A 47,158-nucleotide genomic window follows, 5' to 3' on the forward strand; every position below is an offset into this window, starting at 1 on the left:
CAAACAACAACAGTAACCCAGGATTCCGAAGCCATGCCCATTGACGAGCAGCAAGCAGTACCTGCTCCGAAAAAAAACGCAATCGGTTTTGGTGCACGCGCTTCATTCATCTACGGCAACTTCTGGGGATTCAAAAACCTGGACGATCTTGACGCCCCGTCTGGTTTCGGCGGCGATTTCGGCGTTACCGCCCGATTCACCATCACAAAAGGACTTTTGTTCACTCCGGAAATCGGTTTCCGCCTCCTTTATCTTGAACACGGAGACGATGATTACTACACCAGAAACTTCGACATGACATTCCTTGATTTCGTATTCTACGTACGAGGAGAAATCACCAAAACATTCTACCTTGAAGTCGGTCCGCAAATTTCCATTAACACCAGTGGCGATTACTCCATTGAAAACGAAAGCGGAGCATACGATAATTTTGAAAACATCGAACAAAGTGCGGTTGAACTGGGCATCAACATTGGCCTCGGTTATCATATTTTAGACAACTTAGCTATCGGTTTCCGCTGGTACATGGGATTCAACGAAGTATTCCCCGATGTAAAATATTTTGACGAACTCAACGCAGACGATTTCGAAGGTTCTAAGCCCAAGCGCAGCGTCAAATGTTCTTTCTCCAACTTGAAAGGCGCCCATACGATGATGTTCAAGTTTGGCGTTACCTATTGGTTCATTTAATCCAAAGAAGTTAAACATGAATTCGCTCCAGTCTTTAGATTTGCAACCAATTCTTTCGACCGAAGGCATGCGCAATCTCGATGCGGCATCGAAAAAATTTTTAGCACAAAAGATTACGAGCGAACCTTCTGAAAAAGACGTTATCCAAAGCGGATACACGTTAATGCAAGAGGCTGGACTTGCGCTTTTCAAGTTTGTACAAAAAAGTATCGCTGAAGGCGCCGCAAACCATCATGCAAAACCCATCGCAATTTTCATCGGTGGCGGAAACAATGGCGGTGATGGACTTGTACTAGCCAAGCATCTTTTGCAAGCTAGAATTGAAAGCATCGTCTTTAGCCTTACGTCAGAAAGCAAATTCAAAAACGAAGCCAAGTTAGCGCTTGACGATTTTTTGCAAGCGGGCGGCTCTCTTTTTGCTTTCAAGAAAATCACCGAAGATTCCAAGCAAGCTTCGCTCCTTTTGCACGACGGATTCATGCTCGTCGTCGATTGCATGCTCGGAAACGGAGCCAAAGGCGAACTCCGCTCAGAATTCGCAACAGCGGTACAAATCATTAACGAAAGCGGACTTCCCGTCATCGCCGCAGATGCACCTACCGGTTACGATTCCAGCGCACACGTTTGCAACAAAGTTTGCACACACGCAAATGAAACAATGTTGTTCGGATTTCCGCGGTTGGATGCCTACGCAAAAGAAGGCGGTCCCGTATTCGGGAATGTGACTGTAGCCCCTCTTCAATATCCGGCCGAGCTTGTTGCGCAATTTGACGAAAAAAACTATCTAGCCGACGAGTCGCTTATTCCACAACTTTTGCCCAAACGAAACGAATGGGGCGACAAGCGGAACCAAGGAACCGTCCTGATTATCGCAGGCTCCAAGGATATGCCAGGTGCAGCAGCGCTTTGTACTGAATCGGCACTCCGCAGTGGCGCTGGGCTTGTCACGCTCGCAACGACCGAGGCAATTACGCCGATCATCCAGGCAAAGCTTTCGGAACCGGTTTTCTGTAGTCTTGATGATAGAGCAAACGGTGCGGGTTCCGAGAATTGCGGGTCTTTGCAACCACAACACATTTCAACGTTATTGGATCGCGCAAAACACGCAAGTGCAGTCGCCATCGGGCCCGGACTTTCAACAAACACCGGCACTGTCCAAGCCGTTATTAAATTGCTCCCGCAGTTGAACGCGCCGACGGTCATCGATGCCGACGCACTTAACGCCATCGCAACATTGAACAAGAACACTGCAAAGGGCGCGACAAACGACAGCGCCGCAATCCGCTATTTGCGCGAGATACAGGCGCCAGCAATTTTAACGCCGCATGTAAGGGAATTTGCACGACTTTTCGGCACGCTCCCAGAAAACAGTCGTGACATCCCGAACTATTTGAGAAGCATCGCCACAAGCACAAACAAAGTCATTTTGCTAAAAGGCGCACCGACCTTCGTTACTGTTCCCGACGGTCGCGTATTCGTGATTCCGGCTCGCAACTCAGGACTTGCCAAAGGCGGCTCCGGCGACGTGCTCACGGGAATTATCACAGCGCTACTCGCACAAGGTTTGCCGACTGCAGAAGCCGCCGTACTCGGAGCCCTGTTGCATCAAAAAGCAGGCCAAATCACCCGTACAAAAATGGGAGCATTCTCCATGCTCCCAAGCGACGTCATCGCAGCACTCCCGCAGGCGTTCTCTTAAACCATCTCGGCCACGAGTTTGTCCAGTGCCGCTTCAGATTCAGCGTTGAGTCTCGACTTCACCGTCACTACCGTTTCGGCTAGCGTCACGTTCTTGAGCGTAGCGAGGATTTCGGTCATCTTCTTTGCGGCCATAGGCGCCCACGAGCCATTTTCAATAATACCTACCTTGCGGTTACTGTAATTTTTCGCCTTCAGGTGATTGAGGAAATTTTCCATCGCTGGGAATAGGCCCGCATCGTAAGTTGTTGCAGCCACCACCATACGGTCGTAACGGAAGGCGTCTTCGATAACTTCGGCCATGTCACTGCGGGCAAGGTCAGAAAGCACCACCTTCTCGACACCGGCTGCTTTAAGCTTTTCGCCGAGCAGTTCCGCGGCCTTCTTGGTACCGCCATAAACCGAGGCAAATGCCACGAGCACACCTTTGTCTTCGGGAGCGTAGCTACTCCAAATGTTGTACTTATCGATATAGTAGCCGAGATTTTCGGTGAGCACAGGACCATGCAACGGGCAAATCGTCTTGATGTCGAGCGCGGCAGCCTTCTTGAGAACCGCCTGCACCTGGTTGCCGTACTTGCCCACGATATTGAAGTAGTAGCGGCGAGCTTCGCACGCCCAGTCGTCCGGGTCAGCATCGTACACGCCGAACTTGCCGAATGCATCAGCCGCGAATAGCACCTTTTCACTTTGTTCGTAACTAAACAGCACTTCGGGCCAGTGCACCATCGGGGCGGTAATAAACTGCAACGTATGCGTACCGAGCGAAAGCGTATCGCCTTCCTTCACAGTCTGCTTCTTGACCGATTCAGGGAGCGCCATGAACTGCGGTAAAATTGTAAAAGCCTTTGCAGAAGCCACAAGAGTTGCATCTGGGAACTTTGCAACAAAGTCAGCAATACCACCGGCATGGTCCGGTTCCAAGTGATGAATCACCAGGTAATCCGGCTTGCGGCCAGCGAGAGCCGTCTCCAGATTGGCAAACCAATCGTCAACTTTGTGCGCATCGACCGTATCCATCACGGCAATTTTTTCATCTACAATCAAATACGAATTATACGCCATGCCCTCAGGCACCACATACTGGCCTTCGAATAAATCCAAATCGCGGTCATCGACACCGATGTACTTGATGTTATCGCTAAAGTTCTTCATGACAATTCCTTTTTTGTGGGAAATATACATAAATCACGCAACGAAGTCCCCAAACAAATTCGAAGTCTGTTTGCATTTTTTCAACACAAAAGTTACATCAAAGCCAATATCAAGGCAAAAGAAAAACGCTTCATATCGTTATTTTAACCGGAAATGCGTTTTTGGAGGTGAAATCCGTAATTTTACGCCGTTTTCACCGCCCCTTTTGCAATTTCAGCGTTTTTAGCCGGCCAGTTCTTTAATACTTGCAAGCACCGCTGAGCTCGCCCCTTACAAGCACTTTTCTCCTACAATTTCCTTCCTACTTCCTACTTCCTACTTCCTACTTATTTCTACATTCCCTTTCATGGCAGAAAAGACTTTACTACTTCTTGATTCATTCGCACTCGCGTTCCGCATGTTCTACGCTTACAGCCAGAACCCGCTCGTCAACAGCAAGGGCGAAGAAGTTTCCATGATGCACGGCTACTGGGGCGCAGTCCTCCGCATTTTGGCTAAACACAAGCCCACACATTTTGCGATTGCCCGCGATGTCGCGCATACAAAGACTTTCCGCCACGAACTTTACCCAGACTACAAGGCCAATCGCGGCCCCATGCCCGAAGAAATGGCAGCGCAAATGCCGCTCCTCTGCGAATCGATGGAAGCTAGCGGCATCCCACTTTTGTCGGAACCCGGCTACGAAGCTGACGACGTGATGGCAAGCGCCGCCGAAGCCGCCGTCAACGCCGGTTTTGACCACGTTGTCATCATCAGTAAAGACAAGGACATGTCGCAAATCGTGACCGATAAAATCCACCTTTTCCATTTGGAAAAAGGCGCCGACGGCATCGATTTTGGACCGCAGCAAGTCCTCGAAAAATACGGCATTCCTCCTGAAAAAATTCGCGACTACCTCGCCCTCATGGGCGACTCGAGCGATAATGTTCCGGGCGTTCCGAAAGTCGGCCCCAAAACCGCCATCCAGCTGCTGACTGAATATGGTGACATGGACAACATTTACGCAAACCTCGACAACATCAAAAAGAAAGGTTTGCACGACAACCTCGCGAATAACAAGGAACAAGCGTTCCTCAGCCGCGAACTCGTGACGTTACAGACAAAGCGTGCCTACCACGGCAATCTCGACGCGCTAGAGTTCTGCGGCATCCACAGCGATACGCTCGAAAGCATTTTCAGAGAACACGAAATCAACAGCCTGATTCGCTTGCTAGAAAACGTTCCGAGCAAAACAGGATTTGTGCGCAACGACGGCTCTGACGACTCAGCGACGGGGGCCGAGAACAACAAGGTTGGTGAGCCAGCCGAACCACCCGCCGACCTCCCGCCCACTTACATCTGCGTCGATAGCGATGATGTTTTCGAACAGATGAAAAAGGAATTTGACGCAGCAACCGAAATCGGCATTGATACAGAAACAGACGGACTCGACCCGATGCAATGCAGCATTGTCGGACTTTGCCTCGCCGCTGCTGCAAAAGACGGAAGCGTTCCCAAGGGCTACTATATTCCGCTCAGGCACACCGACGACATTGGGTTCCCGTACCCTGCCGGCAAGGGCGGCAACTTCGATTTCAACACCACCAAGAAGTGGTTTATCGATTTCTGGAACGATTCTTGCACACTCCCCGATGGTGAATCCAAGCAGCCCGACAGTGCAAAGCGTTCACTTGTTTTCCATAATGCCAAATTCGACTTGCACGTTCTCGCCCGCACGTTCGGACTCACGCAAAAGCAAATCGATTCCGCGAACATCGTCGATACGCTCATCGCCGCGTGGATGCTCTCGCCCGGCCAAACCGGGCTCGGCCTCGACAATCAGGTGATGCAGCTTTTGCAGCACGAAATGATTCCGATTGAAAACCTCATCGGACGCGGCAAGAACCAAATCACGTTCAACCGCACACCCATCAAGGACGCGACCGAATACGGTGCCGAAGACGCCGTGTATACGCTCCGCTTGTGGAAACCGCTCCGCGCCAAGTTGCAAAAATACGACTACGAAAAGTACTTCTTCAGCCAAGAAATGCCGCTCCTCAAGGTGCTTTACCAGATGGAAGGCGTTGGCGCATTCGTCGACACCAAGATTCTCAAGAAGCTCGAAACCGATTTGCAGCACCGTATCGAAAAGCTCGAAAAAGAAATCTGCGACATGGCGGGTTGCGAATTCAACATCGGCTCGCCCAAGCAGCTCGGCGAAGTGCTCTTTGATACGCTCGGACTCCCCGAAATCAAAAAGCGCAGCACCGACGCCGCAGTCCTTGAAGAACTCAGCTTCCGCAGTGCACACCCCATTGTCTTTGCGGTCATCGAATACCGCGAACTCAAGAAGATGCAGAGCACCTACGTTTCCGTGCTCCCGACGCTCGTGAATCCGGATACCAAGCGCATCCACACGAGCTTTATCCAGTGGGGTACAGCAACAGGCCGCCTCTCCAGCCGCGACCCGAACTTGCAAAACATCCCCGTCCGTAGCGATCTCGGCAAGCAGATCCGTGCCGCATTCGTTCCGCAGAACCCGAACAATGTGATTCTCGCGGTGGACTACTCGCAGATTGAACTCCGCATGCTCGCACACCTGAGCGGAGACGAAGCGCTCATCGAAAGCTACAAGGAAGGCATCGACATCCACGCCCGCACGGCAGCCGCCATCAACCGCGTAAGCCTCGAAGACGTGACCGCCGACATGCGCCGCGACGCGAAGGTCGTGAATTTTGGCGTGCTCTACGGCATGACCGCCTTCCGCCTCTCCCGCGATCTGAAAATTCCGATGGCACAGGCCAAGAGCTTCATCGACGGCTACTTCGAAATGTACCAGGGCGTACAAAAGTTCATCGACGACACCAAGGCCGCCGCCCACCGCGACGGCTACGTCGAAACGCTCTCCGGACGCCGCCGCTACATCGCAGGCATCGACAGTTCCGACCGCATGGAATCGCAAATGGCTGAACGCATGGCCGTGAACACCCCCGTGCAGGGCAGCGCTGCCGACCTCATCAAGATTGCCATGATCCGTATCCAAAAGCGCATCAACGATGAGAACCTCCCGCTCCGCATGATGCTCCAGGTGCATGACGAACTGGTTTTCGAATGCCCGCGCGATCAAGTCGAAACGCTCTCGCAGATGGTCAAATCCGAGATGGAAGGAGCCATGGAACTTAAAGTTCCACTCGTCGCGAGCGTCGGCTTCGGCAAAAATTGGCTCGAAGCACACTAATGTTCTCAAAAAAAGTTCTCAAACAGACGTGATTTAGACCACGTTTGTTCTTACAAACATGTTATTTATTTCTATGTAAATAATTTTTCAGTTGCGTTTGCAACCTTTTTCATATATATTAGAATCCATACAACGGGTGTATTCTTACGTGTATGAGAAAAGGGATGTTTGAGATCGGGCTAACGTGCTCCATAATGTTCTCAAAAAATTTCTAAAATCGCTAAAATCTCACAAAATAAGGCACCCAATCACAAGTCTCAACAAGGAGTCTTAGACATGAGATTGAATACCTTCGGCATCGCATGCAGCTCGCTTCTCATGGCAGCATCAGCATTCGCCGCCCTCCCCAAGGCAACCGCATTGGTCGAACCGATGGGCATGGGTTATAATATCGGCAACACCATGGAAGTGCCGGAAAATCCGACAGCATGGGGCAACCCGCTCCCGACCGCAGGCTACATCAAGGCCATCAAGGCAGCCGGTTTCAACACCGTGCGTATTCCTTGCGCTTGGTATTCCCATTCTGACGCTCTCGCCAAAGATATCGCCGCAAACGGCGGTACCGCAGACAACGGCGCATACACCCACGTAGGCAAGGCCGCCACATTCACCAATCCGACCATCGACGCCGCATGGCTCAAGCAGGTAAAGGACGTGGTGGACATGGTCATCGCCGAAGGCATGTACGTCGTTTTGAACTCCCACTGGGACGAAGGCTGGCTCGAAGACCGCGTCTACGAAGGCACCGCCAATCCGCGTAGCGGTTCCGGCGACATCGCCAACAGCTCCGCAACGACAAAGGCCCGTCAGGCCGCTTTCTGGTCTCAGATTGCTTCTTACTTCAAAGACTACGACGAACATCTCCTTTTTGCAGGTGCCAACGAACCGGGCGTGAACGACCCGTGGGGCGCAAGCGGTCAGTGGGCATTCGACGACTCCCGTATGCAGATTTTGAAGGGCTACTACGACGCTTTCATCACTTCCGTTCGCAGCGCAGGCGGCAACAACGACACCCGTACCTTGATTGTGCAGGCTCCGCGTACCGAAATGGACAACGCCCCGATGCTCAGCAAAAACTGGCCTACCGACCCGGCTGGCGATGGCTACATGATGGCCGAAGTCCACTATTATCCGTACCAGTACTCCCTCATGACCGCCGACGAAGATTGGGGCAAGCAGTATTATTACTACACCGGACTTTCCAGCACGAATGACAAGGAACACAACATGGGCTGGAACGTTTACAGCAAGAGCATCGACAACTCCGCTCTCGGTACTCCGAACCAAATTGCAAAGGCTTTTGGCGAACTCAAGACGATGTTCTGCGACAAGGGCATTCCTGTAATTATCGGTGAACTCGGCGCCATCAAGCGCACCGGTCAAATTACCGACGCTGCAAACCTCAAGCTCCACTTGCAGGGCCGCGCACTCTTCTATGGTGAAGTCGCCAAGAATGCAAAAGCAAACGGCATTATTCCTTACGTTTGGGATACCGGTGCAGAAGACGATGGCAATATGACCATCATCACCCGCCAGAAGGGCACCTACTCTATTCTCGACCCGGATGTTTTGAACGCCTTGCAGAAGGCTTACGGCCAGGAAGGCAATAACAAGAGCAACCTTGACAGTCTCGTAAACGAAAACGAAGTTCCTGAAACTGCAGACGGCAAGGGCGTTCTCGTCACCTACACGAGCAAGACCGCCGACTCCAGCGAAACCGGCACGCTCCGTATCAATCTTCCCAATGCAAGCAAGGACCTCTCCAAGTATGTCGGTCTCGAAATTCGCATGAAGGGCGAAGTCGCAACTGCAGGCCCCTGCACCAACGCAGCAAAGGATTGCGGCGAATACGGCTGGACTTCCATGGACCTCTTCATGATGACCGGTAGCGCATGGGCATGGTTCGACGCTAGCGTTTTGGAACAGGCCGACCAGCAACTTGACGCCACCACGTTCCAGACATTCCAGATCAAGTGGACAGACTTCCGCACCGAACCCACGGGCCTCAACTCTGTTAACGCAATTGGCCTCAACCTCTACGGCACGCAGGTTTCCGGTACCATCACGATTGACTACATCAAGGGCATCAAGGCTGACGGCTCTACCGAAATCATCGATGACTTCGACAAGAAGCCCTCCACCGAAGGCACCGCTTCTAGCAAGATCGTCGCCATCTCCGGTTCCGGCTCCTCCGCCATCAAGCCTGTCGCCGCCAAGGCAACCGGTCTCCGCTTGAACGTTGTCCAAGGCTCCGTCACTGCAATGTTCAACGCCAACAGGGCTACTCGCGGTACGGCCATGCTCATGAACTCCATGGGCCAGGTCATCGCTCAAAAGAACTTCAACGCCCACGTCGGTGCAAACGAAGTCCAGTTGAGCACAAATGCACGCGGTGCTGCAGTCCTCATCGTCAAGATGGGCAGCCAGAAGAGCGTACAGCAAGTCCGCCTCCGCTAACTTAAAGCCCCTTGCATGTTGGAGTGTTTACAGCAAGGGAATAACAGAGAGACCTATCTCCTGTTGTTTAGGGGAAAGGGCCCGGCAATCGCCGAGCCCTTTTTTCTTTTCCTCCTAACAATTTTCCGCTTTCTATTTTCCGTTTTCTATTTGCGATTCGTTCCAATCGACATAATATTGAACTCATACACCCCAGGTGCAGACTGCATCTTGAAATTCACCTTCGCCAATTGCCTGGATGCCAACACACCAGCGCTATCCAGCCATCCAGAAGTTTTTAACCAATCCTGGTCTACATTAGGTGAAGATTTCGCCCACGAAGGCAATTCAAAATCACTCCATTCAAAGCATTTTTTGTTAAAGCTTGCAGACTTCGAAAGAGGCGCTGCCGGCAAAGCGAAGCCAAGCAAAAAGCTTAACGAATCACCTACATCCAGTTCAAGATTAAGCGGAATAGTCGACGTATAGCTAACGCAAATTCCACCCCAATTCGAAACATCAATAGGGATAGATTTGCCCGCCCCATATTCATCAATCGCCAACGAAAATCCAATAACCACATACGGCTGGTAAGACAACGTTCCCTCATCCAAGACAGCCGTTCCGCAGACACCTCCGCAATGATCAATCAACGGTTCAATTGCACCTTCATTAAAGTCATCGCCAAAATTCACCGGCCAATACACATCGGACTTGCCCCCATCAATGGTATCAGTAGCCAAGAACCAGACCCCATATTTTACGTCATCCCTACGCGATTCAACAAAGCTTCCGACATCAACATCTACAGTATACCCGTTCCACAAATCTCCATCGCCCGAAGGAAGCGTGCAACACGGGAAGAACGAAGAACTGCTCGAGTTGCTAACCGATGATGAAGACAAATTCATACAGCTATCGACGCGGTCCAAAAGGACCTGTTTTCTGGCAAGTGCATTTTCTTCAACAATATCATCATATCGCAATTTCACAGACGCAAATTCCGGAGAATAGCGGAACGAGCCATCGGCGCATTGCATTATCTTGGGCTGCGCATTGTCACAAGGCAGATTCTTCGTCGTGATGAGAGGCATTTCCAATGTAGAGCGCATCCACATTGCATTGACGCATGTATTTTCCGCCAGCACACTTTGGCCCCAGATACCCCTAGCCTCGTCAACCGCATTCAAATGCCCTAAACGGGTACCTTCATAGGCAGCATTGGAATCCGCATAATTGCACGCGCAGAAACGTTCAACAACAGTCGGAGTAAGGCAGGATTCATCAACTACCGGGAGGTTTTCACCATCCAACGCTCTTCGACCGTTCGCAGTAGCAAAGCGCCCGAATCGAACAATCTTAAAAGACAAAGTTGACTTGTCGTAATAGCCGTTTATCTTAAAGTGGACTCCAACCAAATGCTTTACCGCATTTTCAACGCTAACGGCAAGTTCACCATCACGCATAACGTTCTTAGCATAATTCGCAAAATCGGTCCACGCAAAGCATTCTTCACGATAACCCGAGTCATTCAATTTTTCATTGACCGTAGTTCTATTCAATATTACTCTGTAAATTTCGTCACCTAACAAAGCATTGACAGAATCGCTAAAATCAAGAGACATCGTGATTAAGCCGTTTGACGCATAGCCCACGCAAAAACCGCCTAGTCCACTAGCGTCAACTTCATCAAATCGCCCAGATGCGTTTTTACCCGCCATGCCAAAAGCGATATCAACGGACGCAGGCTTTTCCACACTCATAAATTCATAGTCAAAACCATTTACGCCATCAATCGCATTAAAGCGAGCCTTGCCGCAAATAGAACCACCGCAAAGTTCAATCACATCGCTCATGGCCAAAGAATCGTAATCTTGCCGAGCTGTACCCACCCACAAAACACTCGGGATCAGGACTTCGTTAGTATCCAGCGTCCAATACCAAATACCAGACGTATTCGTTCCGTTATCAAAACCGGTATGGACGCGGTTTCCGGATTCCGGATTCCACATTTCAGCAAACCAGTCGCACCCGGCAGGCGCACTTTCCATTTCAGACACGCGACACAGTCTTGGCAGACCATCGTTCGGGAAAAATTCGCTACTTGACGAATAACTCGACGAGCTCAACGCAACCGTATTCGGCTCCACCGATGTCCCGGAAACACTATCATCCGAACAGGCGGCCGCCCAAAACGCTAGCGCCACAGCACCGCACACCGCATAAAGTTTATTCTCCATTTTACGCCTCCTCTTTTTTCACAATTTCCTTTGACAGCGGAAACAGCTGTAAATTCAACCTGTAAACTTGCGTGATATCGCTACATTCATTTGCAATTTCAGTAATCTTTTTGCGGCACTCGTCAAGCACCGCGACAATTTTTTCGTACGCCTCACGATTCACGCCCATCGTAATTCCCGTAACGTTTCGCACGTCCGGCGCAAAGCGGTTCAGAGAATCTACCGCCAAATTTCCCATGGCACGATGCATGGAGCGGATGGCAAGCGGCAATCCTTCCTTGGAGCCTTCCACAGACTTTTCAGTTTGTTCGTAAACATTCTCGCGGACTTGTTTCAAGAATCCAGCACGTTCCAGGAACGAGAGCGACTTGCGGACATCTAGCGCCGAAACATCTTGCGCACAGGCTTTTGCAATATCGCCCGGCATCGCTCCCGGCATCAAAGGCGCCAACTCTCGCACCACCGGATTTTTCCAGGTATCGTAATATTCAAATGCATCTTTATCTACAATGCGAACCTTATGAGACAAAGCCATTAAATTCATTTGTTCCAAGAACTTTTTCTTTTGTTCGTCATTCTTGGCATTACCAAACAGCACCATCGTTTCAAAATATTCAACCTCGTAACCCACAAGCCCAATTGCCTGGGCCACACGCCCCATGGTCACCTTGCTCAATTTCGTCTTGCCCTCGCAAACCATCTTGAGGTACGACGGCGAGACAAAACCCGCAATTTTGGCAAACTCGCGCCACGAGAACGCAGAAGTTCTCTTGCGTTCTTCATAGTAGTCGCTCAAAAAAGCGTGGTAGTCTTGATATTCAACAATCGGCTTCATACTTATAAATATACCTATCCGGACATTTCCACGTCAATATTTTATAGTACAATTTCTTTAAAATTCTTTATTTTTACGCAATTTTATTTAATACAAAAACGCAATTTTATACCATATAGTACACACTGTACTGTATACGAAAATCGCCGCAGTTTTACCCGCAGCGACTTTTAAAATGTTACGAGATGCGCCCGCGCAGTAGCGAGCAGGAATCACGAATTACCAAATCTTGTCGAACTTCTTCTTGTTCTTTTCTTCGTCCTTCTTTTCCTGAACAATGGCGTCGATGACGGCAGCAACGGTCAAGTTAAAGATATCGTGGACAGAAGCGTCGGAGTCGGTGAAGTGAACCGGCTTGTTCAAGCCCATCTGAACAGGACCGATGGATTCGCCAACACCCATTTCCAAGAGCATCTTGCAAGTGGTATTTGCAGAAGAGAGGCACGGGAAGATAAGCGTGTTCACGGTCTGACCCTTGATCTTGTTGAACGGATACTTCGTATCGCGAAGATCCTTGTCAAGAGCCACGTTTACCTGCATTTCGCCATCGAGAACGTAATCCGGATACTGTTCGTGAATCGTCTTCACGGCTTCGCGGACCTTGTTCACTGTGCCACGTGCAGCTTCCTTGTCACTTCCGAAGTTTGCGTAGCTAAGCATAGCCATCACCGGTTCGTGAGCGAAGAAGCGGACAGCGTCGTGCGTGAGCTTCACGATATCGACGAGCGTTTCGGCATCCGGGTCGCGGTTCACAAGCGTATCGGCCAAGAAGAACGTACCCTTCTTAGTGCTGAGGATATGCATAGCGCCAAAGTGCTTGTATTCCGGACGGATACCGATAATTTCCTTAGCGAGTTCAATCGTTTCGGAATACTTGGAATAGCCACCGGAAATGAGCGCATCGGCATCGCCGACCTTCACCATCATCATACCGAAGTGGTTCGGTTCAAACATATCGTCGCGGGCTTCTTCGAAGGTCACGCCATTGCGGCCGTTTTCTTCGGCGTAGATAGCGGCGTAGTTGCGGCGGCGTTCGAATTCTTCCGGAGAACGCGGGTTCACAATCTTGATGCCCGTGAGGTCGAGCTGTTCGCGCTGGGCAATCATCTGGATGCGTTCCGGGTTGCCAAGCATAATCGGGTGTGCAACGCCTTCGGCCTGAGCCTGGACAGCGGCCTTGAGCATGTTGAGGTTGCTTTCGGCAAACACGACGCGCTTCGGGTTGCTGCGAGCGGTATCGCTGAACTGACGGATGAGCTTGTTGTCATAACCCATCATATCGCGGAGGCGATCGTAGTAAGCGTCCCAATCGGTAATCGGTTTGCGGGCCACGCCACTTTCAATAGCAGCCTTGGCAACAGCGATAGAAACTTCCGTGAGAAGGCGCGGATCGAGCGGCTTCGGAATCAAGTATTCCTTGCCGAACGTGAAACGCTGTGAGTTGTATGCAATGTTCACCACATCCGGAACCGGCTTGTGAGCGAGAGCGGCAATCGCGCGGACAGCAGCGTGCTTCATGTGTTCGTTAATCGTCGTTGCACGCACGTCGAGTGCGCCACGGAAGATGTACGGAAAACCGATAACGTTGTTCACCTGGTTCGGATAGTCGCTACGGCCCGTTGCAAAGATGAGGTCGCCACGGCTTGCCATAGCTTCTTCGTAGCTGATTTCCGGAGTCGGATTTGCAAGAGCAAAGACAATCGGCTGGTCAGCCATGCTGCGGACCATTTCGCGAGTGAGGATGTTACCCTTGGAGAGGCCGACGAACACGTCTGCGCCCTTCATGGCATCTTCGAGCGTTTCGATGTCGGTGCGTTCCGTTGCAAAGAAAGCCTTCGCTTCGGTGAGGCCCTTACGGTCCTTGCGGATAACGCCCTTGCTATCGCACATCACAAGATTTTCTTTCTTGAGACCGAGAGACAAGTAGAGGCGCGTGCAAGCGCAAGCGGCAGCGCCAGCGCCGTTCACGACCATCTTCACGTTACGAATGCTCTTGCCTGCAACTTCGATTGCGTTCAAGAGGCCTGCAGAAGAAATGATAGCCGTACCGTGCTGGTCATCGTGCATCACCGGAATATCGAGTTCAGCCTTGAGCGTGTCTTCGATTTCAAAGCATTCCGGAGCCTTAATGTCTTCGAGGTTGATACCGCCAAACGTCGGGGCAATGCCCTTCACAATTTCGATAAACTTCTTCGGATCCTTTTCGTTGATTTCGATGTCGAACACGTCAATGCCCGCATAAATCTTGAAAAGCAAGGCCTTGCCTTCCATCACCGGCTTACCAGCGAGTGCGCCAATATCGCCAAGACCAAGCACAGCCGTACCGTTACTGATCACAGCGACGAGGTTACCCTTGCCCGTGTATTCGTAAGCGAGGTTCTGGTCTTTTTCGATTTCAAGACACGGTGAAGCCACGCCCGGCGTGTATGCAAGGCCCAAGTCCGTCTGTGTGCTGTGCGGCTTGGTAGGCACGATTTCGATCTTGCCTGGCTTGCCCATGGAATGGTATTGGAGAGCCATTTCCTTTAAGTCTTTTCCCATTTCGTTCTCCTGTGAATCATAACTTTTTTCAAGCGCAAATTTAGAAAAATTTACACAACAATAAAAGGGTGCCAAAAATGTGTTTTTTGTTACATTTTTACCCAAATTTGCTATAGTTAAGCCGCAAATAAGACTTTTAGCTCCCATACGACGCGCGTATTACAAAAAATGAAACAAAACATCAAACAGACAGTCCTCGAAAACGGAATTACCATCTTAACAGATTACATGCCGCACGCCTATTCTGCAGCCGTCGGCGTCTGGGTCCCGCGTGGGAGTCGCCACGAAGCAAGCGATGAATTCGGGCTCAGCCATTTTTACGAGCACCTCGTTTTCAAGGGAACAGAGAACCGCACCGCACTCGAAATCGCCCACGCCATCGAAGACCGCGGCGGGAATCTCGAAGCGTACACGACCCGCCAAGAAACAGGCTTTTACGCGCAAGTTGAAAGCAGCGACATGCCGCTTGCCATTGACGTGATTTCGGACATGCTCATGCACCCGCGCTTTGACAAGAAAGAAATGGAAAAGGAGCGCCACGTCATCATTGAAGAAGTCCACAGCTATGACGACATTCCCGAAGAACTCGTAGGTGACATCTTTAACGCCATTCATTTCAAGGGCTGCGGCATCGCGCATTCCATCACCGGAAACGTGAAGCAAGTCCAGTCCCTCACGCGCAAGCAAATGCTCAAGTACGGGAATCAAGTCACCGACGAAATTCCGCTTTACGTTTGCGCCTCGGGCAAAGTCAAGCACGAAGAGCTCGTAGAACTTTGTGCTAAAAAATTTGAACAAAAAAAGATTAACGGAACAACACCCGAAGATATCTACACACCAAATCAAGGTATCAAGATTGTACAGAAAAGCGACATCACACAATCGAACCTTTTCTGGGGTTTGAGTTTCGACCGTTCGCTGATGAGCGACCGCGACCGTTGTGCATTCTCGCTTTTCAACGTTGCGATGGGTGCCGGCATGGCATCGCGCCTGTTCCAGAAAATCCGCGAAGACAAAGGGCTTGCCTACTCCGTGTACTCTACAGCCGACCTTTACAAGGACTGCGTAGACTGGGGCGTTGCACTTGCCACTGAGCCGCACCAGCTCAAGACCGCACTCGCGCTTTCCATCGCCGAAGTCAAGAAATTTTTGCGCCACGGGTTCATCAAAGACGAATTCGAACGCACCAAGACGAACATCCTCGGCGGGCTCCACCTCGGCGCCGACAGTCCCGAAAAGCGCGTGCTGCGCATGGCGGAACAGACGCTCCACCTCGGAGAGTTCCACACGATGGAAGACGTCGAAAAGAAAATCCGCGCCATCACCGAAGACGAAGTCCTCGCAACCGTCAACCGTTTGCTCAACACGGCAAAATATTCCATCGCCGTCGTCGAACCCAAAAGCAAAAAGAAGACCGTCCTCGACGTAGACTTTTTCTAAAAACAAATTGTCACGACTGCCGACGATTCTCATGTCCGCCTGAACCGTTTGTCATGCCCGCCACTGTGCGGGCATCTCCTCTTTTTAGCATAAAAAGCGTTCAAATTTCAGACTCATGCATATAAATCGGACAAAAAACCGATTTTATATGCTCATTTTTGCATTTCATTACTTTGTTTCAAGAATTTAATGCATATAAAAATCGAAAAGCATCGCATTTTATATGCACCAAAGCCAATACAGCGAGCCAACAGCACAATAATTTGTATACAACCAACTTAAAAATGCATATAAAAAAAACGATAAATCTAAAATTTATATGCACGTACGCACAAAATCGACCATCAAAAACCATTTTGTGTAAAATCAAATACAAAAAGCGCCCCGCCTTTTCGGGCGGAGCGCAATTTCTCGCGTTTTTGCTAAGTCAGGACTTAAGCAGCCTTCACGATTTCGACGACCTTGGCAAATGCTGCCGGATCGGCGACGGCCAAGTCAGCGAGAACCTTGCGGTTCATGTTGATGTTAGCCTTGGAAAGCTTGTAAATGAACTGGCTATAGCTGATGCCGAATTCACGAACAGCAGCGTTCAAGCGAGTGATCCACAGAGAGCGGAAATCACCCTTCTTGTCGCGGCGGTGTGCATAGGCATACTGACCAGCGTGGGCAACGGCGTCAATAGCAAGGCGAAGGTTCGACTTGCGGCGGCCATAGTAACCCTTGGCGGCCTTGAGGATTTTTTTGCGGCGTTCGCGGGAAGGAACTCTAGTTTTTGCGCGTGGCATTCTTACTCTCCTTATGCTACGACAAGCAGACGCTTGACATGATAGGTATCGACTTTCTTAACGAGAGCGCCCTTACGAAGGTTGCGCTTACGCTTAGTGTTCATCTTAGCTTGAATGTGGCGCATACCAGCGCGCTTGAACTTGACATGGCCGGAACCAGTCACGCGGAAGCGCTTCTTAGCACCGCTGTGAGTTTTCATCTTAGGCATTTTTACCTCGTAGGTTAATAGTTAAGCCTCACCTGCTGCCTTTGGCTCGGTTACGGGCTTCGGTGCCTGGTCTTGTTTTTTACCGGCACCACGTTTTGGACCGTAGATAGAAAGCATTGTGTTGCCTTCCACCCGCGAATCCATTTCCAAATCGCCAAACGGAGCCAAGTCTTCCTTGGCGCGTTCCATAAGGCGCTTGCCGTAGTCCATGTGCGCCATTTCGCGTCCACGGAACTGCATGATAAGCTTCACCTTCATACCGTCCTGCAAGAACTCGCCAGCCTGCTTGATGCGGTACTGGTAGTCGTTCTCGGCAGTCTTCGGGTGCATCTTGATTTCCTTGAGCTTCACCACGTGCTGCTTGGCCTTTGCAGCCTTAGCCTTCTTCAGTTGTTCGAACTTGTACTTGCCGTAGTTGATGATGCGGCAGACAGGCGGCTTAGCGTTCGGGGAGACTTCCACAAGGTCCAGTCCGGCGTCTTTCGCCATCTGCAATGCCTTGCTCGTCTCGATAATGACAGCTTCGCCATCTTCTTTCACGAGACGAATCGGAGAGATATGGATATCTTCGTTGATACGAGTCCCATCACTGGGACGGTTGGGCATGCGACGATCGCGCGGATTAGGGAACAAGTATGCTACCTCTGATATGATTGTTTGTTAATGCGAGCGTAAATTTAGAATTTTTTTCATATTTTTCCAACAACTTTTTTAAGAACCCCTTTAAAAAGCGCAATATTTTTGTATAATTGTCCATGCTCGCGGCGGTAGCTCAATGGTAGAGCCTTAGCCTTCCAAGCTAATGGTTGCCGGTTCGATCCCGGTCCGCCGCTCTTAGACCTCCCTTTGGGAGGTCTTTTTTGCTTTAATCAAGGCTTCTCTTGAACGGCTAATTACCTTTAAGAACTTCCAGCACGCCCCTATTCCGTGGAGTCTTTGCTTTTACGGGTTCTCTAACCCCGTCTCGATTATCATTCTCGAACATTACAGCTCTGGGAGTTCTCTTTTCAGAACTAACGACACAGGAGCATCTTTGATGCTTCTTCACTTCTTCTTGAGATGGCATTTTAAGCCACACCACATCATACATGTCTTGGGATAATTTTGTCAAATCCCCGAAGTTTGCACCAACTTTGCCTGACACAGCAAAGGAAAAATACGAGAAGCCCGCATTCTTTGCCATCTGCACTAAAGGTCTATAGGAACGGATTTTGCGGAGAAAATCATCTCTATCTTGTTCCGATTCCACAACAATTAAGATATCATTTGTGTCATGGCGGTCTTCTGCAGTTTTGCGAAGCTCAATCAAATTCCAGGCAACTTCATCAAGAGCAGACAGCGGCGCAATAACGCCGTCTTTCCCGTGATATTTAAAATTTTTCTTCGGCGGAGGATTCTTTCCGCCCTCGCCACTTCCCACGGCCTTGTACATCTTACCCTTTCTATCAACGATTACATGGTCGAGTTCGCCATTCTTTTCGGAATACAGCGCCCACATAATGCGGCCCGGGTCATCTTCGCTTTCGCGATGGAGCGTCACATAACGAGTTCCATGTTGGTCGGACAACGTTGTATAGAAAACGTTTGGAGAAAAGCCACCTTTGGCACCGATGACCATAAAATCTTTTGCAATCATTACTGATAGATCAAGGGTATGGCAGTCCGCCCAACAAAGTGTCGAACAAACCATGACCAACGCCATTAGGACTTTTGAAAATTTTCGCAACACCATCAAGAGCACACTTTCGTCGTTCTGTCGTTGCCGCCACCGTCCCTGCAAGTAGCCTTCGCCGCACTATAAGCCATTTCCACGCCGACTTCAGATTCCATATTGTACATGGAATAAGTCTTGGTATCGATTGAACCATGAGTGTCCTTGATGGTCACAATCAGGTCTCGGCCATCAGCCTTGTAGGTGTATTCGGCATCGCCACCGAATGCGTCACTACGCACAAAGTGCCAAGTGCTTACGTCGGACTTGACCATAGTATCGCAAGCCGGCAGCTCAACGCAAGTTTTAGCAACACCCTCAGTTTCTAGCGACGGCGAAGGTTCATCCGCCTGCGTGGCAGAATTACCATCATCGCAAGCTACAAAGACCAACGACAAAGCAGCAAGTAAATTAACAAAACGAATGTAATTCATAAAAACAATTCCCTAAAAAATTATTCGCTAAACGTGAACGGAATCGTAACAGTACAATTTGAATAATCCCCAGCATCAAATTTCCACTGCAAGATATCATCCAGCACAGCCTTTTCAAATTCAGGGAAATTCATAGTTGTACCGACAATTTCTCCCGTTTCCACATTGCCATCCGGGAGTATTTTAAACTTCACCGTAATCTTGCCACCAAAGCCCGGTTTTGTCCGCAAGAAATTATTGTACAAAGGTTTCAAACGGTTCGGGGTATTTGCCTTGACAACCTCCATAATCTTTTGGGCGGAACGGCCCTTAGCAGCCGAGGTTGAATCACGCTTATCTTTATATTGACCAGCACTTTCTTTGGCCGGGGCATCTGAATTAGGCACGGTAGTAACAGCCTTTGGCGCACAAGCCACAAGCATAGCAGCAATGATAAAAAATCCTATCCATTTCATAAATTTCATACCTTTATACGAAATATAATAAAAGCTTATTATTGCATTGGAACCTATCGGTCCCCCGGCTCGGTAGTTCGACAAAAGGTCACTGAGCCAGCCGAAGTGCACCAACCTTAGCCCGACTTCACACCCCACACTCCCTAACCACCAACCACTGCTTACTAACCACTGTTTACCAATCACTCCCTCATAGCATAAAAATAGACTTTAAACTTTCCGGGAACTTTTTAAATTTGAGGGGTAGAAAAAGAGGATTTCATGTTTTTTGAACAAGCCATCGCACATAACCTTCCGAATTACACGAAGGAATCGGATTCCGCTTACGGCGAGACTCTTGCTCCGCTCGATTACAAGGACGAGCTCAAAGTCAAGAACGAAGCCATCCGCGAATTTTGGGAAGTGAACCGCCTCGCCCGCGGTCCGCAGCCGATTGTTGCAAGCCCCATGCCGCGCAATTACCGCACAACGTCCAAGCGCCAAGTCGAAATGAAGCCGGGCGACCTCCGTTTTAACGAATACGATAGCATTTTGGAGCCCGAAGAACACAACGCCATTTATCGCTTGCTGTTTGACAAGCTCATCACGCCGGCCTACAAGCCGCTCGCCTATGCGCTCAACTGGCTCATCATCCGTGGCACGTACAAGTACCGCATCGTGATTTTCAACGTGAAAAAGCTCGATGCAAGTATCGTGCGCAAGCTCAAGCAGATTTCCGAAGTTTTGCAGCAGAGCCCGTACCACGTGACCGCTGCCCATGCCTACGTGGACCCCACAGGTTCCAACTACTACCTCGAAGCAAAGCGCCCGACTGACACACTCAACTTCAAGCAGCTTTACGGCCCGCGCGAACTTTCGCTCGACCTCGGCCATTTCAGGCTCAAGTACCCGGTGACGGGATTCAGCCAGATTAACGAAAGCCAGATTCACAACCTCATCAAGTCCGCAAGCCGTTTGCTCGGTCTCGAAAAGGGCGACCATTTCCTAGATCTTTACTGCGGTTACGGTCTCTTTAGCTTTGCGCTCGGCGAAGCCGCAAAGTCCGTTCTCGGTGTGGAATGGGAAGGCCCGTCCATCGATTGCGCCAAGGCTTCTGCAAGATTCTTGAAGAAGAACTACAAGTTCATCGCCGGCAAGATTGACGAGACGTTTGTGCAAATGAGACTTCCGCGACCGATTCCTGGCGAACCGGAGCGCATTCTGCTTGACCCGCCGCGCAAGGGAACCGAACCGGGCGTCATCCGAGCTCTCGCGATGCGCAAGCCAGTGCGCGTGCTCCACATTTTCTGTGGCACCGACGAAATCCCAGCAGCTCTCGCCGAATGGGAACGTTACGGCTACCGCGTCAAGGAAGTGCTGCCGATGGACCTGTTCCCCGGCACGCCGCACCTCGAAACGCTCGTCGCACTAGAAAAGAAGTAATTGGTCAATAGTCATTAGTTATTGGCTTCATATTCGCGACTTCGTCGCCATACTTTAGACCATTGACTACTGACTAACAACTAGCAACTTACTTCAGCGTTTTCAAGAAGGCGTCAAGCCTTGCACTGAACTGAGCCGCCCCAAGATAGCTCACATGGTTTGTATTAGCTGCCATCTCGCCTGAATAGTCGTGATGGCCATCTTTATATTCATCAAAAATGGGAATCTCCATTTCCTTAACCGCGTCAATAATCTTGTGCGCATCATCCCAGCTCGGGCCATACGGGTCAAAAGCCTCAGTATCCTTGTAGCCAGGGTTGCGTGGCGGAATTGCGGCAACCAACTGAATGCCCTTGGATTCTACAAACAACTTCAAAGCCTCAATATATTCCAAACTTATCTGCAAAAACGGAGATTCAAATTTCAGTATAGAAAGATCCACATTCACAACAGGAACGCCCCATTCTCCAGCAGGCAAGAGGAACGTACCTTCAATATACTGCTGTCCCAGCAAGACTTGCGGAAACTGTTGGTCCTGACTAAGTTGCGCGATATCTTTTTTCGTTGATTCGGACAAATATCTCATGTCATAGCAGATACCCGGTGAACTTTCAAGAACCGGCCCAGTCATATCGCTATAAGCCCTGAAAAAGAACCCAGGAGAAAGTTCTATCACGAGGAACTTTATCTTAGGAGCGTATGGTACAACATAATTCCGAATTAAGTAGTCAAACAGGTAGAGATCTGACAAGCTCACACCCATATTAATTGCCTTATAGGACTTAATAGAATCTTCTATCACGGCGTTCAAAAGCATCGAACTTCCGAAAGTGGCTACTTCAATCTTATCGCATTGACTCCAGAACGACTTGAGTCTCATACCCAGTTCCACATTTGCAAATGGGAACAGGCTTTTTGCTTTGTTGTCATAATAGGCGCCAGCGCTATCCACATTCACAGTAGGCTTCGGATGGTCCTCACCATCTTGCCAAACCCACAGGCACGGGTGCCAAAGTTCCTCGCCTTCCACAAGCGGCACGACATCACCATTTTCCAGATTCACAAGAGCAAGCAAGCGGTGCGTTCCATTGTAATCCGTAAGGCTTGTGACAATCAAGTTGCTTGGTTCACCGCTTAACATGCCCACCGCCCATTCGGTATGGTCAAACGTATATTTTGCAGGAGACGCCACCGTGCGCACCAAGTGTCCCGTGCTATCCGCCACGAGAATTCGTTCGTGAACACCATAATTCACGCCCACAAAATCACGCCCACGCGTGCCGCCAAAATCAAGGAACAGCGTACGTTTCGTACCATCCTTCGACAATGACGCATTGCAGGCCTGCTCCCCATTGTACCAAATCACATCCGTACCCGTAAGCACGTCTGTCAAATGCGCACGCAGCAACGTCGAAGAAGAAATTCCAAAACTATTGTCGTTTACAACACCGCCATGGTAAGCGCCATCAAAAAGCTTTTGCGGAGTTCCAAACTTGCCATTTTCAAATTTGACCTGCCATGTACTTTCCTCTATAAAATCTTCGTCCTTGTTATTCTTGGCAGACGAAACATACACAATCACCGTATCGCCATCCGGATTCACTCGCCAGCGCGGGATTGCAGCATTTTCCACAGGCAACTTCACCAGATTGCTCCCAGATTCATTTAAATCGCGAACGAAGACAGTGGATTCTTTTCGAACGCCTTCCATTGACGTACAAAACGCCACGCGCTTGCCATCTGGAGAAACATCAGGATGGTAGGAATCTATTTTGTCTTCAATTTCTACAATTTTCGCGTTTTTTGCAAAATCCACATAGACAAGATTCCCGCTCAAATCATTTCGGAATACAAGCTTAGCACGATAGGAATCCGTCATTCGGCGCATTTCCGCGCCATCAACCAGTGGCGTAATCGGAGTAGACACGACGCTACCGTCATCTGTAAACCACACAGCATCCGGAATCGAACCGCTTACAAGGCGAAACCCGATGTAATCCCCTTTTGTTGAACTCAATATTGGGTAAGTATCCCCTCTACTGAACAAGAACATCGCCGAAGGCGAACTCAAATAGCTCCCGCCCTTCACCACGCACGAGCCAATAGCATCTCCATCGACCGAGCCTACAAAATTTTGGACAACTGTATCCTTAAAAGATGTATAGCGGTCGTTCACGAATTCAAGCATGTTGCCAGCCAAATCGCAAAAGTCATTTTTCGATTCACCAAAAGAACAAACTTTATGAACAACATTTTTAGAATTTAATCCATTCCAGCTTTGCGTTGGATCCCAATTTATGGACGCAGCAAAAATCCATTCCGCCTCTGTAGGCAATCTAAAGCCATTCGCCTGCGGATTAAATTTGAAACCATCCATCTTGACACAATGTTTTTCCGAATCAAAATCAACAGAAGTATATTCATAAGAAGAATCAAGACCATTTTCGTTGCTTAAGGCGTTTGCATACAAAACAGCATCATAAAAAGTCACATTTGCAGCAGGCATGGAGTCTTGCGAACATGTCACTTTTACTCCAGACACTTTACGCATAACATCGTTGAACCGTTTACAAATAACTTCGTGACGGTCCATATAATAGTCATAAGAAAATTCAACCTCCATCTTCGGGCGTTCAAGCATTTTCGCCGATGTTTCATTTGTCCCAAGCGAAGTCTTTTTCCCCATGGCCTGAACATAGAGCATTCCCTCAAATGTCCCATTATCTATAATCGGAGCTATAGCTTTCCCCCTATCGGAATGGTCTCCATCCGAACAAGAAACGCTCCCCATAGCTGCTAATAAGAGCAGCAATACAAAATGTTGTATTTTATACATATTATTAATATACTAATTTTAATTGTATCAATAAAATAGCATCCCGTTCCCACAGGAATGATTGCACCTCAAAATGCATTCCATAATTACCTGCAAAAGATTCTATCTTTTAAGAGAGGTATTTTAGATATGGCAACATCAAACGAAAAACCGGCACTTTGGACACGTAATTTTACGACATGCGCTGCAGCGAATTTTTTGCTTTTCTTTAGTTTCTACCAGCTACTGCCGATTCTCCCGCTGTACATCATCGACAAATTCCAGACAGACAACGCAACGGCAGGCTTTATCATCTCGCTCTACACGATTGGAGCTCTCGCCTGCAGGCCCTTCGCCGGTTTTCTCGTAGATACGTTCAGTCGAAAGCCTCTATACTTTTGGACTTTTTTCGCGTTCACGCTCTGCTTTTTTGGCTACAAGACGGTCGGGCTTTTGCCGATTCTTGCCGTTGTGCGTTTTGCACACGGACTGTTCTTTGGCATTTCGAGCACAGCAAGTAACACAGTCGCCATTGACGCCCTGCCAGCAAGCCGCCGCGGCGAAGGCATCGGGTACTTTGGAATCAGCGTGAACTTGGCCTTCGCCACCGGTCCCATGACCGGAATGTTCCTGTACGAAGCGTTCGGTGACACAATCGTTTTCGCGATTTCCACATTGCTCTGCATCATCGGCCTCATTCTCGTACAAACGCTCAAGCTAAAGCCACGCGAAAAAAAGCAACGCGCCCCTCTCTCTCTTGACCGATTCTTCCTCACACGCGCCGTTCCGCAATTTGCAAACTTCATCTTCGTCGGATTTGCATACGGCCCCGTCACAAACTACATCGCCATTTACGCAGGCGAGCTTGGCATCGGTGGGTCAGGCTGGTTCTACGCACTCATCGCGACAGGCCTCATTTTGAACCGCATTATGACAGGTCGACTCATTGACCGCGGTTACCTGATTCACCTCGTCGGTTCCGGCATGACACTGATTGTCGTCGCTTACTTTATTCTCGCCTTTTGCCATGGTCCCATCGCATTTTTCACAGCAGCATTTCTCATTGGCACAAGTCTCGGGCTCATCTTCCCTGGCTACCAGACCATGTGCGTAAACCTCGCCCGCCACGACCAGCGCGGCACGGCAAACAGCACTTATCTCTCGGGATGGGACATCGGCATCGGAGCAGGAATTCTCGTGGGCGGCGCCATGGCAAACCACTTCAGCATGCACAGACAAGTGTTCTTGGCATGCGCCATTGCACTCATCATTGCAGACATCATGTTCCTCACCTATACCTCAAGGCATTACTTGAAGAACAAACTTGAAGGGTGATTAAGAACTTAGAGCGTAGCGAGCTAAGCTCAGCCAACAGCACCGAAGGTGCTAAGCCAAGCGCTTGTCCTCGTACATTTTCTTGTCGGCATTAATCATACATTCCTTGAAGTTCTCCGAATTGCCATCCCAACGGGCATAGCCTACACTCACTTCAATATTATAGGAACGCTTCCCCTCCTGCACAGAAATTTCTTCTTGCAGGCATGCCTTGATTTTCTGTACAACTTCGTCTGGCGCATCGGTATGAGCTATCAGTAAAAATTCGTCACCACCATAGCGGCACAGAAAAATTGAAAAATTCAGACGTTCACAAGCTTTCTTGAGAGCCTGCGAGACAACAATAAGCGCGCGGTCTCCCTCGGCATGGCCGTATGTATCGTTAATTTGCTTAAAATGATCCACATCCACCATAATCACATAGGAATCTTCAACCTCGTGCTGTTGGCGTAAATAGTCATTCAAACGATTACGGTTGTTGAGCATCGTCAGAGGATCCATCGATATCAGCTGGTTTTGCAAATGTAGATACGCAAACAAAATAATAAACGTACACCAGAAGCAGAATATCGGCGATGTCATCGCAAAAAATATCTGAGCCCCGCCAGCAATCAGCACACCCGGCGTATAGCTTGACACAATCAAGTACGTTCGCAAATTCGGACGATTTTGAGCATTCCTTACACGGGCAAGTCCGCGAACCGTAGCAGCAATCCAATAAAGCAGCGGTAACAGCGACAAAACCACGTAATAGAGGTCTACAGGTTCAAGTTTATCATCTATCCAAAAATCAGGAACCACGACAAACGAAATAAACAGTCCGACATCCTGCACTATAATCGGAATTTTCAGCAATCTCTGGAGATGCTCTATCTGCTTGCGCGTCATATCCGCACGAGTGCCAATTTCAGCAAACATAAAGCAGCTATAAGCGACCATCGGAAGGATAAAGACGTTAAGATAATTTACTATCAAAACGCTAAAAATGTTCTTCGGAATAGTAGCGTTGTTTACAAGAGCCCAAGCGGAATCACTCAAAAAATACAGAATATGCCATAACACCAGAGTCCGGAAAAGCTCGTACTTCGGTTGCGGCGTCGGAAGTTTTTTGATAGTATACCACAGAAGTAACAGGAGACAAACGCACCCAAGATTGACTTCCGCATAAAAACCAAAAACGCTCATAATACAGAAAATATATTTTTTTCTTAAAAGCGCATAAACAAGCCTACAAAAACTATGTAATATTACGCTTATTACAAGCGCATAGAAAAGCTCCAGACGTTGCATATACAATACATTTTAATCAGAATTTACATAAAATACAGCAATTTCAAACAATTTTATAACATTTCGTTGCATATCAATATTGTTTTCCAGACATTTTCGGTATATATTTATAGTCAAATGAAAGCGATTATCGAATACTCTGACTTCAGGCAGTACATGCGCGACTTTTACGAAGAGCGCAAGCTGCGACATGTTTTCTCGTGGCGTGAATTTTCCAAAGCCGCCGGTTTCACCTCGTCCTCCTACATGAAGGTCGTCTGCGACGGGAAAAGCAACCTGAGTCGAATCGGTGTCGAACGTACCGGGCAGGCCATGGGGCTAGTCGGGTTCGAGATGGACTACTTCAGGGCGATGGTCAACTTCGGCCAAGAAACGGACGAAGTGAAAAAGAAAGCCGCCTACGCCGAAATGCTAGAAATCGCGAGAGTCCACAAAGTCCGAGTTGTCGAAGGCGATCTTTTTGAATTTTACGAAAGCTGGCGCAATCCGGTTTTGCGAGAACTCGCCCCGCTCATGCCAGGCGCCACTCCGGGCGAACTCGCCAAGATGTGCTACACGGATGTTTCCGCGGCCGACATCAAGCAATCCCTCGATTTTTTGGTCAAGGCAGGGTTCCTCAACAAGACCGGAGAGAACACCTACACCCAAACCGAGACATCCATCAAGGGTTCTCCAGAAGCAACCAAACTCGCCATCCGCGACATGCACCGTGAAATGGCGAAAATTGCAGCCAATTCGCTCGACCTCGCCCGCACCGAGCGCAATTTCACTGGCGTCACCATGGGCATTTCCAAGGACTCTTACGAACAAATCGTCAAGGAACTCGATGAATGTCGCCGCAAAATCGTGAGCATTGCTGCAGGCGATAAAAACATTGAACAAGTTTATAGACTAAATTTACAGTTATTCCCTCTCACAAGGAAAGCGAAGGAGAAAGGCAATGACTAAGTTGTTCAATAAATTCTTGACTATAAGCGTCGCGGCTTTCTCCGCACTTAGCCTCTCGGCCTGTTCAGACAAAATTGCAGGCACCGCCGAAGAGCCAAACCAGATTGCCCAAGGAACAGAGTCCAGTAGTTCTGCAGACCGCACCATCGAATCGAGCTCCGACAAATCTACAGGACTCCCAAACGAATTTCCTATTATCACAAGCAGCGCCACAAGCCCAACGCCCTCGGTAGAAATTACATCTTCATCACGCAAAGAGGAAGATGGCTATGCCCCCATACACATGGATCCCGAACCATCAAGCAGTTCGGCAGGCGGCTTTGAAGGTGCAGGCAACCCAGATTTCGGCAATCCCGATTGTCAATGCAAAAGCGGCACAGCATGCTATTGCGGTTCAGATGGTAAGTCCGCATACACGCTTGACGACTATCTCAAAAATTATAACATCACCGAAGTTTCTTACGACGACAATGTCCTTGCCTATAACGTGACCTTCAAAAGTTGCGATGTATCTCAAGAAACATGCTTTGAAAGCCCTGGCATTGCCGAGTTCAGGAAAATCGGATTGCATAAAGCAGCTACTCCAAAAGAGTTCAACGATTTAAGCTTCGTTTTCCCGACTGCAGCAAAATTCATGGGTGGTAGTTTACATGAAGTTGACGGTTGCCCGCTCTACGTGCTGAATATCAACGAGACCTCGCCTGCCGTACACATTCTCACAAAAATTACGAAGGACACCCTCACAGTCGCAACGTTCTACGACAACTGCGATTACGAGCGCCGTCCGTTTGATATGCACGTCGGATTCCTGTTCTCGTACTGCGGAGAACTTTCCGAAAAACTGGAAATCGTCATGACTAATAAACTCAACGAAGCCATGACGCCATGCGGTTCTGAGGAATACAAAGAGTACATCAGCAAAAAAATACTGCCGACAACAGCAACGTTCTCTCCAATACAAGATTAGAGATAACTATCCGTTGCGTGAAAAATTAAATCGAATTAATTTACATTCACTCTTTGCAAAGTGCGCCCAAGTCGCACCAAGTAGGCGCCCGGCGTTTTGAACTTTGCACGGAGTGCGGATTCGAGAGCGTTGCGCGCGGCACCGGGTCCACATAAAAGTTCAACCTGCAAAGTTCCCAAGCAGCGCCCCTGCAAATCAAACACCGTCGCCGATTCCAAGGCGTTCACAAAACTGTCTAAGCGAGTTGCAATAGATGTCGTGCCCGAACTCGACGAAACGCCCGCCGAGCTCGAAGGCGCCACGGAGCTGCTCGAAAGTCAGTATTCGAATGCGCCAAGGTCGGGCGCCTCGCCCACAAACGGAAATCCGAGATCTTCGCCCTTGTCAATAGCGCGGCTCCCCTTCTTGAGTTTCAAGAAGCCCACGTCGGGTATGCTGCCGTCCGCGTTGCGCGGGCCCAAGATTCCCGCGATGGTCGAGAGGTCCTTGCCGGTCACGGTCATGCTCGGGTCATCGAGACTCACGAAGTCATCCTCGGTCAAGTCGAGATTTAGGTTCCACGTGTTGTTCTCGCCGGCGGGGCATTCCACATAGTGGTCGATGTTCTGGCTTTCAATCTTTTCCCAGCATTCCCCGACTTGCGAATTCCTGTTCGGGAAGGCGATGTTGTTCTTGAGCACGTGCGCGTTGTCGTCGGTGAGCGGCGCCACCTCGGCAATGCGGTTCCCTTCAGAATCGAAGAGCGTCGATGCCATGGCAAATTCGCGGTCCTTGTTCATGTACGACGTATTGTTGAGCCACTTGCTGCCCACGCCGGTGTAATTCGCGTAAAAGCCCGTCGCCTTGTTTTTCCAGGCGGCGCAGAACTTGATGGTATGCCGCCCGCCACCGAGCGTGCTTTCGCCCATCTTGATGCCGTGTCCGTTGCCGTTCTTTGGGTTTCCAAGCCCGTAATCGCTGTAGCCGTTCCCCATGGCGTAGCAGTTTTCCAGCACCACAGGGAATTCCTGGTTGATGAAGTCGAATCCGTCGTCGCTGTTCCACCAGGAACGGCACCCAATGAACTTGGTCGTATCGCCCTCGCCTGGTTTCTGGTAGTGCGCACCGAAACCGTCGGCGTTTTCGCCGTCGCCCTGCCAGCCCAAGGGGTCGTAGTTGTCGTGGGCATCGCAGTTTGTCCCCGATTGTGCATTCCGCGGAGTCAGGCCAATCCAGGAAATTAGGCTTCTGGAACTGTCGAATTTTTTGATATTTCCAACGTGCGTAAAAAACTTCAGCGATGTTTCCAGACCGATCCCGGGAATGGAACATGCCAAGGCTATTTCTTCTTTCCTGCTGGTCTTGACCATTTCAAGTTGCCTGTTTCTGGCTCTTTCCATGAGGGTTTCCAGACTGGATATTGTTTTCTTGATGATGGAAACGGCCTGGTCGTCGCTTAAATTGACCTGGGTTAGCGAATGCAGCACGTTCTTGCTTTGACGGATCTGTTTCTGCAAGTTGTCTATAACGGCATCAAGATGCTTGAGCCTTATTTCGTCGTCTGTCGGACAACTCCAACAAACGGTATTCTTTTCCGCTGCGAATTTCGCTATCGAATAGGCGTCGGCCCTGTCGTTCTTGCAGCGTCTGAGGTCGCTTTGCATATGCATTTTCACGGCAAACGGGTTGAAGACTGCAACCGGATTCCCGCGGCTGGACAGGTATCTGGTGCAGTTCAGGTGATATTCTCCTGTAGCTTCCATCGCAAAACGAGACCCGGCCGGCACTTCGTTCAGAAGACGTTTGAAACCGCTGGAACCGTTTTCCAGCTTCAGATGATTCTTCTTGCCGTCCATAATCCAGGCTGCGTCGAAAGTGTCCTTGGAGATGTCGATGCCGACCCATGTTTCCATTTTAAGATTCCTTTGCTATATTGTTAACGGGTAATCACCCCACGCCCCATTGTCCAAAGGTATTCGGCATCTGCGTTTTGCCAGCATACTTGTTCGGGGTCCTGGGTTGAGGGAGATGGGTCCCAATGTCATGCACTGCGTCTGGCGCTACCGAGCGCTCGGGTTGCCCATCTCCTACCCATTTCTAAAAATAGACTAATGAAGGAGTGATTTTCGTTTCTTTTAAATATAGGACTGAGCGCAGAGAGTTTCTGTAATCTTGTTCACGACTTCGCACTTCACGACGACCTTCTCGTAGAACTTGGCGGTTCCTTCGGTAGCGTTGATACTGAAGCCGAGCTTCTGGAAAACGCCGCAAGCCGAATGTCGCGACAGGCCGCTTGCGGACTGGCATGACTGAGGCGAGGATGTTTCTACAACTCCTTACCGATTTCGATGGCCTATTCAGACAAGTTAACATTGTCGAATAAGCTAATCAGAACGGCACCTTCGTTCGGGAGGAAGGAACCTGCGGCTTCCTGGCTCTTGTAGTAAGCGAGGGCGTAGTCGTCGGAGAGGCCAAGGACTTCGATTATGAAGACCGTTCGGCTCACGCCTCACTCCCACCTAAAGGTCGCCATGCCCACGTAAGCACTAAAGTACTAAGTGGTCAAAGGTCGCCTTCGACGACTCGTTAAAATGAGTCGCCTCCGGCTCACAGGCGTGTTGCAAACCTTGGAGACCAGCGGCACCGTGCGGGAAAATTCTTCCTTGGGCGTTCCCGCCCAACCTCATAAAACGGCACCACAATGCCGCCCCAAGGGGTCACTATCCCTAACGCAAATGCAGCTAGGCTTGCTTTTTTTACTCAAAAAAGATATATTATTAGAAAAAGAGGACAAAATCATGACTACGGATGTTTTGAATAAAGAAATTCGAGCCCTGCCCAGCAAGTACATCTCGCAGGTAGAGAAGTTTGTTCTCTACCTGAAACTAAAAATGGAATTTGGGAAGATTGAGCGCGATATGAACGAGACTCTCAACCGCAAGGAATCGTTTCTTGACGCACTCAAGAGTTGGCGTCAAGGATGTTCGCCTGATGACGATTTTTCTAAAGACCTTGAGGCTGGACGCGTCGTAGAATATCCCGATGCAAGCAAGGCTAATATCTGGGGGTAAGATGGACAAGAGATTCTTGCTGGATTCCAACCTTATTTCCGAACTTTCCAAGCCACAGCCAAATACCAACGTTTTAACAAACATACAAAGATTTGAGCCTTTATGTACAATCTCGGCAATAACCTTGCAAGAGGCTCTCTTCGGTGTCGAACTCCTGCCAGACGGTTCCCGAAAGAATAAACTGAAGGAATATGTTGAAATCGTAAAGCAAAAATTTGATGTCATTCCGTATGACGCAACTGCAGCGGCTTATTATGCCGAGGTAGTCGCCAAATGCAACAAGGCCGGGCAACCAAGACCGATATGCGACTCTCAAATCGCAGCAACAGCCTTGGCCAACGATTTGATTCTTGTAACGCGGAATACAAAAGATTTCGAACCTATCGCAAAAATCACTCCCCTAAAATTGGAGAATTGGTTCGAAGCCTAAACATATTATTGTGAGTTGGTCGAAAGACCCAGATTCAACCTAATTCGGCGGGCAGACTGTCCCGCCATTTTCATAGCGACAAATCCCATATGACTGATAAAAACAAAAAAATCCAGGAAGCCCCTCGTTCAGAAGTTCTTGAAAAAGAAGTCCAAAAAGAAGCGGATGCGTTATGGGAAAGCGGCGTGTTAGGTGCTGACGCCATTGAGCAAATCGGCATAGAACACTGGAGAACACCGTATCTCTAAAAACGCTCCCTTTATAAGTTTTTCCCTGTTATACGGAAAAAAGCTTGTTCAGGAGTTAATGAAACAACTTCTACAGACGCCTTTGCATCAAGAAGTTTCAGAGAATCCATAACAAGATCCAGTGTTACCAAATAGGAATGACCATCGCATTCTACCGACATTTTCGAGTTTGAGCCATCGCACATCCGCGTTTTAACGCCAGCAGCCTTTAAGAGATTACCAAGATAAGTCAATTCGTCCAGCAGAACCATTGGGAAATTTGCTCCTAGAATACTTTATCCTAATATAACCAAAACTCTATTCGGAGTCAATAGTTGTTTTTTTTGCTGTTTTGAAGATAAAAAACTGTATATTATTAGCGAGCTGGTCGATTGCACCAGGTTTAACCTAATTCGGTGATCGACGGTCCCACCATTTTAACAAAGTAAAAATCGAAAAGGGCGAACTATGCCCGCCCCTTCTTTACCAATATGAAAAAGTATTTGAGCAACGCATAAAAGGTTTTTAACCGTTTGAATTCGTTCTTTATCTATTCCCTTTTGCTCGGTTATGTGACTTGCAAAGCATTTCGCAATTGGCTCGGTCAGTAGCGCCGCCCTTACTCCACGCAGTCACATGGTCGGCATCCATTTCGGCAAGTTTCCAAATTTTATTTTTGTTTGCATTATCAGACATCGCACAGTAAGGACAATTGGAATGTCCATTTTCTTGCGCCTCAATCGTCTGCTTTTGATAAGCAGCCTTTTTCGTTCGTTCGTCAAAAACACGGATATTTAATAGCGACTTATCTTCTTCGCCACCGAGAACATATTCAAAGATTCCTCTATTATTCGTTACAAAGTCATCGGCAAGAAGTTCTTCTACTCGTTTCCAGACCTCATCAGAATTGTAGCCATTTGTATGGAACTTTTCGTAAAGACGCCCCCACTCCAAGCCACGCATTTCAGACGTCGTCTCCTTGAATGTCGCATCAATCCAGTCAATTACTGTATCAAAATATATTTTGATTTCATTGATATCCGTATCGTTACGGTGCATACTCATGTATTGTTCTACACTCTGCGAATTACGGGCAGCAACCCATTCCAAAGCAGTGTGCAGATAATCCTGACGATTTGCACTCCCCGAAACATAATCGGACCAAACATTTATTTTTGGGCTGTTAGAATTTGAGAATTGTTCCTTCGCCTTAGTCACAAAGGAGCCCGAATAAATGGCATTCAAAAGTTCCTGATCGTTCAACGGAACACCAGCAATATTGATTGTCTTGAACCATTCCTTGATTTCGGTCTCTTCGCCCTCGCAAATATAGACAAGCAATTTTGTATTGTTGATTTTCTGCTGGATTTCTTCGTTAAGCCCGGCAAAATACTGTTCCATTCCATTTCCATCTTTTATGGCAAACTTGCCCGTAACAAATCGACCGATAGAAGTAATTCGCTGCTGACCGTCGAGAATTTCAAGTTTACCGTCTTGGCGGCGATTGAAATAAATGAGACCTAGCGGATAGCCTTTCAAAATAGAATCGATAACCGCGACATCCTTCTTGCCATCGGCATAAATGTAGTTGCGTTGGTATTCCGGCTGTATGACGAGATTTCCGTTCAAGCCATACAAGCCCTTATTTTCGAGGGTGTTATAGACAAAGCCCTTGCAAATTTGTTCAATAGTGAAGTCTGTGCGAAGTTCGGTTTTCATTTTGAAAGGTCTCCTATTTTTTATTCTTTATAAGAATTCTTGCATACACCTTTTTTCCGTTTATATACGGATAGCCAAAATTGTACTCATCTATTTTAGTTGTCACCATTTGCCCTAAAATTTCAAACTGATCTGGACAATATTTATCCAAGAATGTAATTGGAACGCCCATTACACCTTTATAATCACAAGGTATCGCATCTGTAAAAGGAACATCAATCGCATCATAATTATCATATTTGGGATAACCATTCTCTCTCACTTCTTTATGTTTTGAGTGTTTAATGTTTTGTGCAATGGTGTTAAGCTCTAAAGGTTGATGCCGCCTGCCATGTTCTAAATTCGTAAGCCATAAACAGTTATTCGTCGCTACAATGCGATTGCCATTTTCATCAACACGAGCTTCCGTTCCATAAAGTTCGTAACCATCAGGAACAATGAAACCAGAAATCCACCGTCCCATACCATTGCCAAGCCATACTTCATTATTCTTAATTTGTAAGAAAATCTCTTTGTAGGAAATCGCGTTTATATTCCCAATAATCAAAAACTGCTTTTGACTATCAATCAACCATGTAAAGAACTCCTTGAAAAGCGAAAAAGGAGGATTTGTTATTATAATGTCTGCTTCATCTTTGAGTCTTTGAACTTCTTCACTTCTAAAGTCTCCATCGCCCTCCATATAATTCCATTTTAAGTCGTCGATGTTGATTTTACCATCGGCATTTTCATCCTTCGTCAGCGTAAAAATCTTTCCCTTGATTTTTGTCTTATCCATACTAAACAATGGATTTTCTGTTTCAAACAACGTCGGCTGCCAGTCCCAGTCCACGTTCTTGCTTTCAATGGCGTAGCTCGTGCTAATAAGTTTCTTGAGTCCAAAAGTTTCAAAATTTTGAGCAAAGAACTTTGTAAAATTACTCCACTCAGGGTCATCACAGGGCAACAGAACTGTTTTGTCGCGAAACACATCTGGATTATATTCGAGATATGCGTTTACTTCTTTTTGTATATCCGCATACTGGGTATAGAACTCATCATTTTTGTTCTTTTTGGCCTTGTGTAAAAAATCGGCATTGGGCATAGCACGTCTCCGTTTGGAGCTTGCCCAGATTCCGTACATTCAGCCAAACAAAGAAGGCGTGAGGTTGAATGTACTTATCCGTTCTGCGGTTCCGCGAAGACCCACTACCAAACAAGCACAAACAACTCACGCCCCAAGACGGGCGACAAATACGACGACAATACGCCATCGCTGTCGAAATACACCCAAGCGCACTATACAAGGTATAGTACACCAAAGCATATATGCGTGAGCGTCTGTCCCACTCTCCGGTAGTGTTGAAATTTCGCGGATTTCAGAACGGAGAACGAGAGCAAAAGCTCAAAAAAATGTCTATGAGAAATATACTTTATTTTGACAAGAAAGGGAAATGCTCGCCTACGCGGACATGGTAAAAGGGCGGGTGGGTGGTTCAAGCCGGGCGTTGCGGGTGCGGCGTCTGAGCACCCGCTAGAAAGGGTAGCGGAAGACCCGACTAGGGCGGGTTATACAGAAAACATCGTAAGGCAAGAGCAACGACCACGCTTGCGTGGGCACTGCCGAGCCGAAGATGTTTATGCAAAACGCCCACTCTTACTTGAGTGGGCGTGATTATAAGGGCGGGTCGGGGCTGAAGCGAGGGGGACCCCTCCCCCTTCATCCTAATACGACCCTTCAGCGGTTCGGCCCTTCGGCAGGCTCAGGGACCTTACACCTCTTCGATGCTCGCGTGATATTCCTGAAGAGATTTAACAGCACCGTGGCCGTTGCGAGCGGCGGCGATGCCCTTGACGGTGTTGTACGCACCGGCGAGGGTCGTGATGTAAGGCACCTTGTACTTGATGGCGGCCTTGCGGATGGCGCTTTCGTCCTTGATGGCGTCGCGCTTTGCCCACGGCGTGTTGATGATGAGGTTCACCTGCTTGTTCAGGATGATGTCGAGGACGTTCGGGCGGCCTTCGGCGATCTTGTTCACGACTTCGCACTTGACGCCGGCCTTCTCGTAGAACTTGGCGGTGCCTTCGGTGGCGTAAATCTTGAAGCCGAGCTTCTGGAATTCCTTACCGATTTCGATGGCCTGTTCAGACAAGTTAACCTTGTCGGAGAGGCTAATCAGCACGGCACCTTCGTTCGGGAGGAAGGAACCTGCGGCTTCCTGGCTCTTGTAGTAAGCGAGGGCGTAGTCGTCGGAGAGGCCGAGGACTTCGCCGGTGGAGCGCATTTCGGGGCCGAGAACCGGGTCCACCTTCGGGAACTTGTCGAAGGGGAACACAGCTTCCTTGGCGCCGTGGTGGTTGAACTTCTTGTCCTTGAGCTTCAGGTCTTCGAGCTTGGCACCGAGCATCAGGCGGGTCGCGAGGCGGGCCATCTGCGTGTTACAAACCTTGGAGACCAGCGGCACAGTGCGGGAGGCACGCGGGTTCGCTTCGAGGACGAACACCTTGCCGTCTTCGATAGCGTACTGCATGTTCATGAGGCCGCAAACGTGGAGGGCTTCGGCAATCTTGCGGGTATAATCCTTGATGGTTGCCAAGTTTTCCTTCGTGATGGTTACCGGCGGGATAATGCAAGCGGAGTCACCGGAGTGGACACCGGCAAGTTCAACGTGTTCCATCACGGACGGGATGTAAACGTGTTCACCGTCGGAGAGGGCGTCGGCTTCGCATTCCAAAGCGTTGTGGAGGAAGCGGTCGATGAGGAGCGGACGGTCCGGGGTCACGCCCACGGCCTTTGCCACGTATTCGCGGAGCATGTTCTCGTCGTAGATGACTTCCATGCCGCGGCCGCCAAGCACGAAGCTCGGGCGGATCATCACTGGGTAGCCACCGATCTGCTTGACGCAAGCGAGGGCTTCGTCGATGTTCGTGGCCATGCCGCTTTCCGGCATCGGGATGCCAAGCTGGTCCATCATCTTGCGGAACAGGTCGCGGTCTTCAGCGATATCAATGGAGTCGATGCTGGTACCGAGAATCTTCACGCCTTCGTCGGAGAGGGCGCGGGCGATGTTCAGCGGGGTCTGGCCACCGAACTGCACGATCACGCCGGCCGGCTTTTCCTTGTGGTAAATCTGGAGCACGTCTTCAAGGCAGACCGGTTCGAAGTACAGCTTGTCGGAGGTATCGTAGTCGGTAGAAACCGTTTCGGGGTTGCAGTTCACCATGATGGTTTCGTAACCCATTTCGCGGAGAGCCATTGCAGCGTGGCAGCAGCAGTAGTCGAATTCGATACCCTGACCGATTCTGTTCGGGCCACCGCCGAGAATCATGATCTTCTTCGGGTTCTCAGAAGCGGTAGATTCGTCCTTGCAGTTGTAGGTGCTGTAGTAGTAGAACTGGTTTTCAACACCGCTCACCGGCACTGCGCACCAGCCTTCGACCACGCCGAGTTCGGTGCGCTTCTTGCGCACGTCCTTTTCGCGGATGCCGAGAATCTTGGCAATATACTTGTCGCTGAAGCCGTCCTTCTTGGCCTTGACGAGGAGTTCGTCAGAAGGCAGGCGGCCCGGAGTCTTGAGCATTTCTTCTTCGAGTTCCACGAGTTCGCGCATCTGCTGCACGAAGTAGGCCTTTTCGTAGGTGGCGGCGAAGATTTCTTCGTCGGTAGCACCCTTACGGATAGCTTCGTACATCTGGAAGTGACGTTCGGAGCTCGGGGTCTTGAGCATTTCGAGGAGTTCTTCCTTGCTCTTCTTGTTGAAGTCCTTCGCAAAGCCGAGGCCGGAGCGACCGTTTTCGAGGCCACGGATAGCCTTCTGGAGGGTTTCCTTGTAGGTCTTGCCGATAGCCATGACTTCGCCCACGGCCTTCATCTGGGTGCCGAGGCAGTCATCGACGCCGCGGAACTTTTCGAATGCCCAGCGAGCGAACTTGAGCACAACGTAGTCACCACTCGGGGTGTACTTTTCGAGGCTTCCATCGCGCCAGTACGGAATCTGGTCGAGGGTGAGGCCTGCGGCGAGCTTTGCAGAAATGAGGGCGATCGGGAAGCCGGTAGCCTTGGAAGCAAGGGCAGAGGAGCGGCTGGTACGCGGGTTGATTTCGATGATCACCACGCGGCCGGTCTTCGGATCGTGAGCGAACTGCACGTTGGTACCGCCAATCACGCCGATAGATTCCACAATCTTGAAGGCCTTTTCCTTCAGTTCTTCTTCGAGCTTCTTGTCGATGGTGAGGAACGGGGCTGCGCAGAAGGAGTCACCGGTATGCACGCCCACCGGGTCGATGTTTTCGATGAAGCAGATGGCAATCATCTGGTTCTTGGAATCGCGAACCACTTCGACTTCCAGCTCTTCCCAGCCGAGGATGGATTCTTCGATGAGGCACTGGTGGGTCATGGAGAGTTCAAGACCGTTGGAGCAAATGGTGCGGAGTTCTTCCACGTTGTAGCAGAAACCGCCGCCTGCACCGCCCATGGTGTATGCCGGGCGAACGACGACCGGGTAGCCGATTTCGGCCACGATCTTTTCGGCTTCTTCCACAGAGTGGCAAATGCCGGAGCGCGGGGTGTCGATGCCGAGCTTCTGCATGGTTTCCTTGAAGATTTCACGGTCTTCGCCGCGTTCGATAGCGTCGAGGTTCACACCGATGACCTTCACGCCGTACTTGTCCAGCACGCCAGCCTTGCTGAGTGCTGAGGCGAGGTTCAAACCAGTCTGACCGCCCAAGTTCGGGAGGAGTGCCTGCGGGCGTTCCTTTTCGATAATTTGGGTGAGGCGGGCGACGTTCAGCGGTTCGATGTAGGTGGCATCGGCCATGACCGGGTCGGTCATGATGGTAGCTGGGTTAGAGTTCACGAGCACAATCTTGTAACCCTGTTCGCGCAGGGCCTTGCAAGCCTGGGTGCCGGAATAGTCGAATTCGCAAGCCTGACCGATCACGATCGGGCCAGAACCGATGATAAGGACTTTGTCGATGCCTTCAATCTTCATTTTTTATCTCCGTTGAACTAATTATTAAACTCTTGTGTTAAACAGCCCTGGACCCTATCGCTACGCTCCAGGGTGACATAAAAAAAACGCTGAACTAAAAAGTCCAGCATCTTTAAAAACAACATTGGAAATAGAAATAGTAGTGAACGGCGCGACATGCATAATGTCGCAGTTGCGCTTCAAGTTTTTGAGCATTCCGTTCATCACGTTCCTATTTCGCAAAGACTTAAACTTGCGCAAATATAGAATATGCTCCAAAACCTTGCAATAGCGAGTAGCAAAAAAAGCTATTTCACCACTTGGATTTTAGTTAATAATCTTCTCCATAACCAAAATCTTCCTGACCTTCATCAGGCTCCTGGCATTCAGGGAGTTGTGGCTCATTTTTGCATTTTTCATGGAGCGTTTCATAGTCAGCATCGTCAGGGGCCGCGCAGGCGATAATTCCAAGAAGGGACGCAACGATAAGAGAGCCAAAAAATTTACGCATTGTACAAAACCTCTAAGTTATTATCCGTCAATATAATAAACTCAGCTCAAATTGTTATTTAACAATAACGAAAGGGCCGCCCGAAAGCGACCCACCTTTGCAAAAGCAAATCTAGCTCAGAAATTACTTCTTAGCCGGCTTGTTCTTAGCAGCGGTTTCCTTGAGAGCTGCACCAGCCTTGAAGCCGACAGTCTTGGAAGCCTTGATCTTGATGGTAGCACCAGTCTGCGGATTGCGGCCAGTACGTGCAGCGCGGGACTTCACAGTGAAAGTACCGAAACCGATGAGCTGGACGTTGCCGTCCTTCTTGATACCAGCAGCGATACCGTCGAGGACTGCGTCGATTGCGCGAGCTGCTGCAGCCTTGGATTCAATGCCAGCTTCCTTGTTAGCGAGCACGGCTTCAATGAGATCTTGTTTGTTCATTTTTTAACTCCTTGAGTCAGATTTGTGAATTGTTTGGTAATATTATACTTTTTTTTTCTTAGATAAGATTGATTTTTATTGAAAAAAGTTTTTAAAACCGCGCAAAATCAAGCCTTGGGCGCCAGTCTGCCCGCATCTTCCACGTACTGGTCAGCCTTATCCCTTAATTTCTCTACATAAACAAGGCAAATGCACGTGAACGGAATTGCCACCAAAAGGCCCAAAAAGCCGAGCAACTTGCCCCAAATCGAGAGCGAAAGGAGGATGCCGACCGGCGGGAGGTTCATCGACTTCCCCACAATGTGAGGCACCAAGAAGAAGTCCTGGATAATCTGCACGACAAGGTAAATCGCAAGGATGATAATGGCCACTTCCCAGAACGGCATTCCCTTGTCCAGAGCGTAAACCACAGCCAGTAGTAAGGCCAAAGGGATTGTCGTGAGTTGCATGTACGGGATCATATTCAAGGCCCCAGAGAAAAGTCCAAAAGCAACCCCCATCGGGAGTCCCATCACACTAAAGCCAATTGCATACAAAACGCCAACCGTAAAGGCTACCATGGACTGAGCACGGAAATACGTGCCCATAAATTTGTCCGTAGCAGAAGCAAATTCTCCGGCATCGCGGCGGTAACGTCTCGGAATCAAGCGACGAATGCCCTTCCTTATTTTGTGCATATCCAACATAATAAAGACAAGGTACATAAACACGACTGCGGCACTAGACACGCCCATGACAATCGTCGATGTTTTCGAAAGGATATCCCAGGCGCCAGGGAGTATGCGGTCCGAGACCGTTTGCACCACGCTCCACACATCAAGCGATTCCATCGCCTCTGCAATGCTATTCCAAGAAATCATCGTCTTTACAGAAGCCCATGTATCTGCAGGCAAGAAAGTCATGATTCTGTCGCTCCAAGTAGAGTCTGTGAAGATTTTCGAAATGAGCGTTCCCAAATACTGGACTTCGTGCATAACTTTTGGGATAAAGAAATACATACAACCGCCAATAATTATAGCGGCGCCCAATAGCACGACCACAACCGCAATGACGCGATAGCGGAATTTTATTTGCAATCTACAGACAAGCGGGTCCATGATGTACGCAATCAAGAACGCCGCAAAAAACGGAAACAAGACTCCGCTCAAGTAATTCAGTACCACAAGAGAAACCGCTACAGCAGCTGCAATCAGCACATAGCGCATCACCCTATCAAGCGTCCAATTTCTTTGCATTTTCCCTCCTGCCTTGTTTTGCGGAATGCACTAAGAATAAAACAAATCCAAACAGAATGGAGCCAAACGCAATGTACAAGAATTTCTTTTGTTCGGCATTATGGCCCCAAAGACGAACATAGCGGATTTCCATTTCATCAGGAATGCCGCGAAGCGTCGATCCGCCGCTTACAATTTCAAAAAACGAACCGCGATTCAAATAGGTCTTGCCGTCATCTTCTTCAAGCCCCTGCTGCGAAAGCCACCATTCCGGAACTCGAAATTCGCTCAGCGAGAACTTGCTCACCGCAAAGCGTTCCTTCGAGCCGCCCATCAGCAAGTAAGGCGCCGACGGGATTTCCTTTTCCAGGACGCGAAGCGTTGCATAATCGCCACTACGTGTATAGACAGGGTCATCCGTCAAGATGCGAAGTTTCATAGAATTCATGCGCTTCGATGCGACATGGATTTCCAAGGAATCAAACTTCGTCAGGTCAAAAACGCTACCAGGGCGTTTATCCTTAGACTTTAGGTTAAAGCCAACACCCGCATAGGTAAAAGCTTTCCCCGAATGAATCACGACCGATGAAATCAGGAGCGTATCCGTCAGCTGGACTTCACTTGTCGAAAATCCCCCGACAGCGCTATCGTTTAGCGGGAAAACATCGAACGTCCGCTCAGGGAAAAGCTCCACCGCCACTCCCCCACAGCGTGAATAGAAAAAGCCCCAAGCAATAAGCAGGACTAGGAAAATCGAGATTCCAATCCACCTACTTTTTTTCATCGTACTCCTTCACTGGGTGGCTTCGTCCAATCGCCACAATCATAAGTCCAAGAATAATGAACAGGAATATGCCATAAGTCTTATTGCTTACTCCGCTCACCGAGACTTCACGGACGGCGACAGCAAAGTTTGCCCCTCGCGGCTGATTCCAGCCAGCCGAGATTTCAAATCGCGCAACGCCTTCGTGATGCGGACGGTTACGGGAACGCTTTACGCCACGGTCGTCGTACCAAAAATCAGGAATATAAAGTTGTTCAAAAGGTATTGCAATCTTGTTTCGGCCAGTCCTCACCGGGACCTCTTTCAACAAAAGCCTAAACGTTTCCGGATGTTGCAAGTCCGTCACATCGGGGTCAAACGTCCATGTTTTAATATTGATTTCGTTTGTTCCGGCCACATCGATATCCAGATAAAGCGTATCGACATTTTTCCAGTTGTGGTACTTTTTTTCACCATTCGGGTCAAAGTCAAATACGAGCCCGCACCAAGCCGGCTTCTTTTTATCAGCACTGAGCGCGCACTGGAATGTCACCAGCGAATCCGTAACATTCATCTGGATTACGGATGTTCCTCCGTTGGCGTTATCGTCATACGCAGAGACTTTCGCACTCTCCCCCAGCGGAAAGACCGTTTCAGCAAACCGGTCTTTCGGGAGCATCACGTAAATAGCAATAACGACAAACGCAATGATTGCTAAAATCGTATATGTTTTTTTCATTTACTCAAAAAATTTCCTTAAAGTTCTATTGTACTGAATGTAATCCAACGGATCTTCTTCTACAGGCTTTTCACCAAAGAGCTTGTTCACAAGCGAATCAATCCAATGGATAAAGAAGAAGTGATGCTTGCCTTCTTTTGCCTGCGGAGCCGCCTTGATATCCAGGGACCACTGCAAAAGCTGTTTCACCGTCGAAGGCGGCATGTGGAACGTTTCGCAACAGGTTGTCACATAGCCATCGAAACCGTAATGCGGGAGTTTGCCCTTCACAAGCGGCTCTCCATGATCGATGCACTTCGGATTTTCGCAGGGTGGATCCTGCACGTTTTTCTTATTCAAGTCGTTAAGCCATAATTCACGCGTCTTGTCCGAGAGTCCACCGTAAAAGGCGAACGTCTGGTTGCACGGGAAATAGATGGAATAACACCTCGGGCAAATCCTCAGATCAAGATTGACAATTCTGAGGGACTCGACTTCTGAACCGCAAAAAGAACATTTACTCATGAAATTTAATATAGATATTTAGTTGGCAGAACTTAGTTGGCAGAACTTAGAAAAATGAAAAATGCATTCAAAAACACAAATTGCATCCTCTAAGTTCTAAGCTCTAAGTTCTAAGTTCTATATTTTATTCCATGGCTAAAGTAGTTCAAATTACAGCAGAAAATTTTGAAGAAGAGGTCATCAAGGCCTCCGAATCACGCGCAGTCGCAATCCTTTTCTCTTCCGCAGAATATCCGGATTGCGCCCCGTACTCCCAGTTGGCAGGCCAGCTTTCCACAAGCATGGACTTTACGCTTGGCGTCGTAAGCTGCGACGACCGCGAAAACATGCGCCTCATCCAGATGTTCCGCGTGCAGTCCGTCCCCGAGATCCACGTGGTCGACAAAGGCCAGATTGCAGACGTCATCCAAGGCGTGCTCCCCGAAGCCGACCTCAAGAAGCGTCTCGAAAAGTTCTACGTTTCCGAAGAAGCCCGTTTCCAGACAGCACTCGAAGACGCCATCGCGCAAAAGAACTTTGACCAAGCGCTCCCGATGCTTGACGAAGCTCTCGCCAAGAACCCAAACGATAAGAAGCTCCAGCTCCTGTGGGCAAAAGCAACCCTCGGGCTCGGCGATACCGCAAAGGCAAAAGATATCCTCTCCAAGTTTGTCGAAAGCGACGACCAGTACCGCGAAGCCAAATCGCTCTTGGAACTCCTCGACTTCCACGCCGAAGTCGCCAAGAAAGACGTGCAAGGCAAAGAAGCCGTCGTTTACCACGAGGCATGCAAGCTCGCCTGCGAAGAAGATTTCGAAAGCGCTCTCCAGGCATTCCTGAACCTATATGTCGAAGCTCCGGAATGGAACAATGGCGCAGCCAAGAAGGCGATGCTCACGCTCTTCGGCGTTCTCGGTCCCAAGCACGAACTCACCTGGAAGTACCGCGCCAAGCTCAACACGATGATGTTCATCTAGGGATAGACCGGGCTTTCAGCCCTCTTAGAACTTAGTTGGCAGAACTTAGACAAGAAGCGCAGCTCAAAGAGCTGCGCTTCTTTGTTTTCACAATATGTCACCGTCAGGAACCGGCGGATTTTAATACGTTATTTGCACTTAGAATTGGCGAGGTTCAGCAGGTTCTTGTACGCCGCCATGCAACGCCTGTGGTCCTTCGAGCCTTCCGCATAAGAATAGCATTCGCCAAGTTTGTTGTTCGCCATGTCGCGTTCCTTGCACGGCTTTTTCGGAGCCGGTTCAGTCGCCTTCTGAGCATTGTTCTGCTGAGGCTTTGCAGCCTGGGCCGGAGCATCATAAGAGTACACAAACACTTCAATGCGGTTGTTCTTCATTCGGTTATCTGGAGTCGTATTCGGCACGAGAGGTTCATCACCACCCTTACCTGTCGCAACGATATCTTGCGCAGAAAGGCCTGCCGTCACCAAATAGCTTTTCACCTCTTCGGCACGCTTCAAGGCAAGCACACGGCTTCTTTCCGGGCGGTCCAAGTTATCCGTATGGGAAACAATTTCAATCGTCTTGCCGTTATAGTTTCTCAGATGGCCCGCAAGTCTATTCAAGCCTTCGGAAGATTCACGGGTGAATCTAGACTGACCAACGCCAAATGTCACGCCCTGCAAAATGAACTTTTCAAGGACAGTCTTGTTGGCGGCATTTTTCGCAGAATTCGCCTGTACCGCAGGCTTTGCACCCGCCTGAGAAGTCTTCACCTGCGGCTTTGGAATTCCATAAGAAGAGCCGTCTTTCACGCAGCGGAGCTTGTTCGTATAAGCATCCCCATGTTTGAAGTACGGAGTCCCCTTTTCGCGGATGGCGTTGTATTTCCAGTCCACGTATGTCATTTCATTGCCATTCTTTGAAGATGTCCAGTAACCGCGCTTGAAGTCAAAATTCAAGCTGCACGGATTCTCTCTAGCATCACGACTGCTTCTTACACGCTTGTCATTGGCATGAATTTCAAATTCCGAAGCTTTCGAGAAAAGCAGCTCATATTCAGCCTGTTCCGGCACATGCCAGCCACGCGGGCAAGCGCGTCCAAGATTTCGGGACTCCATTTCGTCCAAGCGATCAAGAACAACGTCTTCGGCCATCCAAGTCTGATCGCCGACCTTAAGCGTTCTGTAAGTCTTGCCGGCATTGTCCATCACACCGCCCAAACGGTCTTTGCATGCCGCTTCCCAGTTCTGGATGCAGCGTACAGAGTAACCATTCGCCTTGCGTCCCTGGAAAGCAAATGTTTCAAGATTCTGTCCTCTGAAGCTCATCGCATCAGCACGGTCACCACCCTTGTCGTCACCAAGCCAGAAGAATGCACGATTGCCGAGATCGATATAGCGTTCACCATCGACATAGTAACCGCCGTCAATCACCCTGAAACTATTCAGATTGAAGTCCTGATAGTTGAGGTCATCGCCCTTCGGCAAGCTCCATCCATCAGGGCAAGCCCTATTTGCGGCACTCCAGGTGTAAAGGCGTCCATAAGTTTCGCAATTCTGGGTATTGTTCTCGTAGCAATAACTTTCAGGCAGGCGGAACTTCAGGTTTTCAGCCATCCATACACGGCCACCGATCTTCACCGTGGAATAACGTTCACCATCGCGGTTATCAATCAAAAGGTTCCTAGCTTCATCGTAAGTCGAAGTATTCTGGTACTTGTTCGAAGCATACGGATTCGGCGGAGGCGGCTGGGTCGGGCGCGAAGCCTGTGCAATGCGCTCTTCTTCAGAAATACTGCAATCATATTCCTGCGGAAGTTTGCCAAAATAGTAGTTGTACTTGTCCGGGGTTACCCAGATTTCACTGCTTCCTACCGAGGATCGCATAAAAGAACGCGGATAATTGGCGCACCTGAAAAGAACATTGGCACAACGATCGTCCTTCTTTTCCGTTCTAAACGTATCCTCCATATCCGGGCAGCGCCAGTAGCAAGAATTACCGAACATGTCGTCAAAGCCACAAGCAACCACAGTCTTGTCCGCAGACGAAGCAGCAAAAACCGCTTCTGCAGCCAAAAGAGAAGTCGTTACAGCAAGAGCGTACTTTTTATTCATAAAGACTCCGTATTCCAACACAATTTTATGTGTACATAATTTGATTAGGTAAAAAATACATTTTTCACAATACGCAATTTTAGATGGTATAGATTGTTTCAACAGTTTCGCATTTGCATGAAAACTTTTGTTTACGGAGTGTAATACACACAATTCATCTTCATTTCTCATCCTACTTCCATCCTCCGACTTCCTACTTTTTCTATCTTTGACCCCGTATTTTTATTGTACAGTAAAAACAAGGGACTAAATCCCACAGGAAAACATTATGAAAAAGATTCTGTTCCAAGACACCTCGTTCCGTGATGGCTTCCAGTCCATCTTCGGCGCTCGCGTGTTCATGAAGGACTTCATGCCTGCCGTTGAAGCAGCTGTGAAGGCTGGCATCACCCACTTCGAAGCAGGTGGCGGTGCCCGTTTCCAGGCTCTGTACCAGAACTGCGGCGAAGACGCATTCGACATGATGGATGAATTCCGTCGCGTCGTAGGCCCGAAGATTCGCCTCCAGACTCTCGCCCGCGGTATCAACGTGGTCGCTCTCGCTCCGCAGCCGCGCGACATGATCAATCTTCATGCCAAGATGTTCAAGAAGCACGGCATGACCCGTATTCGTAACTTTGACGCCCTCAACGACGTGAACAACCTCATCTATTCCGGCAAGTGCATTACTGACGCCGGTCTGGAACACGAAGTCGTCGTCACCATGATGGAACTTCCTCCGGGATGCGACCTCAACGCCGCCCACAACCCGGAATTCTACGAACGCATCCTCCGCAACATCTTGGACGCCGGCGTTCCGTTCGCTTCAGTCTGCTTCAAGGACGCTTCCGGTACGACGAACCCGACCAAGGTCTACGAAACGTTCAAGCGTGCTCGTAAGCTCCTCGGTGACAAGGTTGAACTCCGCATCCACAGCCATGACACCTGCGGTACCGGTGTGGCCCAGTACAAGGC

General features: G+C 49.2%; 40 protein-coding genes, 1 tRNA gene and 1 pseudogene. 15 read left to right on the forward strand and 27 right to left on the reverse strand.

The window, feature by feature from the left end; all coding sequences use genetic code 11:
- Positions 1-690: porin family protein (locus B3A20_RS02865; protein WP_290761618.1), on the forward strand; the 690-nt coding region annotated here is incomplete at its 5' end.
- Between the two features lie 16 nt (positions 691-706).
- Positions 707-2,389 (forward strand): NAD(P)H-hydrate dehydratase, encoded by a 1,683-nt coding sequence (locus tag B3A20_RS02870; RefSeq protein WP_290761620.1) that lies wholly within the window; start codon positions 707-709, stop codon positions 2,387-2,389.
- Here the strand turns inward: B3A20_RS02870 and B3A20_RS02875 are convergent.
- Positions 2,386-3,543: an FprA family A-type flavoprotein gene (locus tag B3A20_RS02875; protein ID WP_290761622.1), complete on the reverse strand. Its 1,158-nt coding sequence runs from the start codon at positions 3,541-3,543 to the stop codon at positions 2,386-2,388. The genes B3A20_RS02870 and B3A20_RS02875 overlap by 4 nt on opposite strands.
- 346 nt (positions 3,544-3,889) lie before the next feature.
- Between B3A20_RS02875 and polA the strand changes: the two genes are divergently transcribed.
- Together polA and B3A20_RS02885 are read left to right on the forward strand one after the other, a co-directional pair.
- A complete protein-coding gene (gene polA / locus B3A20_RS02880; protein WP_290761624.1) occupies positions 3,890-6,760 on the forward strand; it encodes a DNA polymerase I in 2,871 nt (956 codons plus the stop codon).
- Positions 6,761-7,036: 276 nt separating this feature from the next.
- Entirely contained in the window at positions 7,037-9,217 is a 2,181-nt protein-coding gene (locus tag B3A20_RS02885; RefSeq protein WP_290761627.1) for a glycoside hydrolase family 5 protein, read from the forward strand.
- A gap of 146 nt (positions 9,218-9,363) precedes the next feature.
- On the opposite strand, the gene B3A20_RS02890 is transcribed toward B3A20_RS02885, so the two are convergent.
- The 3 genes from B3A20_RS02890 to B3A20_RS02900 form a co-directional block, all read right to left on the reverse strand.
- On the reverse strand, positions 9,364-11,436 hold the full coding sequence (locus B3A20_RS02890; protein WP_290761628.1) for a hypothetical protein: 2,073 nt from the start codon (positions 11,434-11,436) through the stop codon (positions 9,364-9,366).
- Position 11,437: 1 nt separating this feature from the next.
- Positions 11,438-12,271, reverse strand: coding sequence for a TIGR02147 family protein (locus tag B3A20_RS02895; RefSeq protein WP_290761630.1), 834 nt, complete (start codon positions 12,269-12,271; stop codon positions 11,438-11,440).
- 219 nt (positions 12,272-12,490) lie between these two features.
- Positions 12,491-14,812: an NADP-dependent malic enzyme gene (locus B3A20_RS02900; protein WP_290761632.1), complete on the reverse strand. Its 2,322-nt coding sequence runs from the start codon at positions 14,810-14,812 to the stop codon at positions 12,491-12,493.
- 168 nt (positions 14,813-14,980) lie between these two features.
- Here B3A20_RS02900 and B3A20_RS02905 point away from each other — a divergent pair, with 168 nt between their 5' ends.
- Positions 14,981-16,252 (forward strand): M16 family metallopeptidase, encoded by a 1,272-nt coding sequence (locus tag B3A20_RS02905; RefSeq protein ID WP_290761634.1) that lies wholly within the window; start codon positions 14,981-14,983, stop codon positions 16,250-16,252.
- Positions 16,253-16,686: 434 nt separating this feature from the next.
- On the opposite strand, the gene rplT is transcribed toward B3A20_RS02905, so the two are convergent.
- The 3 genes from rplT to infC are packed head-to-tail and all read right to left on the reverse strand — an operon-like array spanning position 16,687 to position 17,852.
- The gene (gene rplT, locus B3A20_RS02910) at positions 16,687-17,037 is read right to left on the reverse strand and encodes a 50S ribosomal protein L20 (RefSeq protein WP_014545552.1); all 351 of its coding nucleotides are present in this window, start codon (positions 17,035-17,037) and stop codon (positions 16,687-16,689) included.
- An 11-nt stretch (positions 17,038-17,048) separates the two neighbouring features.
- Positions 17,049-17,246, reverse strand: coding sequence for a 50S ribosomal protein L35 (rpmI, locus tag B3A20_RS02915; protein WP_014545553.1), 198 nt, complete (start codon positions 17,244-17,246; stop codon positions 17,049-17,051).
- 21 nt (positions 17,247-17,267) lie between these two features.
- Positions 17,268-17,852 carry a translation initiation factor IF-3 gene (gene infC / locus B3A20_RS02920; protein ID WP_073443414.1) on the reverse strand — a complete coding sequence of 195 codons (585 nt, stop codon included), beginning with the start codon at positions 17,850-17,852 and terminating at the stop codon, positions 17,268-17,270.
- 155 nt (positions 17,853-18,007) lie between these two features.
- On the opposite strand from infC, the gene B3A20_RS02925 reads away from it, so the two are divergent.
- Positions 18,008-18,079, forward strand: a tRNA-Gly gene (locus tag B3A20_RS02925).
- 56 nt (positions 18,080-18,135) lie between these two features.
- On the opposite strand, the gene B3A20_RS02930 is transcribed toward B3A20_RS02925, so the two are convergent.
- The 3 genes from B3A20_RS02930 to B3A20_RS02940 form a co-directional block, all read right to left on the reverse strand.
- Entirely contained in the window at positions 18,136-18,882 is a 747-nt protein-coding gene (locus tag B3A20_RS02930) for a hypothetical protein (protein WP_290761641.1), read from the reverse strand.
- Positions 18,883-18,977: 95 nt separating this feature from the next.
- Complete coding sequence (locus B3A20_RS02935) at positions 18,978-19,391, reverse strand: hypothetical protein (protein ID WP_290761643.1); 414 nt, start codon at positions 19,389-19,391, stop codon at positions 18,978-18,980.
- A 20-nt stretch (positions 19,392-19,411) separates the two neighbouring features.
- A complete protein-coding gene (locus tag B3A20_RS02940) occupies positions 19,412-19,855 on the reverse strand; it encodes a TonB family protein (protein ID WP_290761645.1) in 444 nt (147 codons plus the stop codon).
- 252 nt (positions 19,856-20,107) lie between these two features.
- Between B3A20_RS02940 and B3A20_RS02945 the strand changes: the two genes are divergently transcribed.
- Positions 20,108-21,268: a class I SAM-dependent RNA methyltransferase gene (locus tag B3A20_RS02945; RefSeq protein WP_014545559.1), complete on the forward strand. Its 1,161-nt coding sequence runs from the start codon at positions 20,108-20,110 to the stop codon at positions 21,266-21,268.
- Positions 21,269-21,356: 88 nt separating this feature from the next.
- Here the strand turns inward: B3A20_RS02945 and B3A20_RS02950 are convergent, their stop codons facing one another.
- Positions 21,357-24,104 (reverse strand): TIGR02171 family lipoprotein, encoded by a 2,748-nt coding sequence (locus tag B3A20_RS02950; protein WP_290761648.1) that lies wholly within the window; start codon positions 24,102-24,104, stop codon positions 21,357-21,359.
- 129 nt (positions 24,105-24,233) lie between these two features.
- On the opposite strand from B3A20_RS02950, the gene B3A20_RS02955 reads away from it, so the two are divergent.
- Complete coding sequence (locus B3A20_RS02955) at positions 24,234-25,418, forward strand: MFS transporter (protein WP_290761650.1); 1,185 nt, start codon at positions 24,234-24,236, stop codon at positions 25,416-25,418.
- A 51-nt stretch (positions 25,419-25,469) separates the two neighbouring features.
- Here the strand turns inward: B3A20_RS02955 and B3A20_RS02960 are convergent, their stop codons facing one another.
- Positions 25,470-26,336, reverse strand: coding sequence for a GGDEF domain-containing protein (locus tag B3A20_RS02960; RefSeq protein WP_290761652.1), 867 nt, complete (start codon positions 26,334-26,336; stop codon positions 25,470-25,472).
- A gap of 489 nt (positions 26,337-26,825) precedes the next feature.
- On the opposite strand from B3A20_RS02960, the gene B3A20_RS02965 reads away from it, so the two are divergent.
- Together B3A20_RS02965 and B3A20_RS02970 are read left to right on the forward strand one after the other, a co-directional pair.
- Positions 26,826-27,656: a TIGR02147 family protein gene (locus B3A20_RS02965; protein ID WP_290761654.1), complete on the forward strand. Its 831-nt coding sequence runs from the start codon at positions 26,826-26,828 to the stop codon at positions 27,654-27,656.
- Positions 27,649-28,623, forward strand: a complete 975-nt coding sequence (locus B3A20_RS02970; RefSeq protein ID WP_290761656.1) for a hypothetical protein — start codon at positions 27,649-27,651, stop codon at positions 28,621-28,623. Before B3A20_RS02965 ends, B3A20_RS02970 begins: the two co-directional genes overlap by 8 nt.
- 35 nt (positions 28,624-28,658) lie before the next feature.
- Here B3A20_RS02970 and B3A20_RS02975 read toward each other — a convergent pair whose 3' ends face one another.
- From B3A20_RS02975 to B3A20_RS02990, 4 genes are all read right to left on the reverse strand, one after another.
- Positions 28,659-28,925, reverse strand: coding sequence for a hypothetical protein (locus tag B3A20_RS02975; RefSeq protein WP_290761658.1), 267 nt, complete (start codon positions 28,923-28,925; stop codon positions 28,659-28,661).
- A 15-nt stretch (positions 28,926-28,940) separates the two neighbouring features.
- Positions 28,941-30,515: a transposase gene (locus tag B3A20_RS02980; protein WP_290761660.1), complete on the reverse strand. Its 1,575-nt coding sequence runs from the start codon at positions 30,513-30,515 to the stop codon at positions 28,941-28,943.
- A 222-nt stretch (positions 30,516-30,737) separates the two neighbouring features.
- Positions 30,738-30,890, reverse strand: a complete 153-nt coding sequence (locus tag B3A20_RS02985; protein ID WP_349680059.1) for a hypothetical protein — start codon at positions 30,888-30,890, stop codon at positions 30,738-30,740.
- Between the two features lie 65 nt (positions 30,891-30,955).
- The gene (locus B3A20_RS02990) at positions 30,956-31,108 is read right to left on the reverse strand and encodes a hypothetical protein (RefSeq protein WP_290761662.1); all 153 of its coding nucleotides are present in this window, start codon (positions 31,106-31,108) and stop codon (positions 30,956-30,958) included.
- Positions 31,109-31,193: 85 nt separating this feature from the next.
- Here B3A20_RS02990 and B3A20_RS02995 point away from each other — a divergent pair, with 85 nt between their 5' ends.
- The 3 genes from B3A20_RS02995 (at position 31,194) to B3A20_RS03005 (ending at position 32,351) form a co-directional block, all read left to right on the forward strand.
- On the forward strand, positions 31,194-31,673 hold the full coding sequence (locus B3A20_RS02995) for a hypothetical protein (protein ID WP_290761664.1): 480 nt from the start codon (positions 31,194-31,196) through the stop codon (positions 31,671-31,673).
- A gap of 1 nt (position 31,674) precedes the next feature.
- On the forward strand, positions 31,675-32,103 hold the full coding sequence (locus tag B3A20_RS03000) for a PIN domain-containing protein (protein ID WP_290761666.1): 429 nt from the start codon (positions 31,675-31,677) through the stop codon (positions 32,101-32,103).
- A gap of 89 nt (positions 32,104-32,192) precedes the next feature.
- Complete coding sequence (locus tag B3A20_RS03005; RefSeq protein ID WP_290761668.1) at positions 32,193-32,351, forward strand: hypothetical protein; 159 nt, start codon at positions 32,193-32,195, stop codon at positions 32,349-32,351.
- 11 nt (positions 32,352-32,362) lie between these two features.
- On the opposite strand, the gene B3A20_RS03010 is transcribed toward B3A20_RS03005, so the two are convergent.
- From B3A20_RS03010 to B3A20_RS03055, 10 genes are all read right to left on the reverse strand, one after another.
- Positions 32,363-32,602, reverse strand: a complete 240-nt coding sequence (locus B3A20_RS03010) for a hypothetical protein (RefSeq protein ID WP_290761670.1) — start codon at positions 32,600-32,602, stop codon at positions 32,363-32,365.
- 274 nt (positions 32,603-32,876) lie between these two features.
- Entirely contained in the window at positions 32,877-34,049 is a 1,173-nt protein-coding gene (locus tag B3A20_RS03015) for an HNH endonuclease family protein (RefSeq protein ID WP_290761672.1), read from the reverse strand.
- A 13-nt stretch (positions 34,050-34,062) separates the two neighbouring features.
- On the reverse strand, positions 34,063-35,133 hold the full coding sequence (locus tag B3A20_RS03020; protein WP_290761674.1) for an adenine-specific methyltransferase EcoRI family protein: 1,071 nt from the start codon (positions 35,131-35,133) through the stop codon (positions 34,063-34,065).
- Positions 35,134-35,800: 667 nt separating this feature from the next.
- A complete protein-coding gene (gene carB, locus B3A20_RS03025; protein ID WP_290761677.1) occupies positions 35,801-39,019 on the reverse strand; it encodes a carbamoyl-phosphate synthase large subunit in 3,219 nt (1,072 codons plus the stop codon).
- A gap of 310 nt (positions 39,020-39,329) precedes the next feature.
- Complete coding sequence (locus B3A20_RS03030) at positions 39,330-39,509, reverse strand: hypothetical protein (RefSeq protein ID WP_290761679.1); 180 nt, start codon at positions 39,507-39,509, stop codon at positions 39,330-39,332.
- A gap of 123 nt (positions 39,510-39,632) precedes the next feature.
- Complete coding sequence (locus B3A20_RS03035) at positions 39,633-39,935, reverse strand: HU family DNA-binding protein (protein WP_014545592.1); 303 nt, start codon at positions 39,933-39,935, stop codon at positions 39,633-39,635.
- A gap of 107 nt (positions 39,936-40,042) precedes the next feature.
- Positions 40,043-41,170, reverse strand: a complete 1,128-nt coding sequence (locus tag B3A20_RS03040; RefSeq protein WP_290761682.1) for an AI-2E family transporter — start codon at positions 41,168-41,170, stop codon at positions 40,043-40,045.
- On the reverse strand, positions 41,148-41,933 hold the full coding sequence (locus tag B3A20_RS03045; RefSeq protein WP_290761683.1) for a hypothetical protein: 786 nt from the start codon (positions 41,931-41,933) through the stop codon (positions 41,148-41,150). The genes B3A20_RS03040 and B3A20_RS03045 overlap by 23 nt, the downstream gene beginning before the upstream one ends.
- Positions 41,920-42,651 (reverse strand): hypothetical protein, encoded by a 732-nt coding sequence (locus B3A20_RS03050; protein WP_290761685.1) that lies wholly within the window; start codon positions 42,649-42,651, stop codon positions 41,920-41,922. The genes B3A20_RS03045 and B3A20_RS03050 overlap by 14 nt, the downstream gene beginning before the upstream one ends.
- Entirely contained in the window at positions 42,652-43,155 is a 504-nt protein-coding gene (locus tag B3A20_RS03055) for a hypothetical protein (protein ID WP_290761687.1), read from the reverse strand.
- A 131-nt stretch (positions 43,156-43,286) separates the two neighbouring features.
- On the opposite strand from B3A20_RS03055, the gene B3A20_RS03060 reads away from it, so the two are divergent.
- Positions 43,287-44,111 (forward strand): tetratricopeptide repeat protein, encoded by an 825-nt coding sequence (locus tag B3A20_RS03060; RefSeq protein ID WP_290761689.1) that lies wholly within the window; start codon positions 43,287-43,289, stop codon positions 44,109-44,111.
- Between the two features lie 128 nt (positions 44,112-44,239).
- On the opposite strand, the gene B3A20_RS03065 is transcribed toward B3A20_RS03060, so the two are convergent.
- Positions 44,240-46,204: an FISUMP domain-containing protein gene (locus tag B3A20_RS03065; protein WP_290761691.1), complete on the reverse strand. Its 1,965-nt coding sequence runs from the start codon at positions 46,202-46,204 to the stop codon at positions 44,240-44,242.
- A 268-nt stretch (positions 46,205-46,472) separates the two neighbouring features.
- Between B3A20_RS03065 and B3A20_RS03070 the strand changes: the two are divergent.
- Positions 46,473-47,158, forward strand: a pseudogene (locus tag B3A20_RS03070) (biotin attachment protein); the annotation flags it as partial.

Source organism: Fibrobacter sp. UBA4297, assembly GCF_002394865.1.
Taxonomy (GTDB): domain Bacteria; phylum Fibrobacterota; class Fibrobacteria; order Fibrobacterales; family Fibrobacteraceae; genus Fibrobacter.

Bases quoted from the DNA above. Each gene is read 5' to 3' on its own strand.
- B3A20_RS02870 (WP_290761620.1), top strand. From the start codon at position 707: ATGAATTCGCTCCAGTCTTTAGATTTGCAACCAATTCTTTCGACCGAA.
- B3A20_RS02875 (WP_290761622.1), bottom strand. From the start codon at position 3,543: ATGAAGAACTTTAGCGATAACATCAAGTACATCGGTGTCGATGACCGC.
- polA (WP_290761624.1), top strand. From the start codon at position 3,890: ATGGCAGAAAAGACTTTACTACTTCTTGATTCATTCGCACTCGCGTTC.
- B3A20_RS02885 (WP_290761627.1), top strand. From the start codon at position 7,037: ATGAGATTGAATACCTTCGGCATCGCATGCAGCTCGCTTCTCATGGCA.
- B3A20_RS02890 (WP_290761628.1), bottom strand. From the start codon at position 11,436: ATGGAGAATAAACTTTATGCGGTGTGCGGTGCTGTGGCGCTAGCGTTT.
- B3A20_RS02895 (WP_290761630.1), bottom strand. From the start codon at position 12,271: ATGAAGCCGATTGTTGAATATCAAGACTACCACGCTTTTTTGAGCGAC.
- B3A20_RS02900 (WP_290761632.1), bottom strand. From the start codon at position 14,812: ATGGGAAAAGACTTAAAGGAAATGGCTCTCCAATACCATTCCATGGGC.
- B3A20_RS02905 (WP_290761634.1), top strand. From the start codon at position 14,981: ATGAAACAAAACATCAAACAGACAGTCCTCGAAAACGGAATTACCATC.
- rplT (WP_014545552.1), bottom strand. From the start codon at position 17,037: ATGCCACGCGCAAAAACTAGAGTTCCTTCCCGCGAACGCCGCAAAAAA.
- rpmI (WP_014545553.1), bottom strand. From the start codon at position 17,246: ATGCCTAAGATGAAAACTCACAGCGGTGCTAAGAAGCGCTTCCGCGTG.
- infC (WP_073443414.1), bottom strand. From the start codon at position 17,852: ATGCCCAACCGTCCCAGTGATGGGACTCGTATCAACGAAGATATCCAT.
- B3A20_RS02930 (WP_290761641.1), bottom strand. From the start codon at position 18,882: ATGATTGCAAAAGATTTTATGGTCATCGGTGCCAAAGGTGGCTTTTCT.
- B3A20_RS02935 (WP_290761643.1), bottom strand. From the start codon at position 19,391: ATGAATTACATTCGTTTTGTTAATTTACTTGCTGCTTTGTCGTTGGTC.
- B3A20_RS02940 (WP_290761645.1), bottom strand. From the start codon at position 19,855: ATGAAATTTATGAAATGGATAGGATTTTTTATCATTGCTGCTATGCTT.
- B3A20_RS02945 (WP_014545559.1), top strand. From the start codon at position 20,108: ATGTTTTTTGAACAAGCCATCGCACATAACCTTCCGAATTACACGAAG.
- B3A20_RS02950 (WP_290761648.1), bottom strand. From the start codon at position 24,104: ATGTATAAAATACAACATTTTGTATTGCTGCTCTTATTAGCAGCTATG.
- B3A20_RS02955 (WP_290761650.1), top strand. From the start codon at position 24,234: ATGGCAACATCAAACGAAAAACCGGCACTTTGGACACGTAATTTTACG.
- B3A20_RS02960 (WP_290761652.1), bottom strand. From the start codon at position 26,336: ATGTTTGCTGAAATTGGCACTCGTGCGGATATGACGCGCAAGCAGATA.
- B3A20_RS02965 (WP_290761654.1), top strand. From the start codon at position 26,826: ATGAAAGCGATTATCGAATACTCTGACTTCAGGCAGTACATGCGCGAC.
- B3A20_RS02970 (WP_290761656.1), top strand. From the start codon at position 27,649: ATGACTAAGTTGTTCAATAAATTCTTGACTATAAGCGTCGCGGCTTTC.
- B3A20_RS02980 (WP_290761660.1), bottom strand. From the start codon at position 30,515: ATGGAAACATGGGTCGGCATCGACATCTCCAAGGACACTTTCGACGCA.
- B3A20_RS02995 (WP_290761664.1), top strand. From the start codon at position 31,194: ATGAGTCGCCTCCGGCTCACAGGCGTGTTGCAAACCTTGGAGACCAGC.
- B3A20_RS03000 (WP_290761666.1), top strand. From the start codon at position 31,675: ATGGACAAGAGATTCTTGCTGGATTCCAACCTTATTTCCGAACTTTCC.
- B3A20_RS03005 (WP_290761668.1), top strand. From the start codon at position 32,193: ATGACTGATAAAAACAAAAAAATCCAGGAAGCCCCTCGTTCAGAAGTT.
- B3A20_RS03010 (WP_290761670.1), bottom strand. From the start codon at position 32,602: ATGGTTCTGCTGGACGAATTGACTTATCTTGGTAATCTCTTAAAGGCT.
- B3A20_RS03015 (WP_290761672.1), bottom strand. From the start codon at position 34,049: ATGAAAACCGAACTTCGCACAGACTTCACTATTGAACAAATTTGCAAG.
- B3A20_RS03020 (WP_290761674.1), bottom strand. From the start codon at position 35,133: ATGCCCAATGCCGATTTTTTACACAAGGCCAAAAAGAACAAAAATGAT.
- carB (WP_290761677.1), bottom strand. From the start codon at position 39,019: ATGAAGATTGAAGGCATCGACAAAGTCCTTATCATCGGTTCTGGCCCG.
- B3A20_RS03030 (WP_290761679.1), bottom strand. From the start codon at position 39,509: ATGCGTAAATTTTTTGGCTCTCTTATCGTTGCGTCCCTTCTTGGAATT.
- B3A20_RS03035 (WP_014545592.1), bottom strand. From the start codon at position 39,935: ATGAACAAACAAGATCTCATTGAAGCCGTGCTCGCTAACAAGGAAGCT.
- B3A20_RS03040 (WP_290761682.1), bottom strand. From the start codon at position 41,170: ATGCAAAGAAATTGGACGCTTGATAGGGTGATGCGCTATGTGCTGATT.
- B3A20_RS03045 (WP_290761683.1), bottom strand. From the start codon at position 41,933: ATGAAAAAAAGTAGGTGGATTGGAATCTCGATTTTCCTAGTCCTGCTT.
- B3A20_RS03050 (WP_290761685.1), bottom strand. From the start codon at position 42,651: ATGAAAAAAACATATACGATTTTAGCAATCATTGCGTTTGTCGTTATT.
- B3A20_RS03055 (WP_290761687.1), bottom strand. From the start codon at position 43,155: ATGAGTAAATGTTCTTTTTGCGGTTCAGAAGTCGAGTCCCTCAGAATT.
- B3A20_RS03060 (WP_290761689.1), top strand. From the start codon at position 43,287: ATGGCTAAAGTAGTTCAAATTACAGCAGAAAATTTTGAAGAAGAGGTC.
- B3A20_RS03065 (WP_290761691.1), bottom strand. From the start codon at position 46,204: ATGAATAAAAAGTACGCTCTTGCTGTAACGACTTCTCTTTTGGCTGCA.